The following is a 46,109-nucleotide window of genomic DNA, read 5'->3' as shown; positions in this document are numbered from 1 at the left end:
GCCCCCCCTCCCCACCCCCCCCCCCCCCACCGCCCTCCCCCCCCGCGCTTTCCGCCGCGCCCCCCCCACCCCCCCCCAGCACCCCCCGCGCGGCCCGCCCGGGCCCCCCCCCCCCCCCCCCCCCACAGCATATTCCTTGCGTCAGGGGCGCAAAATCAGGCGGAGACGGCGGCCGGAATGGCGCAGGAGACGCCGGTTCCGTGCAGGCCGCAATAGCCATAGGGGTTCTTCGCCAGATATTGCTGGTGGTCTTCCTCGGCGAAGTAGAATTCCGGCGCCGGCGCGATCTCGGTGGTGATCTTGCCGCGTCCGGCACCGCGCAGCGAAGCCTCGTAAGCATCGCGCGAAGCGAGCGCCGCCTGGTGTTGCGCGTCGTTGAACGTGTAGATCGCCGAACGGTAGGTGGTGCCGACATCATTGCCCTGGCGCATGCCTTGCGTCGGGTCGTGGCTTTCCCAGAACAGCTTCAAAAGCTCGGCATAGGACACGATCTTCGGATCGTAGACGACGAGCACGACTTCGGCATGGCCGGTGAGCCCGGTGCAGGTTTCCTGATAGGTCGGGTTGGGCGTGACGCCGCCAGCATAGCCGGCCGCCGTGACCCAGACGCCATCGACCTGCCAGAACAGGCGCTCGGCACCCCAGAAACAGCCCAGCCCGAACATCGCCGTCTCAAGCCCTTCGGGATAGGGACCCTTGAGCGGCCTGTTCGAGACGAAATGCTTCGATGCCGTCGGGATCGGCCGGTCGCGGCCGGGCAACGCCTCGGAGGGCTTCGGCAGGTTGAGCTTCTTGTTCAGCATATCGCTGAGAAACATGTGCGATTTCCTTTTCTTCTTGCTTGAGCCTTCCCCGATCCGGGGAACGCTGGATCCGGGAACGCAGGAATTTTAGGTCGCGGCGAACCGCCCGCTGGGGCGCTGCCGCCTGTAGCCGATGGCATAAAGAACGAAGGCCAGCACCGCGAACACGGCAAAGCCGGGCTGGCTGAGCACCCAGGCGATGGCGCCGTCCCACAGCAGCGGATTGAGCTTGTCGCGGACGAAGCTTTCAAAGGCGCTGCGCGTGTCCGGCGAGACGGCGAGCCAGCTGGTGTTGAGCGGGGTCATCACCAGCGCCGAAGCCGCCACCGACCGGGTCGCGTCGAGCACGGCCATGATGACCGAAACCGAAAGCGCGACCATTGCAGCGAGACGAAAGACGAAGCGGAACATCCAGACCCTTCCTCCCCAGGAGTTTATCGGAATGTCGTGTCGGACTGTTAAATAGGATTTACCTGCTTCGTCTGCAATCGCGACACGCGAAGTTGAACTTACGCCGGCGGCTTGCACCTGGGCCGGCTGACGAGCCAGACGGCGAAGACGCCGCGGCCGACTGGTTTGTAGGCGCCCAACGAGCACACTGATGCCATGGGCTGAGCATCCCTATCCGGCAAAGCGAATAGAGTGTCTTGGCATTCGGCACCGGATCGACTAGATGAGCCCCGCGCCTGTTGCTTTGACGGCTCGGGTGCGGGGAAAGGGTATCCGCTGGTTGACGGCGCCCACGGCCGGAATTCCGGGCCGGAATCCCAAAGGAGATGCATCTCCCCAACCCGCACGGCGAAACCGGCCGCGTCGAAGATGCTAAAAGGACGGAGAGGTGGCCGAGTGGTTGAAGGCGCACGCCTGGAAAGTGTGTTTACGGGAGACCGTAACGCGGGTTCGAATCCCGCTCTCTCCGCCAGCTAATCCCGAGAAACCCTTTATTTTCCGGGCGTTTGGTAAGGTTCGGTTAGTAGCCTACTAACCAGCCTACTAATCACTAGGGTCAAAACTCCGCCAATGGCCGAGATGGGTGGAAGACCGACGTTCGCTGACAGAAAGACATCACCGTCGCAGCGTCGTCTACAAACGGGGAGGTGTCTCAATGTCAGTGGAAATCCGGGCTGCCTCGGAGGCAGACTTTGACGCGCTCGTTCGGCTCAATCAGGTGGTTCAGAGTCTCCATGCTGAATTGCATCCAGACGTTTTCAAACAGGCAGCCGATCCGTCTGCGGTGAGGACATTCTTCGCAGCGAGGCTGGCTGATCCGAAGAGCTCGATCGCGATTGCTGAGATTGATCGCGCTCCAGTCGGCTACGTCTGGTTTGAAATTCAGTCGCTGCCAGAAACGCCGTTCACTTTCCCTCGGCCCCTGATCTATGTGCACCACATCTCGGTTATGCCGGAAGCTCGTCGTCGTGGAGTTGCCGCAGCTTTGATGTGCCATGTTGAACAGCGAGCTGCTTGCGAAGGTATCGACGAAATTGCTATGGGCATCTGGGCAGCCAATCTCGACGCGCGGCATTTCTTTGGGTCGCAAGGATGCGTTCCGTACAACATTGCACTTTGCAAGAAGCTTGTGAGAGTCAGCTAAGGGTCAGCAAGCGGACGTTTGAATTACGGTGACAGTGCACTTTGAATTACGGCGACAGAATTACGGTGACAGTGCACTATTTGTCATGTTTGCTCGGCTGTCGCTGTGCGTAAATTGAACGCATGGCTCGACTTGCATTACCGCGCCGCCGATGTCGCGCAACCGATGGGCAGCGAAGCACTTCTCGACCGTGATTGCCGAGCAAACCGGAAAGAGCAGTGAAATTGGGAAACGCGACAGGCGGGAAAAAGAAGATGGTGCACTGTCACCGTAATTCGTAATTTGCAGAGGGCGCGAAGGATCGCTACTGAGCGGCTCCATCTGCGCCGCACCCCTTACCCCAGATCAGCCCACAAGCCGAACGACCCGCGCTCCACCAGAGCGCGGGCTTCGACAGGTTCGTTAGTGTCGCTACGCGTCTAGCGCGGAACCGCTTGTATTCCCGAGACCGAGCGCTCTGTTTCGCCGGAGAAAACCACGAAGGCAAAGATCAGCACGGCGACAGCGACAATCATTGAGCCGGTGGCGACGATCGGCTCGAGCGCCGGATTTCCCTGCAGCATCAGGTAAAGCGCCGGCAACATCACGACCAGGCCGAGATTGTAGACGCCATAGTGGATCATCGCCGTCCTGCGGGCAGCCTTCGCCGGGTTCAGCGCATAATAGCCGCCGAATATTGCACTGGTGACCCATCCCAGCAGGTTGATGTGCGCGTGAGCCGGAAACGCGCCGTGATCGCCTGAAATTGCCATCTGCAGGCCAGCTGCAATTCCCAGAATAAGAAAGACGATGGCTGTCTTGAAAAAGAGCTCCGAAACCTTAGGCATGTCATTCTCCCAAACCCGTTTTGCCGCCGCATCATGCTTTGTTTCCGGCGACCTTGCCAAGGGGGACCGTCGGGCCTGCCGAACCATTTGTTGGCGGCCTGACGGCCCGTTGGCGGCCGGCCACCGAGACTGGCCGGTTGCGAGTCCAGCCGGTAAAAAATATGCGCTCACGCTAATTTGATTGCAATATCACCCGCCAGGCTTCCACGTCGTTCTCACAAGGGAAGTGTCCTGCACGATGGTGGTGCCATACGCGCCAAAGGTCAGCCTGTCAGTGTTGCAGCAAGGCCTCGCCAAACTTCTCCCACAGCTGTGTGCAATCTGTTGCTCTGAGGCTGGGGGTTCCGAGTGGGCCATATCGGATGACGGCGGCGTGAACATCATAGCCAACGATAGGTGCATTGGCGACAAAGTGGATAGCCTCGCCCAATCGGCGAGAGCCAATTGGCGCATCGGTTTTGTTGGTGATGTCGAAGACACCACAAATATCCACTTCCTGATTTCTGGCTGCCAACGCAGCTTCCATTACCTGTTCGTGCATCATCGAAATCTCTCCTAACGGTCTAAGTCTAAGAACCGCGGCTTTTGCCGGTCCGGCAGCTGACAACCGCCAAGTCGAAGTGCCTTTTGCAGCATCTCGATTGGCTCTTGCTGCGAGCCACTCCGCCCGCTCCCGCGGCAAGCCGATAAGGCAACTGCCCGCGAAATCCGCAGGCACGTCCACGGTCGCATCAAACACGGCCCACGTGCCAGTCGGCTCCTGAACGGGCAAAAACCTCATAACAGCGTCTGCTAATATACCATACCGACTGTGAGGACGGAGCTTTGTTCCTGCATCGATCAAACGAATGAGAGATGTTGTCGAAATGTCAGGCGACGCTCGCCGAAAACAATCGTCGGCGACATCGCCAGGATCGAAGGCTGAGCAGCGATCCGGCCGCATTCGGGACAAGCACAAGATGCCGGAGACAAGCGCGGTCAGAATGTTCAGCCAGAATCGCGTTTTCGTTGCGGATGGATGGTCTCGCCGCGCTTCAGCATCTCCACGAACGCCGCGATCTTCTTCTTGCGTCCGGCTTCGGTCTTCATGTTGTGGGTGCGGAAGGCGAGCGCGAAGCGGTTTTGCTCGCTGAGCTTCGCCAGCATCTCTTTCGCCTTGGGCTCGGCGTCTATTGCCGCCTGGAGGTCGTCGGGGATCTTCATCTCCTTGCCGCTCCTATAGGCGCGCGCCCAGCGGCCGTCGGCCTTGGCTGCCTCGGCCTGCCTCAGCCCATGCTCGGTCATCCGGCCCTCCTCGATCAGCCGGGCGACATTGTCGACGTTGATCTGGCTCCAGGTGCTCTTCTTGCCGCGCGGGGTATAACGCTGCAAATAGCTTTTGCCGTCCAGGGCCTTGCGCACCGCATCGATCCAGCCCCAGCATAACGCCACGTCGATGGCTTGCTTCGGCGTGATCGACGGCAGCCCCGAATCGCGCTTATGGATCTTGATCCAGACTTCGTCCTCGCTGTCGTGATGCTCGCCAAGCCAGGCATGGAAGCTTTCGGCATCCCTGAACTCGCGCACCTTGGCCGGGTCGACCTTGACGGGCGCCATCAGCCGGTCCGCCCGTGACACAGGCGCGTAACGACGCCGAACCGCTTGCCGGCCGCGCGCGCGCTCATCTCAGCTCCAAGTCCGCAATCCGCAGGCCGGATGATTCCCGCTGGCACGCGTTCAGCCTGCGCGATTGGGCGTGCCGAGGACATGGGATTTCGGCGGCAGCATGACGTCGTCGAATGTCTGCGTGAACATCGCCGCCGCAAAGAAAGCGACGGCGCGCAGGGTTTCGGTGCCGGTGTTGACGAGGTCGTGCCGGACCGGCGTCGGAAGTACCAGGACGCTGCCGGGCCTGACCGGGTGGATGCTGCCGCCCTCGATGTGCAGCTCGCCGGTGCCGGCGATGATGTATTGCGTCTCCTCGGTGGCGTCGGTGTGCCAGCCGAGCCGCTTGCCGGGCTCGATCTCGTAGACAATGACTGAGGACTGGGTGGTGCCGTGCCCGCCGTAAACCGCGAAAGCGCCGGCCCATTTGACCGACGGATCGTCCTCTGCCCAAACCAGCGAACGTTCGAGCCTGTCGGATGCGACGACTGCTGTCATGGCTTCGTTCCTCTCAGCGAATGGCGAACACGAATCTAGATGATTTTTCTGGTCTGCGTCAGCAAAACTGGCTGCCAACCGTTTCCTCGCCCATTGCGCGTAACTATTTGTCGTGCCGCGATCTGACCATTCTACTCTGGGATCGTATCACTGAGCCGATTTCACCATGCAACCAAGCCTTTACCTTTCAGCCAGTTTGGAGTTGCCCCTGCGTTGCGTTCGTGGTCCGGTACAACCAGGGCGCTCAATGCGAATTCGGCAACGGTCGCCTCACCGACCGTCAAGGCAACACACCGTGAAGGCAACCCAGGAGATAGCAATGGGCATTTTCGACAGTATCAAAGGTGCGATTTTCGGAAACGCGGTTGCGGCCGAAGCGCCGCCGGCGCAACCGTCTCCCGCGCCTGCTTCGAGCACGGCCACCCAGCCGACGGCGCCTACCCGACCCGACCCGGCTGCAACCCCGGCTCCGGCAACGCCATCCGCGCCGTCCTCTGCTCCTGACATCGCTGCCATTCTCGACAAGGCGGTGGCCGCGAAAGGGCAAAAGCTCAACTGGAAGAATTCGATCGTCGACCTGATGAAGGCTCTGAATATCGATAGCAGCCTCGGCGCCCGCAAGGAGCTTGCTCACGAGCTGAACTACACCGGCGACATGAACGACACCGTAACGATGAATCTGTGGCTGCATGATGCACTGATGAAAAAGCTGGTCGAGAATGGCGGCAAGCTTCCGAGCGATCTGGCCGCCTAGAGTCATAAGACAAGCAATTCCAGGAAAACGTGTGAACGGTTTTCCATCCGGAATTGCGTCAAACAAAAAAGACAGACCGGTTCGGCGTTCCGTGAAACGAAGAACCGTCCTGGTCCTGCCCGCACCGTGGTTCTTGCTGCGCTGACTTCGACCGCAACCGAGCAGACCCGACTGCCAAGCAATCAAACTGCCAAGTAAATAAATTGAGACCCATCCCGGCCGCCGGGATGGGTCTGTGGCGAAGTCGCATGGCACAAAAGTGCTGCCGCCTCGCGCCCGGATTGCCTCACGCAAAACCGACGATTTCGGTCGCTGCCCCGCGCGCTGGTAGGACCACCATTTCGCTGGCGAAACCCGACGTTCGGCGTATCATTCTCGCGGGAGAGGGTTCATGGTGGGAGGAAGCCAATGAACGTGGTGCAGAGGGTGACTGTCGCCGACTTGACGGCCCAAGAGCTTGTTTCATCTGCGCTTTCAAGATTCGGCGCCGGCGACACCATATCGACGAGGGCGATGCTGGACATCGTTCGCCGGACGGCCCCGGCCTGCGGTGACAGTGACGACGATCTGGTCGAGATTATCGTCATGACGGCCGTTGGTAGGACCATGGGGGTCGTGTTCGACCATCGCTACCCTTAGCAATCCGCAACGAATACCAGGCTGCGCCCAGGAGCAGTGGCGGGCGGTTGGCAGCGCGCGGCGGAAATTTACTGGTGCGGCCAAGGAAGCGAGCCTTTTTGTGCGCGAAGGCCAGCCTGGCGCCGTGCCCTTGCTTTGAGCAAAAACCGCCGCTCATGTCGGGTCATGCCCGAGGGTAGGCAACTGGGCGACACGCTCGAAGGAACTCGCTGAAATCTTGCCCGTTATGCTCTCGTTGAGATGAGGAGAGCTGCCATGGCCGACGACAAAACCAGGACCGACAGTCGCGACCGCTCACGAGTGGCGGGCGGCGAAGACTATGAGGTACGTCATTTCGCCGAGGAAGCGGGCATTACCCCTGATCAGGCACGCACGCTGATCAAGCGCCACGGCACCGACCGCAAGGTGCTGAACGAAATCGCCGAGAGCATAAGAGCGTCGTAATGGCTAACAAGAAAACCGCAATGGCCGACCGCAAGACGCGCGATCCGGACGAAAAGAAGGCTCTGCACCTGGCCGAAACCACCGACGTTTCGCCGAAGCAGGCGAAGGATCTGATGCGCAAGCACGGCAAGGACAGCCCGAAAGTCGAGAAGGAAGCCAAGAACTTCAAGGCCGAGGGCTGAACGGCCGGAGGTCTGCCCCTCACCCGCAACTTAGTAGTCGCTGCTCAACGTGCCCAGCCGGTTAGACGCGCGGCACAGGGTTGTGGCCGCAATCCTGCAGCTTATCGGTTTTCTAACAAATTCGGGCTATCCCTTCCGCTATCGCGGCTCAGGGATGCCATATGCGCGGGATGTCTGGTGAGGCGAGGCCGTCGATAGACGACATACGGCATGTGAGGCTGGTGTTTTGCCTGCTGGCGGCCGTCGTGATGGCGACGGCGCTCCTCGCCTTTGCCACCTCCCTCCTGCAGGATCCCGATAGCTGGTGGCACATCAAGGTCGGCATGGATATGCTGGCAAGCCGCACATTCCCCTCCGTCGACATTTACTCCTACACTTTTGCCGGCCAGCCATGGATCGCCAAGGAATGGCTTAGCCAGGTTCTCCTTGCCCTTGCCTTCGAAGCCGGCGGCTGGAACGGCGTGGTACTGCTGGCGACTGCGGTAATCGCGCTGACGGCCTTCTTGACGTCGTGGTATCTCAGCGCGTCGTTGAAGCCGACGCTGGCGATAGCACTGACACTGGTGCTCGCGCTCTTGATCGGGCCAATCTATGTCGCCCGACCCCACATCTTTACCTTGCCCATTATCGTCGTCTGGACCGCCGGTCTTTTCCAAGCCGCACGCAACGAGAAAGCGCCGCCTCTATGGCTGCTGGCGCTGCTTTGCCTGTGGGCCAATCTCCATGCCACCTTCACCTTCGGTTTCATTATCGCCGCCTTCGCCGGCCTCGATCTCGTCATGCGCACGCGCTTGTCGAACCCCCGGCTGCTGGCCAAGTGGATCGCTTTCGGGCTGCTTTGCCCGCTGGTCAGCCTGCTCAATCCCTATGGCGTCAAGGCCATACTCGCCACATTCACCGTGGCCTATGGCAATGAGGCGGTGCCTTACATTGCGGAGTGGCAACCCTTCGACGCCTCGCGGCATACCCTCCAGGAGGTGGCCCTGCTGGTGGCGTTTTTCGGGCTGCTCGCGTCGAGATTGCGTATTGGCTGGGCCAAGGCGCTGTTCCTTGTCTTCACCTTGCACGTCTATCTCACCCACATACGGTTCATGTACCTGTTCTTTCTTCTTGTCCCGGTCGTCCTTGCCGTCGAGGTTGCGCAACAATATCCAGCGCTTTCAGCCCCTACATGGGCCGCGGAAAAGCGCGACGGACTTGAACAATTTTTCGCGCGGCAATTTTCCAGAATTTGCGCTGGACTTGCCGTTTTGCTGGTTTTGGCGGCCGCGGTCTTCCTGGCCTATCCGGTCGTGCCGAGCCAGAAGACTTCGGCGAGGGATGCGCTGGCCTTCGCCCAAGCCCATAATCTGTCAGGCAATCTGCTGAATTCCTACAATTTCGGCGGCACGCTGATTTTCCATGGCATCAAGACGTTTATCGACGGCCGGGCGGATCAGCTCTTCCTGAACGGCTTTACGGAAACGGATGAGCAGACTGGGCACAGCCGGGGCAAGCCGATCCTGAAAGCCCAGCTCGAGAAATATGCGATAGGCTGGGCATTGTTGACCGCCGACGACAGCCGCATTCCGTTCTTCGACGAACTGGGCTGGAAGCGGGCCTATGCGGACGATTACGCTCTGATCTATACCCGCGCAGACTGATCCCCGGCAGCTTCGCGCGCCGGTGCGCACCTCCCCCTGAAGCTGTGGCCAGCGCCGAGGCGGCGAAATCCTTATGGGATTTTGATTTCTTTGCTCCGCGTCCCGTCTCGAACCTTTATGGCACTTTGATCCATATTCGGCAGAGCGATGTATCCGGCCGCCGATGTGAAGCGGTGAGCGGGCTTGGACAGTTTTGTCCAAGTTGAAAAGAACAAACTCAATATAGGAAATTGCACGATGGACATCATTGTTGTCGGGATAGGAATCTCGTTCTTTGCTCTATGCTTCGGTTACATCAAAGCCTGCGACGGGCTGTAAGTTTAGGGGATCGAAACATGCTCTTCGACTATATCCTCGGCGGCGCCGTGACCCTGTTCCTTCTCGCTTACCTGACATACGCCCTCGTTCGCCCGGAACGCTTCTGATCTCCGCTGGCAAGGAGCCAACCCCATGACAATCAACGGATGGCTGCAGATCCTCGTCTATTGCGGGATCGTCGTTTTGCTGGCCAAGCCGCTCGGCGGCTACATGCATCGCGTTTTCAGCGGCGAGCGCACATTCCTGTCGCCAATTCTGGCCCCGCTCGAGCGCGGGCTCTACCGTATGTCCGGGACCAGCGAGCGCGAGGAGCAGCACTGGACCTCCTATGCGGCGGCCCTGCTGTTCTTTAACCTGGCCGGCTTCCTGGTGCTCTATTTCCTGCAGCGGCTGCAAGGCGGCCTGCCCTACAATCCGGGCGGCATGACCGCCGTCGAACCTGGGCTTGCCTTCAACACCGCCGCCAGCTTCATGACCAACACCAACTGGCAGAACTACGGCGGCGAAAGCACGATGTCCTATCTCGTGCAGATGGCCGGCTTGACCGTGCAGAACTTTCTGTCGGCCGCGACCGGCATCGCCATCGCGGTCGCACTGATCCGCGGCTTTGCTAGAGCCTCAGGCAAATCGATCGGCAATTTCTGGGTCGATATGACCCGCTGCACGCTCTATCTGCTTGTGCCGTTCTGCATCGTGTTGACGCTTGTCTATGTCTATCTCGGTATGCCGCAGACGGTTGGTGCTTACGTCAACGCGACGACGCTGGAAGGCGCGCAACAGACGATCGCGGTCGGGCCGGTCGCTTCGCAGGTTGCCATCAAGATGCTCGGCACCAATGGCGGCGGCTTCTTCAACGCCAATGCAGCGCATCCCTTCGAAAATCCCGACGCGATCTCGAACCTGATCCAGATGGTGACGATCTTCGCCTTCGGCGCGGCGCTAACCAATGTCTTCGGTCGCATGGTCGGCAACCAGCGCCAGGGCTGGGCAATTCTGTCGGCGATGGGCGTGCTGTTCATCGCCGGCGTTGCCGTCTGCTACTGGGCCGAGGCCGCCGGCAATCCGCTCGTCCATGCGCTGGGCATCGACGGCGGCAACATGGAGGGCAAGGAAAGCCGCTTCGGCATCGCTCTGTCGGCACTGTTTGCCGTCATCACCACCGCCGCGTCCTGCGGCGCGGTCAACGCCATGCATGACAGCTTCACCGCACTCGGCGGCATGATCCCCATCATCAACATGCAGCTCGGCGAGGTCATTGTCGGCGGCGTCGGGGCCGGCTTCTACGGTATCCTGATGTTCATCGTGATCGCCGTCTTCGTTGCCGGGCTGATGGTCGGACGCACGCCCGAATATCTCGGCAAGAAGATCGAGGCCAAGGAGGTCAAGATGGCAATGCTGGCCGTCCTCTGCCTGCCGCTGGCGATGCTGGTCTTCACCGCCATCGCGGTGGTGCTGCCGACCGGCGTTGCTTCCATCGCCAACGCCGGCCCGCACGGCTTCTCCGAGGTCCTCTATGCCTACACCTCGGCCGCGGCGAACAATGGCTCCGCCTTTGGCGGTCTCAGCGGCAACACGCCCTGGTACAACATAACGCTCGGCATCGGCATGCTGATGGGCCGCTTCCTGGTCATCATTCCGGCGCTGGCGATTGCTGGATCGCTGGTGGCGAAGAAGACCGTCCCTGCCTCCGCCGGCACCTTCCCGACCGACGGTCCGCTGTTCGTCGGGCTGTTGGTCGGTGTCATCCTGATCGTTGGTGGCCTGACCTTCTTCCCGGCCCTGGCGGTCGGACCGATCGTCGAGCACCTGGCGATGATTCACCGTCAGACATTCTGAAACGGCCATGCCCTGGTTCAAGATCATATCTCGGAAGGCCCGGCATCGTCCCGAGCCGGAGGGGGAGAAAACGCCTCCTCCTTTCCCGACCCTGTCCACATTCCTCGCTATTGCGGCAGCCTTGATCATTATCTGGCTGCTGGCTTACGGGCCGCCGCACCTTCGTTCGGCACACGATCGACCGGTCACCAACATCGACACTGGAGCCACCAAATGAGCCAGTCGAAATCCGTGAGCATCATGGATCCCCGCATTCTGTTGCCCGCCATCGGCGGATCCTTCAGAAAACTGAACCCGCGCACCTTGATGCGAAACCCGGTGATGTTCGTCGTCGCCGTCGTCTCGGCGCTCACCACCGTGCTGTTCGTCAAAGATCTCGTTACCAGCGGCGGCGATCTTGGCTTCACGCTGCAGATCATCATCTGGCTGTGGTTCACAGTGCTTTTCGCCAACTTCGCCGAAGCGGTGGCCGAAGGCCGCGGCAAGGCGCAAGCAGACTCGCTGCGTCGGGCGCGAACCGAGACGCAAGCCAAGCTGTTGAACGGCGGCGACCGCCGCAAGTTCAAGCTGGTGCCCGGCACCAGCCTGAAGGTCGGCGATATCGTGCTTGTCGAAGCCGGCGACATCATCCCCTCGGATGGCGAGGTGGTCGAAGGCGTGGCTTCGGTCAACGAGGCGGCCATCACTGGCGAATCCGCACCTGTCATCCGCGAATCCGGAGGCGATCGTTCGGCGGTGACCGGCGGCACGCAAGTCTTGTCCGACTGGATCCGGGTGCGCATCACCGCGGCTTCCGGCCATACGTTCCTCGACCGCATGATCTCGCTGGTCGAAGGCGCCGAGCGCCAGAAGACACCCAACGAGATCGCGCTCAACATCCTGCTCGTCGGCATGACGCTGATCTTCGTGCTGGCGACAGCGACGATCCCGAGTTTTGCCTCCTATTCGGGCGGCTATATCTCGGTGACGGTGCTGGTCGCCCTGTTCGTCACGCTGATCCCGACCACGATCGGCGCCCTGCTGTCGGCCATCGGCATCGCCGGCATGGACCGCCTGGTGCGTTTCAACGTGCTCGCCATGTCGGGCCGCGCCGTCGAGGCGGCCGGCGATGTCGACACGCTGCTGCTCGACAAGACCGGCACGATCACGCTGGGCAACCGCCAGGCAACGGCATTCCGTCCGGTCAGCGGCGTCACCGAACAGGAACTGGCCGACGCCGCCCAACTTGCCTCGCTTGCCGACGAAACGCCGGAAGGCCGCTCGATCGTCGTGCTGGCGAAGGAGAAATACGCCATCCGCGCCCGCGACATGGCAAGCCTGCACGCGAGTTTCGTGCCCTTCACCGCGCAAACCCGCATGAGCGGCGTCGACCTGGAAGGCTCCTCGGTCCGCAAGGGCGCAGTCGATGCGGTGGTTGCCCACGTCAACCTCTCGACCATTGCCACAGGCAGTACGCGCCCCGGCAGCGACACCGTCCGCGACCTTCAAACCATCGCCGACGAGATCGCCAAATCCGGCGGCACCCCACTGGCGGTCGAGCGCGATGGGCGCCTGCTCGGCGTCGTCCACCTGAAGGACATCGTCAAGGGCGGCATCGCAGAACGCTTTGCCGAATTGCGCCGCATGGGCATCCGCACGGTGATGATCACCGGCGACAATCCGATGACCGCGGCGGCGATCGCGGCGGAAGCCGGCGTCGACGACTTCCTTGCCCAGGCGACGCCCGAGGACAAGCTGAAGCTGATCCGCGACGAACAGGCCAAGGGCAAGCTGGTCGCGATGTGCGGTGATGGCACCAACGACGCGCCGGCGCTTGCGCAGGCCGATGTCGGCGTCGCCATGAACACCGGCACGGTCGCGGCACGCGAGGCCGGCAACATGGTCGATCTCGACAGCGATCCGACCAAGCTGATCGAGATCGTCGAAATCGGCAAGGCGCTGCTGATGACGCGTGGTTCGCTGACGACCTTCTCCATCGCCAACGACGTCGCAAAGTATTTTGCCATCATCCCGGCAATATTCGCCGTCTTCTACATCGCCCCGGGCCAAACCGCCGGGCCGCTGCAAGCGCTCAACGTCATGCATCTGGCAACGCCGCAGAGCGCTATCCTCTCGGCCATCATCTTCAACGCGCTGATCATCATCGCGCTGATCCCGCTGTCGCTGAGGGGCGTCAAATACCGCGCTGTCGGCGCCGGTGCGCTGCTCAGCCGCAATCTCATAGTCTACGGCCTTGGCGGCGTCGTCGTGCCCTTCGTCGGCATCAAGGTGATCGACATGGCCATCACTGCTCTCGGTCTCGCATAAGGAACCACGTCGATGCTCAATCAAATCAGGCCTGCGATCGTCATGATCGTCTTCTTCACCGTTCTGACGGGGTTGGTCTATCCGATCGGCATGACCGGCATTGCCCAGGCGCTGTTTCCGCGCCAGGCCAATGGCAGCCTGATCGAGAAGGACGGCAAACTCGTCGGTTCCGAGCTGATCGGCCAGGCCTTCACCAGCGACCGCTACTTCCATGGCCGTCCGTCGGCTGCCGGCGACGGCTACAATGCCGCCGCCTCGGGAGGTTCGAATCTCGGCCCGACCAACCCGAAGCTGATCGACCGTATCAAGAGCGACGCCGAGAAGTTGAGAGCCGAAAACCCGAACCAGCCGGTACCGATGGATCTGGTCACCACGTCCGGCAGCGGCCTCGATCCGCATATCAGCCCCGATGCGGCCTATTTTCAGGTCGCCAGGGTGGCTAAGGCCAGGGGCGTCGATGAATCCAGGATCAAATCGCTCGTCGACAGCCATATCGAGGATCGCGAATTGGGATTCATGGGCGAGGCGGTGGTCAATGTGCTGGCCCTCAACCTTGCGCTGGACGATGCGATGAAACAATGAAGGGCGGCGCCGGGATCGACACCGAAGCCGGCGCCGTTCATGATTGACCCTTATGCCAGACGACAGCCGCACCGCCGAAACCAGGCCTTCTCCCGACGCGCTGCTCGCGCACGCCGAGCGGGAGGAGCGCGGTCGGCTGAGGATATTTCTCGGCGCCGCCCCCGGTGTCGGCAAGACCTACGAGATGCTGATGTCAGGCCGCGCCAGGCTGGCCGACGGAGTCGACGTGGTGATCGGCATCGTCGAGACGCACGGCCGCAAGGAAACCCAGACGCTGGTCGAAGGCTACGAGGTCATTCCTCGCCTTGAGATCGATTACAAGGGGCGGATCCTCGAGGAGATGGATCTCGACGCCATCCTCGCCCGGCGCCCGGCGCTGGTTCTGGTCGACGAACTCGCCCACACCAACGTCGCCGGCAGCCGCCACCCCAAGCGCTACCTCGACGTCCAGGAAATCCTGACGCACGGGATCGATGTCTACACGACACTGAACATCCAGCACGTCGAAAGCCTGAACGACGTCGTGGCCCAGATCACACGCGTCAGGGTGCGTGAAACCGTCCCCGACTCCATCATCGATCAAGCCGACGATGTCGAGATCATCGACCTCACCCCCGACGACCTGATCAAGCGGCTGGAGGAAGGCAAGGTCTACTTCCCCAACACCGCCCAGCGCGCCATCGAGAACTATTTCTCGCCGGGCAATCTGACGGCGCTCAGGGAGTTGGCGCTTCGCCGCACCGCCCAGCGGGTCGATGAGCAGTTGCTCAACCATATGCAGGCACACGCGATCCCGGGACCGTGGGCGGCCGGAGAAAGGGTTCTCGTCTGCGTCGACGCGCGTCCTGGCGGAGCGGCTCGCATACGCTATGCGCGCAGGCTGGCCGACCGCCTCCGTGCCCCCTGGACGGCGCTTCATGTGGACACCCCTCGCTCAGCCGCCATGCCCGAGGAGGACAAGGATCGGCTGGCGACGCAGTTGCGCCTTGCCGAGCAGCTCGGTGCCGAGGTGACGACCATTCCGGGTCAGAATGTCGCGCAAGACATCGTTCGCCATGCGACGGCGAACAACTTCACCCATATCGTGATCGGCAGGCCGACCCGATCACGCTGGCGCGAATTGATCGAAGGCTCGCTCACCTATGATCTCATCCGCGACGCCGGCAACATCAGCGTCCATGTAATTTCGGGAACCGACCAGGGCACCGACGCACCCTCGAAAAATGTCAGCGCGGCAACCGAGCAGAAGCAGTTTCAGGTTAGGCCCTACCTGCTAGCTACAGCCTATGTCATGGGCTCGCTGGCCTTCAGCACTGTTCTCGACCAGTTTCTCGACGTTCGCAATCTGGCCATTGTCTTTCTGCTGGCGGTGCTCACATCGGCTGTAATGGGCGGGCTCTGGCCAGCGTTGTACGCCTGTGTCGTCAGCGCCCTTGCATTCAACTACTTTTTCCTAGAGCCGCGCTACACACTGACGATCAGGGATCCGGAGAGCATCGTTGCGCTTGCCGTCTTCCTTGTTGTCGCCGTTATCGCCAGCAATCTGACGGCGCGGGTGCAGCGTCAAGCGATCGCTGCCAGCTCACGGGCGCGCGCCACGGAAGACATCTATCAGTTTTCAAAGAAGCTCGCCGGCGCCGGTACCCTGGACGACGTGCTATGGGCCACTGCCTTCCAGATCGCCTTGATGCTGAAGCTGCGCGTAGTGCTGCTTTTGCCCGAGGACGGCACAATCGCGGTCAAAGCCGGCTACCCACCCGACGACACGCTGGCCGAGGCCGACATCGCAGCAGCCCGCTGGGCGTGGGAGCATAACCGCGCCGCCGGGCGCGGCGCCGACACGCTGCCCGGAGCAAAACGCCTCTATCTGCCCTTGCGGACCGGACGCACGGCGGTGGGCGTCGTCGGCCTCGACAACGACAAGCAAGGTCCGCTGCTGACACCCGAGCAGCAACGTCTGCTCGATGCGCTCGCCGACCAGGCGGCGGTCGCCATCGAGCGCATCCAGCTCGTCGCCGATGTTGACCGGGCCAAGCTTGCGGCCGAGGCAGACCGTCTGCGCTCGGCCTTGCTCACCTCCATTTCCCACGATTTGAAAACGCCGCTTGCCGCCATCATGGGCGCGGCCGGAACACTCAGGGACTTCGAGGCCGCACTGCCCGAGCAGGACCGGGCGGAACTGCTGTCGACCGTGCTTGATGAATCGGAAAGGCTGAACCGCTTCATCGCCAATCTGCTCGACATGACCAAGATAGAATCCGGCACGATGGAGCCGAATTATGCATTCCACTATGTCGGCGACATTGTCGGCTCAGCCCTGCATCGGGCCCGCAAAATCGTCGGCGAGCATAAGACCGAGACCGATATTCCATCGGATCTGCCGATGTTGCGGCTCGACCCCGTTCTGTTCGAGCAGGTGCTGTTCAATCTCCTCGACAATGCTGCAAAATACGCGCCGCCAGGTTCGACGATCCGCCTGCAGGCCTGGGCCGACAATGGCAGCGTCATCCTGCAGATCATGGATGAGGGACCAGGCATTCCGCCAGCGGACCTGGAGCGCGTTTTCGACACTTTCTACCGTGTGCGCAAGGGTGACCAGGTGCGTGCCGGCACCGGGCTCGGATTGTCGATTTGCCGCGGCTTCATCGAAGCGATGGGCGGGACGCTCTCGGCGGCGAACAGGACCGACCGCTCGGGCGCGGTTTTCACCATAAGAATGCCGGTGCCGGCAGAACTCCCCGATGTCGGTGAACCCGATGCTGACGATCGAAACATGGACCACCTGTCATGACGAATTTGGACGTCAGGATATTGGTGGTCGACGACGAGCCGCCGATCCGGAAACTGCTTCGCGTCGGGCTCGGCAGCCAAGGCTATGCGATCAGCGAGGCGCCGAACGCCAGCGCGGCGATTGAACTCATGGAGACGGAAAAGCCGGACCTGGTCCTCCTCGATCTCGGCCTGCCCGGCATGAGCGGGCATGAGCTGCTGCGCAAATGGCGGGATGATGGCCTGGACATTCCCGTGGTTATTCTTTCGAGCCGCACTGATGAGGCCGGCATCGTCTCGGCCCTCGAACTCGGCGCCGACGATTATGTCACCAAGCCGTTCGGTATGAACGAGCTTGTGGCACGCATCCGCGTGGCGCTGCGCCACAAGTTCCAGCAGCAGGGTGAGAAACCGGTGTTCCACACCGGCGACCTCTCCGTCGATCTGGTGAAGCGCATCGTCAAGGTCGAGGACAAGGAGATAAAGCTCTCGCCGAAGGAATACGACATCCTCCGCATCCTCGTACAGCACGCCGGCAAGGTTCTCACCCACCAATTCCTGCTGAAGCAGGTCTGGGGCGATTCCACCGACGTTCAATATCTCAGGGTCTATGTCCGGCAACTCAGGCAAAAGATCGAAAAGATGCCCGACCAGCCCCGTTATATCACCACCGAGACCGGCGTCGGATATCGGCTGCGCGAAGTCGAGTGAAATGGGAGAGCCAGCCTCGCGTACCGCAATGCCTCCTCAAAGCCGGCAGGACGACGTAGCAATTCGCCGCGAATCAGCGGCGGCCATGGCATCGCCGGGCAAAACCCCTATATTAATCTGAGGTCGGTTTTGTGCGGGAATTAATGAATGTCACAGCTTCGTCTATTGACGTTTTTAGGGTCGGCAATGCTGGCAACGGTGATGCTGTCGGGCGTAAATTCTGCCGCATCGGCACAGATCGTCAGCCCCGCCGACCGCAACGCATTGATCCAGCAAAACCAGTTGCAGATGCTGGAGAACAGGCTGCAGCGGCAGCAATATCAGCAGCAGCAACAGCAATACCGTGCGCAGGACCGCCAAATCCCGGCGCCCCAACCGCAGGTGGTGCCGCAGATGAAGCCGACTTGTCAGTTGCTGCCGTCAGGGAGCGGCTTTGTCAGCACTTGCCGCTAACGTTTTCATTTATTTAGCCGACTTATTATGCTTGGATGCCGCCGCACCTGAGATAACATCGAAGGCGGTTTGGATTTAGCAATGCTGCCCTTCGTGCTTTGGGCACCGCTTCGACTGGATTTTTGAATGGCAGCCAGCAGAAAGAAGGTCGTCCGTAAGGCAAGGAAGGGCGCCCGGATTCGCCAGGTCGCGGCGATCCCCTTTCGGCTGAGCGAGCATGGCGATGTCGAGGTTATGCTCGTCACATCGCGAACGACGAGGCGCTTCATCGTGCCGAAAGGCTGGCCGATGAAGGGCAAGGGCGGTCGCAAGGCGGCCACCATCGAAGCACAGGAAGAAGCCGGCGTCCTCGGCAGGATATTGAAACAGCCGGCCGGCACCTATTGCTACTGGAAGCGGCTGGCGAACCGCTTCGTCCGCGTCGACGTCGTCGTCTATTTGCTGGAGGTAACCGAGGAACTTGCCGACTGGCAAGAAGCCAACAGGCGGCAGCGGGCATGGCTGGCACCGGCCGACGCGGCGCTGCTCATCGACGAGCCGGATCTTTCGACGTTGGTGAGGAACATCAGGAGTCCCGAGCTGGAGCATACCCCCAAAAAGCAGAATCCGGCTTTCGGAAAAGATCACGCTCAATAAACCATGGGGGTCTATCCCGACTCTATCGGGAATTGGCTCCAGCGCCCTCCGCTGTCGCTTGAACCGACATCTCACTGACTGCCTTCGTCTTCCTCGGGCAAAGGCCGCGCCGGCGTGCCGGTATAGGCCCACAGCCATTCGCGCGGCAGCGGCCCTTTGTTGCGGTCGCTTTCCTGCGACTGTTCCCATGCATGGGCCAGGATGCCGACCGAGCGCGACAGTACGAAAAGGCCTCGCGTCAGCGGCGGCGGGAAGCCGAGCTCTCCGTAGATGACGGCCGTGGCGCCGTCGATATTGAGCGGGATTTTTTTGCCCTTGCCCCGCGCAACTTCCGCCTCGACCATCTCGGCGATGTCGGCGAAGCGCCCGCTGACGACGCCGCGCGCGGCAAAGTCGCGGGTCAGTTCGATGAGGCGCGGCGCCCGCGGGTCGACCGGGTGGAAGCGGTGGCCCAGCCCCGGCACATAGCCGTCTTCCCCAGCAAGGACACGATCAACCCGCGCCGACACCGCGTCCGCGAGCGGCACGCCGGCGTCCAGTTCGGCGGCGATGTCTCCGTAGAAGGAGAGCGCCTGTTCGCCGGCGCCTCCATGCACGTCGCCAAGCACGTTGACGGCCGACGCCATGGCGCTGTTGATGCCGACACCGCACGTGATCGCCATGCGGGCGATGGCGATGGACGGCGCCTGCGGCCCATGGTCGACGGCGGCACCCAGCGCGATGCCAAGCAGCGCCGCCTGCTCCTCGCTCGGCAGTTCGCCGCGCAGCATCAGCCAGATCATTGCCGGAAAGCTGACGCGGCCGATCAGATCCTGGATCTCATAGCCGCGCAGCCGGATGACGCCGGGCCGCATCTCGATGATGCCGGTCTGCCACCATTCCTCGCCGCGCGCGCGGCCAGTCTTGTTTTCCGTGTCGCTCATGCCTTCTTTTCCGTGCCGCTCATACCTTCGCTCTTTTCTTGGCGCGTGGCGGCAAACCGGCAAAAACCTCGTCCATATGCTCGCCGAGCCCCGGCGGCGGCCTGCTCGGCAAAGGTGCCTCGCCATCGACCATGAAGCCGCCGCGCACCACGGTCAGCGGCCGGTCCATCCCGGACACAGCCTGGAAGCGCGCCGTCATGCCGCGCTGGATCACCTGTTGCTCTTGCAGTACCTGCGGGATTGTCAGCACCCGGCCTGCCGGCACGCCGGCGCGATTGAACGTCTCCTCCCAGGCGGCGGCAGAGCCGCTCGCCAAGGCATCCTCGATCAGCGCTTTCAATGCAATGCGGTTCTGCTTGCGCGTTTCGCGCTCGGCAAAGCGGACATCCGACGCCAGCTCCGGCCGATCGATCAACCGGCACAGTGTGACGAACTGCTCCTGCTTGTTGGCTGCGATGTTGAGCAAGCCGTCGCCGGTGCGAAACGCGCCAGACGGTGCGGCCGTCATATTTTCATTGCCCATCGGCTGCGGCTCGACGTCCGCCGTCAGATAGTTCGACACCGGCCAGCCGAGCGCAGAAAGCGTGCATTCGAGCATAGAGACGTCGAGGAACGCACCCTCGCCTGTCGTCTTCTGCTTGACCAGCGCGGCGGTAATGGCGAACGCCCCGACCAGCCCGCCAAGCGTATCGGCGACGGGATAGCCGACACGCAGCGGCGCCGTTTCCGGTGTACCGGTGATGCTCATGATGCCGGAAAGACCCTGGATGATCTGGTCATAGGCTGGATTGTCGCGCATCGGCCCGGTCTGGCCGAAGCCCGATATCGCACAATAGACAAGGCTTGGCCGGACCTCCTTCAGCCTGGCATGGCCAAGCCCCAGCCGGTCCATGACGCCGGGGCGGAAATTCTCGACCAGCGCGTCGGCCGAAGCGACCAGATCGAGGAAGCGTTCGCGGTCGGCCTCCTGCTTGAGATCGAGCGCCACCGAGCGTTTGCCGGCATTCTGCGCCAGGAACGAAGCGCCCATGCCCACCCGGTTGAGCTCCGGCGAGGCGCCAAGCTGGCGCGCCAGATCACCGCCTTGCGGCGTCTCGACCTTGATGACGTCGGCCCCGAGCAATGCCAGCTGGTAGGCGCAATAGGGGCCGGCCAGCACATTGGTCAGGTCAAGGATGCGGATGCCGGAAAGCAGGTCTGTCATGACGTCACGAACAGCTCAGGCATCGCCCGGCACGTGCTCCGGTCCGCGCATGCGCCTGTGCTCGATGTAAGCCCAGATATGCGGTCCAACCAACCCGATGAAGGCCAGCGTCAGCAGCGTCAGCGACAGCGGATGCTTGTAGAACACCGTCCAATCGCCGTTCGAGATGGTCATCGCGCGGCGGAACTGCGTTTCGGCAAGCGGCCCGAGAATCATGCCGATGATGACTGGCGCGGTCGGGAAATCGAAACGCCGCATCAGGAAGCCGGCGGCACCGAGCAGATAGAGGATGATGAGGTCGATCGGCGATTGCGAAATGCCGTAGGTGCCGACCGTGGCGAACACCAGAATGCCGGCATAGAGCTGCGGCGCCGGAATCTTCAGTAATCGCACCCAGAGCCCGATCAGCGGCAGGTTGAGGACGACGAGGATGACATTGGCGATGAACAGGCTGGCGATCAGCCCCCACACCAGGTCGGCCTGCGTCGTCAGCAGCAGCGGCCCCGGATTGATGCCGTAGCTCTGAAATGCCGACAGCATGATCGCGGCCGTCGCCGAGGTCGGCAGGCCGAGCGTCAGCATCGGCACCAGCACGCCGGCGGCGGATGCATTATTGGCCGCTTCCGGCCCGGCAACGCCCTCGATGGCACCGACCGTGCCGAACTCCTCCTTGTGTCTGGAGAGTTTCTTCTCGATGGCATAGGAGAGGAAGGTCGGGATTTCGGCGCCGCCGGCCGGCATGGCGCCGATCGGGAAGCCGATCAGGGAGCCGCGCAGCCATGGCCTCCACGAGCGCGACCATTCAGCCGCGGTCATGTAGAGCGACCCTTTCAACGGCACGATGTCGTCCTTGCCGGCATAGCGGCGCGAGGCCATGTAAAGCGTCTCGCCAACGGCGAACAGGCCAACGGCGACGACGATGACGTCGACGCCGTCCAACAATTCGCTCATGCCGAAGGTGAAGCGCGGCTGCCCCGTCTGCAGATCGACGCCTATCATGCCGACGACGAAGCCGACGAACAGGCTGGTCAGGCCGCGCACCGACGACGAGCCGAGCACCGCCGAAACCGTGATGAAGGCCAGCACCATCAGCGAGAAATATTCGGCCGGACCGAAAGCCAGCGCGAATTTGACGACGATCGGCGCCAGGAAGGCAACGCCGATCGTGCCCAGCGTGCCGGCGACGAAGGAGCCGATCGCCGAGGTTGCCAAGGCCGCACCGCCACGGCCGGAGCGGGCCATCCGGTTGCCTTCCAGCGCGGTGACGATAGTGGCGCTTTCGCCAGGCGTGTTGAGCAGGATCGATGTCGTCGAGCCGCCATACATGGCGCCGTAATAGATGCCGGCAAACAGGATGAACGACGCCTCCGGCGCCACCTGGTAGGTGATCGGCAACAGCAACGCGATGGTCAATGCCGGCCCGAGGCCGGGCAGCACGCCGATCGCAGTCCCCAGCGTGGTGCCGACCAGGCACCATATGAGATTGATCGGCGAGAAGGCGACCGAAAATCCGTGCGCGAGATGGCCGAGCGTTTCCATGGCGTCAGCCCCTCAGCACGGCAACGACCGAATCGACGATCGCGTTCAGCTGGTTTTCGATGAAGCCGGCGCCGATATTGACGCCGAGTGCCCTGGCAAAGCCGAAATAGGCGGCCAGCGCCAGGATCAGACCGAGCAGCACGTCACGCAGCGGACGCCGGCTGCCGAAACCGTGGCAGATGAGAACGAACATGATGACAGATGCGGCGGTAAAGCCGAGCGGCTGGATCAGCACGAGGTTGGCGATCAGTCCGAGGACGACGATGCCCATCGCCTTCCAGTCGGTCGGCGTCTCCTTTTCGTCCTCCGGCTGCCATCCGCCCCGCAAGGCGGCAATGATGAGCAGCAGCGACAGGATCACCATCCCCGTCATGGTGATGTAGGGAAAGACGGTCGGACCGACCTTGGAATAGAGCGGCGACACCGGGATTGCCAGCGTCTGCCAGGCAACCGCACCCGCACAGGCGAGGAGCCCAACGCCGATCAGCAGTTCGGGCACTGCAAGGCGCGGCGGCGCCTGCTGGTCGCTGGTGCTCATCATCGTCCTCCCAATGTCGGTCCCTTGGGGCCGGTTCTCCTTGGACCGGTCTCACTCGGCCGATCTCGGCGTAGTTTCACCTCCGGCGCCGCGTATGTCCATGCGGCTGGCGAAAGTCGGCAAGGGTTGGCGCAGGCCGCCCCTTGCCGAGAGCATCACGCCAGGCCGAGGTCCTTGAGGATCGTCCCGATGCGGGCCGTGTCTTCGGCGACGAATTTCGCATAGTCGTCACCGGTGAGCAGGATCTGCGTCCAGTTGCGGTTCTTGCATTCGGTGGCCCAGGCGTCGCTCTTGGCCATCGTCTCGATCAGCTTGATCATTGCTGCCTTGTCGGCGTCCGAGACGCCGGGCGGCGCGAAGACGCCGCGCCAGTTGAACAGCTCGACGTCGATGCCGGCTTCCTTCATGGTCGGAGCATCGATGCCCTCCTGGCGTTTGTCGGCAGATATCGCCAGCAGCCGCAGCGCGCCCGCCTTGACCTGTTCGGCGAACTCGCCATAGCCCGAGATGCCGGCCGCGACCTGGTTGCCGAGCAGCGCCGACAGCGCCTCGCCGCCGCCGGCGAACGGCACATAGGACAGGTTGGTTGCAGGAACACCGACGGTCTTGGCGATGAGGCCGAACAAGATGTGGTCCGAGCCGCCGGCCGAACCGCCGGCGACTGGAACCTGCGTCGGGTCGGCCTTGAGGGCGGCAACGAAGTCGGCCGCAGTCTTGAACGGCGAGGCGGCCGGCACCACAAGCGCCTCGAACTCGCCGGTAAGGCGGGCGATCGGGGTGACCTCGGTAAGGTTGTTGGCCGCCTTGTTGGCGATGATGGCGCCGACCATGACCATGCCAGCCACCATCAGCGCATTGCCCTTGCCCTTCCACTGGTTGACGAACTGCGGCAGGCCGACGGTGCCACCGGCGCCGCCGACATTGGTGATCTGCGAGCCGGAGATCAGCTTTTCACTGCGCAGCACCTGGTCCATGGCGCGCGCCGTCTGGTCCCAGCCGCCGCCCGGCGCCGCCGGCACGAAAATCTGCAGCTGCGGTGCGTCCTGCGCGAAAGCGGGGATAAAATGCGATGCCGCGAGCCCGGCAGCACCTGCCGCCGCGGTGCTCATCAAGAATCTGCGTCTGTTCAGCATGGGATTCCTCCAAATCGCGACACCTCCTCCGGTGCCTGCCAGAAACGTAGCCTGAATTCAGACCCGCTCGATAAAATTCATGCAGAGTTTGCGTCATCCTGTCAAAGACAGAACACTCCCCATGCGCCACAATCGGCCCGTGCGATGTTCAGGCTGGCGAACTCGACGCCCGACTACGATGTGGCAGGCAGTGCCCAGACAGCATCGGTCAGGGCTGCCGCTGCAGCAGGATGGTCGGCTTGTCTTGATAGACGGTTCGCAGCACTTCGCCATAACCGCATTTTGCCGCGACGTTCAGCGAGCCGGTGTTTTCCGGATCGATGATGCAGACGGTCTTCGCGGCTGCAAATGCCTCATCGCCCCAGGCAAGCACCCGTGCGACGACTTCGCTGGCCAACCCCTGGCCATGCACGCCCGAAACCAGAGCCCATCCGGCCTCCGGAATGCCCTCGATCGACGGCGTCATGTCGCGTTTCAGATCGTGGAAGCCGGCCTCGCCGATGAAGCGGCTGGTCGCCTTTTCCTCGACCGCCCAGAAGCCGTAGCCCAGAAGCGACCACAGGCCGGCATGGCGCAGGAAACGCATCCAGCTTTCCTCCCGCGTGCGCGGCTTGCCGCCGATAAAACGGGTGACGACGGGATCGGCCCACATTGCGACATAGGCGTCGAAATCGTCCAGCCGGTGCGGTCGCAGGACCGTGCGAGAGGTCTCAATCACTGGGGCGACAATCGTCTGCGGACTGGTCATGGTCATGCCTCGGTTGTGTTGCCGGTGCCTAATGCCGGTCATCCAACGGTTAGGACAGCGACATGCATAAAATGGGGAATCAAAATCCGTTGCGTAAAACAAGAACCAAGGCTGTGTAGATCATCTTCCAGGCTGATGTGAATCCCGCCAAGCGGTGTTAGTTTTTCGCCAGTATTTGGTTCACTGCGTTCGGTTTCGGCGCTGCCGTCCGACAGAGGGGAAACAGCATGGACACCACCGACCTTGTGCTTACCATCTTCCATCATCTGCTGGTGTTTTCGCTGGCAGGCATCATCGGCGCCGAATTCGTCCTGATCCGCAGCGACCTGTCCGCCGCGACGCTGAAGCGGCTTGTCGGTATCGATCGCCATTACGGCATCATTGCCATGCTGATCATCGTCGTCGGCATCGGCCGCGTCATCTATGGTCTCAAGGGCTGGGAATTCTACGTCTACAACTGGATGTTCTGGGCAAAGATGGCCGCTTTCGCAATTGTCGGCCTGTTGTCGATTATCCCGACCGTCCGATTCCTGTCCTGGAGCAGGCAGGCGAGCGCCAGTCCCGGCTTCCAGGTGCCTGCGGCGGAGCTAGCGTCCGTTCGCACCTATGTCCGCACCGAGGCATTCATCTTCCTGTTGATCCCGGTGTTCGCGGCGGCGATGGCGCGCGGCTACGGCTATTAAGATAGGTCGGAGGAAGGGCATCGCGCGGCCCGACCTTTCCACTCATTTGCGCGGACAAACGTGCAGTTTGCCGTTTGAGGCGATTGTCATTTGTCGGGTTGCGCTAGTTATTGCTCCATCTACATTCGGTTTGAGAGGAACTCCGCGCAGCGGTTGGTAATTCGTATTCTGGGAGGAAATCACGATGAGAAAATTCGTCGCCGCGCTGGCTGCCGTTGCGGTCGCCATGCTTTACCCGTTGGCCGCGGGCGCGCAGACGTACCCCGAACGCACCATCACCGTTGTCGTGCCGTTTTCGGCCGGCGGCCCAACCGACACCGTCACGCGTCTTGTCGCGGAAGCCATGTCGAAGGACCTCGGCCAGCAGGTCATCGTCGAGAATGTCGGCGGCGCCGGCGGCACGCTAGGCGCCGGCCGCGTCGCGAATGCCGATCCTGACGGCTATACGCTGCTCCTGCATCACATCGGCATGGCGACCAGCGCGACGCTGTATAGGAACCTCGCCTACGACACGCTGAACGCGTTCGAATATATCGGTCTCGTCACAGAAGTGCCGATGACCATCGTCGGCCGCAAGGATCTCGAGCCGACCGATCTGAAGGGACTGGTCGACTATGCCAAGGCCAACAAGGACACCGTCACCGTCGCCAATGCCGGGATAGGCGCGGCCTCGCAACTGTGCGGCATGCTGTTCATGAGCGCCATCGGCACGCCGCTGGTCACCGTTCCCTACAAAGGCACTGGCCCGGCCATGACCGACCTTCTCGGCGGCCAGGTCGACATCATGTGCGACCAGACGACCAACACCACCAAGCAGATCCAGGGCGGCACGATCAAGGGCTATGCCGTAACCTCGGCGCAACGCCTCGACGTGCTTCCGGACGTGCCGACAACGACGGAAGCCGGCCTTCCGCAGGTGCAGGTCGGCATCTGGCACGGAATCTATGCACCCAAGGGCACGCCGGCCGAGATCACCGAGCGCCTGTCGAAATCGCTGCAGGTGGCGCTGAAGGATCAGAACGTCGTCGCCCGCTTTGCCGAACTCGGCACCAAGCCGTCGCCCGAGGCCGACGCCACGCCGGCCGCGCTCAAGGCCAAGCTGGAAAGTGAGATCGCGCGGTGGAAGCCTATCATCGAAGCGGCCGGCCAGTACGCCGACTAAAGCTTGAACGGGGCGCCACCAGCGCCCCGTTTTTACACGGCATGGGCAAGCCCGCGGCGCGGCCCGGGAGGACGTCATGAAACCGTTCGCAATCGACAGAACCAACGGCATTTGCGCAGCGCTGTTCATCTTCCTCGGCGCATTTTTCGCGCTGCAGTCGCTCGGCCTCGAAATCGGCACCGCCTTCCGTATGGGACCGGGCTATTTCCCGCTGGTGCTGGCGATCGTGCTGATCCTGCTTGGCGCCGTCATCCTCGTCCAAGCGGTGCGTTTCGAGAGCGACCCGATCGGCCACATCGCGTGGCGCGGCATGCTGTTCATTCTGCCCGCTCCGATCTTCTTCGGCCTGACGGTGCGCGGCCTCGGCTTTATCCCCTCGATCTTCCTGACGGCGCTAATCGCATCGTTCGGCAGCGGCCGTATGAAGCCGCTGACCGCGCTCGTGCTGTCGGCCGGCCTGACGCTGTTCGCATTCGTCGTCTTCAGCTACGCACTCGGCCTGCCGTTCCGGCGTTTCGGCCCGTGGCTGCCCCTATCATTGTGAGGAGATGAAATGGAACTCCTCAACAATCTCGCACTCGGCTTTTCGACGGCCACATCTTTGGCAAACCTCGGTTTCTGCCTGATCGGCGTCCTTCTCGGCACGCTGATTGGTGTCCTGCCCGGCATCGGCGCCACCGCAACCATTGCCATGCTGTTGCCGATCACCTTCCAGATCGGCGATCCGGTTTCCTCCCTCATCATGCTCGCCGGCATCTATTACGGCGCGCAGTATGGCGGTTCGACTACCGCCATCCTCATCAACATGCCCGGCGAATCTTCGTCGGCCGTCACCGCCATCGACGGCTACCAAATGGCCAGGAACGGTCGCGCCGGGGCGGCACTGGCGACCGCGGCGATAGGCTCGTTCTTTGCCGGCACGGTGTCGACGTTCCTCGTCGCCATCTTTGCCCCACCGCTGACGGCGATAGCGCTGAGATTCGGCGCAGCCGAGTATTTTTCGCTGATGATTGTCGGCCTGGTCTCGTCCGTCGCGCTCGCCCACGGCTCGATCGTCAAGGCACTGGCCATGGTCGTGCTCGGCCTGCTGCTCGGACTTGTCGGCACGGATATCTACACCGGCACGCCCCGCTTCACGCTCGGCATCCGCGAATATGCCGACGGGCTGAATTTCGTCGCAGTGGCGGTCGGTGTCTTCGGCGTCGCCGAGATACTGCGCAACCTCGAAAACGAGCATGAGCGTTCCGTGCTGATCCGAAAGATCTCCGGCCTTATGCCGACCCGCGAAGATTTTCGGCGCATGGCGGCCCCCATCGTGCGCGGAACAATCATCGGTTCGGCGCTCGGCATCCTGCCGGGAGGCGGCGCGATCCTTGCCGCCTTTGCCTCCTACACCGTCGAAAAACGTGTCTCGAAAAGTCCGGGGGAATTCGGCAAAGGCGCAATCGAAGGCGTCGCCGGACCGGAATCGGCCAACAATGCCGGCGCACAAACCTCCTTTATCCCGATGCTGACGCTCGGCATTCCGGCCAACCCGGTAATGGCGCTGATGATCGGCGCGATGATCATCCAGGGCATCGTACCCGGCCCCAATGTTGCGATCGAACAGCCTGCACTGTTTTGGGGTATCATCACCTCGATGTGGATCGGCAATCTGATGCTGATCGTCTTGAATCTGCCGCTAATCGGGCTTTGGGTGAAACTGCTTACGATCCCGTATTACGTGCTCTTCCCGATCATCATGGCGTTCTGCTCGATCGGCGTTTACAGCGTCAACACCAACGTCTACGACCTCTATGCAGTCGCACTCTTCGGCTTGCTTGGCTATCTCCTGACCAAGCTGCGCTGCGAACCCGCGCCGCTGCTGCTTGGCTTCGTGCTCGGCCCGCTGCTCGAGGAAAACCTGCGCCGCGCCATGATCCTCTCTCGCGGCGATCCGAGTACCTTCGTGACGAGACCGATCAGCGCCAGCCTGCTCCTCATCGCGCTCGCCGTGCTCGTCATCGTGTTTCTCCCCGCGGTCAGGAAGAAGCGCGAGGAGGTGTTTGTCGAAGAGAGCTCCTGAACGTGGATGGCGCCACATAGGAGGAACTTCAGAGTCACTTGGCTGGCACTGATTCAGTAGCCGCCTCTACTGGCCCGAGCGGCGCGATCTCGACCAGTGGTGCAGGCACGCTGGTCGTCTTTTCCTTGGCCTTGCAGATATCGGCGATGACGCAGGCAGGGCAATCCGGCTTACGCGCCTTGCAGACATAGCGGCCGTGCAGGATCAGCCAATGATGCGCATGTCGCATATATTCGTCCGGAATGATCTTCAGGAATCCTTGCTCGACCTGTTCCGGCGTCTTGCCCGGCGCCAGGCCGAGCCTGTTGCCGATGCGGAAGATGTGCGTGTCGACCGCCATCGTATGCTGGCCGAAGGCGACGTTGAGCACGACATTGGCGGTCTTGCGGCCGACACCCGGCAGCTCGACCAGTTGATCGCGATCATCGGGCACCTTGCCGCCGTGGTCGCGGATCAGGGCTTCCGACAACGCGATGACATTCTTGGCCTTGTTGCGCCACAGCCCGATAGTGCGGATATGGTCGCCGAGCCTGGTCTCGCCCAGCGCCAGCATTTTCTGCGGCGTGTCGGCGATCTTGAACAGCGCCCGCGTCGCCCTGTTGACGCCGGCGTCCGTCGCCTGCGCCGAAAGCACCACCGCCACCAGCAGCGTGAAGGCGTTGATATGTTCGAGTTCGCCTCTCGGTTCCGGCCGCTGAACGGAAAAGCGCCGGAAAATCTCATGCACCTCGGCCGGGCTGTAAAGCGCCCGCGACCTCGCCGGCCGCGGACGCGGCTTGGCGTTCGAGCCGTCGCGGCGGCCGGGCAACAGGTCTTTTTTTAGCGCCGAAGAGTTTTTGGACTTGGGGCTTGTCATTGCTTTCCTATAATATTCTGTAATGAGCGACACAAACGCCTCATTTCAGGCCGACGAGCCATTCTTCCAGGCGCTGCTGATACCGCACCGGTCGCTGGGCAAGACCGGCTTTGTCATCCTGATGGGCGCATTCCTGTTCGGGTGGCTGGTGACCGGAGCGTTTTTCCTGTCGCGCGGCGCCTGGCCGGTGTTCGGCTTCTTCGGCCTCGATGTTATTGCCATCTATATCGCCTTCCGCGCCAATTATCGTGCCGCTCGGGCTCGCGAGGAGGTGTCGGTGTCTCGCACCAGCCTCGATATCCGCAAGACTGCCCCGTCAGGCAAATCGGAAGCACATCGCTTCAATCCGTTCTGGGCACGCTTTTCGATCGCCCGCCACACCGAAATCGGCATCACCAGAATGGCGGTCGAGGCGCAAGGAAAAACAGTCTCGCTCGGTGGCTTCCTCAACCCCGACGACCGCGAAAGTTTTGCCACCGCATTTTCGCGCGCTCTGGCGACCGCCAAGGCGCGCTGACGATCAAAACCGAAATCTCAACAGCCTGCCGACCCTCCGAAGAGCCGGAACGTGGCTCCAGAGGCGAAAGACCAGTCCGGCGAACCAGCTCACACGGGCGGCATGTTCGGGTTTGTACGCCATCGTTTCCTCGACCAACCGCAGGCCGGGCACTGACCGTTCCAAGTCGCGCGGATCGTTGATCGCCCAGTGGAGTTCGGCTCCGGTGGCGCGGAACGACCGGTTGAGGCGCACGAGCTTTAGACCCAGGTCGCTGTAGGCATCGCAGATAAATTCGCCGCTGGCCAGATGCGACACAAGCCGCGAAACCAGTCTTGGGCCCTCGTCAGCGGCAAGGTAGGGGGTCAGGCCCTCCGCCACGACCATCGCCGGGCGATCGCCGGGCACTTCATCCAACCAGCCAGGCTCCGTGACGGATGATCCGATCAGGTGGTAATGCTCGCGCATCGGGTAGAGCTTGCGCCTGAGCTCGATGACTTCGGCGTAGTCGACGTCGAACCAGTCGACGCCGGCTGGCGGGTCGATACGGAATATTCGTGTGTCCAGCCCGCAGCCGAGATGCAGTACAATGGCGTTCGGGTTGTTCGCCAGAAAAGCCGAAACCCAGTCGTCCAGCGTCTTGGCCGGATCGCCAGACCGACGCCGAGATTGTTGTCGACCTTGAGCCGCGAGAAATCGTAGTCGATGCGGCGAACCGCCTCGTCCGCAAAGCGGTCTTTCAGCAGCGAGTTGGGAAGCCGGCTTTCCAGCGCCTTGCCGTAGACGGTGATCAGCAGCGTTTCTTTTTCCTTGGTCAGCTGCATCTTCTCGCCGGCCATGATTGTCCTCCCCATTCAAAGCCAACTCTATCTGGGTACATGCTGCGGGAAAGCAAGTTTCGGGTGGTGATCGGCGCCGCGAAGGACGATATTCGCACTCAAGGAGATACTACCATGAACGCCCAAATGCCTCTCAAAACGACAGCAATCCTTCAGAAAGACATCACGCCTGAAGGCGGCGACTACGAAATCGTCCGTCGTGCCATCGAAAAGATCAGCCTCGACTATCGCGACCAGCCTTCGTTGGAAGTGCTGGCCGAGGAGGTCGGCGAGACGCCGACCGGGCTGCAGAAGCTGTTCACCCGCTGGGCCGGCCTGTCGCCGAAGGCTTTTCTGCAGGCCGTCACCCTCGATCATGCGCGCAAACTGCTGGATTCCGGCATGCCGCTGCTGGAAACTTCGTTCGAACTCGGCATGTCCGGCCCAGGCCGGCTGCACGATCTGTTCGTCACCCATGAAGCGATGTCGCCGGGCGACTACAAGACCCGCGGCGCAGGGCTCACCATCCGCTACGGCTATCATATCTCGCCTTTCGGCATCGCTTTGATCATGGTGACGGACCGCGGCCTTGCCGGCCTCGCCTTCAACGACCCCGGCGGCGAGCGCGCGACCTTTGCCGACATGTCCAGCCGCTGGCCGAATGCGACCTATGTCGAGGACATGGCGGCGACGGCGCCCTATGCCGCGCGCATCTTCGATCCGACGCTGTGGCGCGCCGACCAGCCGCTGCGCGTCGTCATGATCGGCACCGACTTCCAGGTCCGCGTCTGGGAGGCCTTGCTGCGCATTCCGATGGGCAAGGCCTGCACCTATTCCTCGATCGCCGCGCGCATCGGCGCACCGAGCGCCAGCCGGGCTGTCGGTGCCGCGGTCGGTGCCAATCCGATGTCCTTCGTCGTGCCGTGCCACCGGGCTCTCGGCAAGTCCGGCGCGCTCACCGGCTACCATTGGGGCCTGACGCGCAAACGCGCCATCCTCGGCTGGGAGGCGGGACAAGTCTCTTCTTGAATAGCCAACGAATGGAACGATAGGAGCGAAGGGCCCCGAGGGTGACAAGCAGCGATCTTACGGAGTAGCTTCCCGCGCAATTAGAGTGACATGCGCTAGCGGGAGGCACTTCTTGATCGTCGTCATCGGTTCCATCAATCTCGACCTCATCGCCAGTGTCGACCGCTTGCCCGGTCCCGGCGAAACGGTGCGCGGCTCCGGTTTCGCCACCGCCCCCGGCGGCAAGGGAGCCAACCAGGCGCTGGCCGCCGCCCGCGCCGGCGCCAAGGTGCGCATGGTCGGCGCGGTCGGCAAGGACAGCTTCGCCGGCGAGGCTTTGGCGCTGCTGCGCGACGGCAAGATCGACCTGTCCGGCGTCGGCGAGACCTTTGCCTCGACGGGTACCGCGTTGATCATGGTCGGCGCCGACGGCGAGAACGTGATCGCCGTCGTGGCGGGCGCCAATGATTCGGTCGTGCCGGGTGACCTTTCCAAGGCTTTCCTGAAAAACGGCGATGTCGTGCTGCTGCAGTTGGAGGTCCCGTTGCAAACGGTCGAGACAGCGCTTGACGCGGCAAGGACGGCCAACGCGGTCACCGTGCTCAACACCGCACCTTTCCACGGCGACGCGGCCGGCTTCCTCGGCAAGGCCGACTATCTCGTCGCCAACGAGACCGAGTTCGACCTCTATGGTGAGGCGCTGTCGTTGAGTGGCCGCGACCGCCCGGCACGGATGCGCGACTATGCCTCGAGAACTGGCCGCACCATCGTCGTCACGCTTGGCCCAGACGGCGTTCTCGCCGCGACGCCGGACGATCTCCTGATGGTTCCGGCGCTGAAGATCACTCCGCTCGACACGGTCGGCGCCGGCGACACGTTCTGCGGCTATTTTGCTGCCGGACTGGCGGCAGGCCTGCCGCTCGACCAGGCGCTTGCCCGCGCTGCCGCAGCCGGTTCGCTGGCCTGCCTGAAAGCCGGCGCCCAGCCTGCCATCCCGCTGGCCAGGGATGTCGACGCCGCCATGCCGACATCTGCCGGCTGAAGCGCGATGACAGCCACGCGCCCGACCACCAGGCATGCCGTGCCGCCCGCCGGCGACATCTGCCGCCTGTCCGCCGTGGAACTGGCCGACAGGATCAGGCGCCGGCAGCTTTCGGTGCGCGAAGTGATCGCTGCATTCCTGGACCGGATCGAGGCGGTGAACCCACAGGTCAACGCCATCGTTTCATTGCGTGAGCGTGCCGACATCCTGCGCGAGGCCGACGAGGCAGACGCTCATTTGGCGCGAGGAGCAGATACCGGATCGCTGTTCGGTCTGCCGATCGCGATCAAGGATCTTGCGCTGACAAAAGGCCTGAGAACCACCTTCGGCTCGCCGATCTTCGCCGATTTCGTGCCTGAGGAAGACGACTTCTTCGTCGAGCGTGTTCGGCGGGCCGGCGCCATCATCATCGGCAAGACCAACGTTCCCGAATTCGGGCTCGGCTCCAACACCTACAATACCGTGTTTGGACAGACGCTCAACGCGTTCGACCCAGCGCTGACCGCCGGCGGCTCGAGCGGCGGCGCGGCGGTCGCGCTGGCGCTCGACATGATTCCCATTGCCGATGGCAGCGACTTCGGCGGTTCGCTGCGCAATCCCGCTGCCTACAACAATGTCTATGGCTTCCGCCCGTCGCAGGGATTGGTACCGGCCGGCCCTGATCTTGATGTGTTTCATGCGCAAATGGGCGTCGAAGGGCCGATGGGGCGTAACGTGCGCGACATCGCCCTGCTGCTCGACGTTCAGGCCGGCTATCATCCTCGCGCGCCGCTGTCGCATGATAAGCCAGGCTCGTTCCTCGAAGGGCTGGAATCGCGGGCGGCCGGCGGGCGCATCGCCTGGCTCGGCGATCTTGACGGTCATCTGCCGATTGAAGCAGGCATTCTACAGCTTTGCGAGGCAGCACTCGGCCGGTTAGCGGATCTATCCTTCGAGGCCGAGCCGCTGATGCCGGAATTCGAGTTCGAAGCGCTGTGGCAGGCCTTTGTAACGCTTCGCCAGGCGAGCAGCGGTTGTGCGCTCAAGGTGCATTACGACGATCCCTTGAAACGCCGCCTTCTCAAGCCGGAGGCCGTGTGGGAAGTGGAACATGCACTGGGCCTCACCGCACCGCAGATCCACGCCGCCACGGTGAGGCGCTCGTCATGGCACAAAACCCTGCTGTCGCTCTTCGATCGATTCGATCTCATCGCGCTGCCGACCGCGCAGGTCTTCCCTTTCGAGGTCTCCACCCACTGGCCAAGGGAAGTGGCCGGGCGTGCCATGGACAGCTATCATCGCTGGATGCAGGTTTCAGCGTTCGCCACGCTCGGCGGCTGCCCGGCGATCAATGTGCCGGTGGGCTTCGACCCCAAGGGCAGGCCGATGGGCATGCAATTGATCGGGCGGCCACGCGCTGACCTCTCGGTGCTGGGGGCGGCTGCCGCCTATGAGGCAACGCTACCATGGCAGGCCGGCGCCTGCTGAAATCAGCTCCGCATTGTCGGCGCCTCGCCGGCTTGCACGCAACTCATCGCCATGCATTGATCGCGACAGCGCGCCGCACGAGCGGCATTCTGCGGAGGGAAAAATGTCGCTGGAACTCTACGCCACCTACGTCGTCGCTTGCATCGTCATCATTCTTGTGCCGGGGCCGACGGTCACGCTGATCATCGCCAACAGCATCCGCCACGGCTCGCGCGCCGGCCTCGCCAATGTCGCCGGCACCCAGGCCGGGCTGGCCATCATGATCGCCATCGTCGGCATCGGGCTGACCTCGCTTATCGCCGGCATGGGCCACTGGTTCGAATGGGTCCGGCTGATCGGCGCCGCCTACCTGATCTGGATGGGCGTGCAGATGTTCCGCTCGAAAGGCAAGCTGAACGCCGACGGATCGGCTAAAAAGCCGCGCGGCGGCTTCTTCCTGCAGGGCCTGCTGGTGGCGATCAGCAATCCGAAGACGCTGGTGTTCTTCGGCGCCTTCTTTCCGCAGTTCATCGCCCCCGAAGGCAATTACGCGTTACAGATCGGCGTCATGGGTCTCACCGCCATGATCTTCGCCGCCGTCTCGGATTCGACCTACGCGTTGGCCGCCGGCCGCGCCGGACGCCTGCTCTCGGCCGGCCGCGTCAAGCTCTTGTCGCGAATCAGCGGCAGCTTCCTGGTGGGCGGCGGCCTGTGGCTGGCGTTTTCCAAGGCGAAGTAACAGCCGCGAGCCGGGACGCAAATAGCAATCTCCTGGAACAGGAAGCCCGATTGAAAGTCAGCCTTCTGTGCACCACATGAATCGACAGTTGGGGATTCATGCCGGTGCCATGGACTTTTGTGGATGTGAAAAGGCACGCGATCGGCGTGATCCTGATTGTTGCTTTGTTTGCGGCGGTGTTGGCCCTCGATCCGCTCAAGTGGACGAATAACGCCAGCCCGATCCGCTCGGTGGACCCAATCGATGCAGCCGTCAAAAGTACCCATTGGGGCAAAGGCCGAAGTGTCTACATGCTGGTCCTTGAAGACGGTTCATCTGTTTTCATCGACGACGATCGTCCGCGCCTGATCGGCTCGCACGTCGGCATCGAGCGCGTCACGCGCGACAATGGCTTTGTCTTCTACCGATTTCCAAATTGAACGGCGATCGATCAATGAAGCTGTTTTCGAAGGTAAACGAGTGACAGAGCTCTCTTCGAAGAAATCGCTCTTGAACAAAGCCCTTACGCTATTCAACTCTAAGTGATGGGGCCGACGAATCTTTCTCTTAGAAACCGCCTTCTTCTGCTTCGGGAAGAGTTTCGCGATACAGTCGTTGGCGTCGCTTTCTTTTGCTCATTCGCTCTTGTGGCCGCCGTGGCGATTGTAACAAGACAGAATAGCCCGATCATGGGCACGCAACGCATAGGAGGCATCGTCGAAGATGTTGCGACGATGCCTCTAAATCCGAAAGGTTCCGTCGGCCATGGACTTTATTATAGATATGAAGTCCGTCTCCATGACGGCAACGCACTGGTATTTATCGATGGTGAGGTGGAGACGCCCCACATGATCGGATCGGAAGTCTCGATCGAACAACAGCACCGCAATAACGGCACCAGCACCTACCGCCTGCTCAATGACTGAGCGGCACTAAAGCCGCCCCAGCCTTTCCAGCAACAGCGCGAAAAACGCATCATGATCGATGTCGCGCATCACCATGGCGTTCTTCGGCCGCTTGGTCACTCCCCACCAGTCGATCACCGTCATGCCCATGGTGAGCTCCGAGGCAGTTTCCACGCTGACATTGCAGTTGCGGCCCTTGAACAGCTTCGGCTTCAACAGATAGGCGATGACGCAAGGATCGTGCAGCGGGCCGCCATCGGTGCCGTATTTCTCTTCGTCGAAGCGTTCGAAGAATTCCAGCATGTCCGCCGTCGCCGTGCCGACCCTGGTGCCGAGCTTGCGGAAAGCCTTCGTGCGCTTGGCGGTGGTCAGCGCCTTGTGGGTGACGTCGAGCGGCATCATCACGATCGGAATGTCGGATTTGAACACGACATCGGCGGCATGCGGGTCGACATAGATGTTGAACTCGGCAGTCGGCGTGACGTTGCCGCCCTCGAAGAAGCCGCCGCCCATCAGCACGATCTCCTTGATGCGCGGCGCGATTTTCGGCTCGCGGATCAGCGCCAGCGCAACATTGGTGAGCGGCCCGAGCGCGCAAAGCGTGATCGTGCCGGTCTCCTCCTTCATCAGCGTCTCGACGATGAAATCGACCGCATACTGATCCTGCAGCTTCATCTTTGGCTCAGGCAGTTGCGGTCCGTTGAGGCCGGTCTTGCCATGCACTTCCTCGGCGGTGACGAGTTCACGCGCCAGCGGCCGGATGGCGCCTGCATAGACCTTGACATCCGGCCGGCCGGCCAACTCGCAGATCTTGCGTGCGTTTTTTTCGGTGAGTTTCAGCGGCACGTTGCCGGCCACCGCGGTGATGCCGACGATCTCCAGCTCGGCGCTGCCGAGCGCCAGCAATATGGCGACGGCATCGTCCTGGCCGGGGTCAGTGTCGATGATGATCCTGCGGGATTGGGGCATTTCAATTCCTTGTTTTGGCAAGTCTTTTTGGGCGGGACGTGTGACGGCTTGAAGTCTGCCGGGCGGCGGACCATATCAAGACCATCGGGAAAAATGCCATCCGGGTTTTTCCACTTTATGTCGCTCTTGAGAGGACACTGTAACATGAGCCGAATGACGCCTTTTTCCAGCCCGCTTCTCCTCGGTTTCGATTCCATGGAAAAGACACTGGAGCGCTTGGCGAAGTCGGGTGACAGCTATCCTCCGTACAACATCGAGCGCCTCAGCGGTGCCGACGGCAAAACCGAAAGGCTGCGCATCACGCTCGCCGTCGCCGGTTTCGCGGAAAGCGATCTCGATGTCTCCACGGAGGAGAACCAGTTGGTCGTGCGCGGCCGTCAGAACGACGACACCGAGCGCGAATTCCTCCACCGCGGCATCGCCGCGCGCCAGTTCCAGCGCTGTTTCGTGCTGGCCGACGGCATGCGGGTGATTGCGGCGGAATTGAAGAACGGCCTCTTGTCGATCGATCTCGATCGGCCGGAGTCCGAACGGCTGGTACGAAAAATAAACATATCGGTGAAAGACTGAGTTTTGCCGATAGCTCTCATGCGGGATGGCCTTGAGCGGCGTCTCGCGGCAAGGAGGCTTGAAATGACCAGAACTGACGAAAATATCATCATGACCAGCGGCGAATTCGCTCATCTCGGCGAAGGTTCGGTCGCCTATCTCAGGAAAGTGTCGAGCGACGATCTGCGCGGCCGTTTCCCGGGCCTCGGCGAAATCGCGCCCGGGCTGGAACTGTGGGCCCTGTTTGCCGCCAACGGCCAGCCGATCCTGCTTTCGGATGCTCGCGACCGGGCGCTGGCCGGCGCCTTGGAAAACGATCTGACCCCCGTCGCTATCCACTAACAACACGGCGCGCCGATCTGGCTGAAACGGACAGGGCCGCTCACGGCGGCCCTTCAACGGGTCCAATCAACTCAGGCGGCGTGCGAGGCCTGTGTATCCGACAGCAGCGCGTGGATAGCCACGGCATCGCGCGTGCCCCTGATCTTGGCAACCGTGTCGGCATCGCGCAGCACCCGCGCGATGCGCGACAGCGCCTTGAGGTGGTCGGCGCCGGCACCTTCGGGGGCCAAAAGCAGAAACACCAGGTCGACCGGCTGATCGTCGAGGGCCTCGAAATCGACCGGTGTCTCCAGCCGGGCAAAAACTCCAGCGATCCGCTTCACCCCGGCCAGCTTGCCATGCGGAATGGCGATGCCGTTGCCGACGCCGGTCGAACCCAGCCGCTCGCGTTGCAGGATGGTGTCGAACACCTCCCGCTCCGGAATGCCGGAAATTGCCGCCGCCCTTTCAGACAGCAATTGCAGCAGCTGCTTTTTGGAGTTCGCCTTCAACGCCGGCATGATTGCCGGAACGTTGACGAGATCGCTCAGATCCATGCTTGAAATCCCTTGTTCGCCTGCCGTCGCCAGTCCCCACGCTTGCGTGCGGCTGGTTTTTACCCCTGCGCGACCTTGGCCGTAGACGGGTCGATCCAGCCGATATTCCCGTCCGGCCGGCGATAGACGATGTTGAGATGGTCGTTTCCGGCATTGCGGAAGACCAGGACCGGGCTGTCCTTGGTGTCGAGCTCGATCACGGCTGACGCCACCGACATGGTCCGCAGCGTCATGGTCGATTCGGCGACGATGGCCGGCGCGAAATTCTCCGGTATCTCCTCGTCGTCATCGGCAAGCGGGGCCATCACCGTATAGGCGACGTCGGTGAGTTCGCCATTGCTATTGCCTGAATTGTGCGACTTCAGCCGGCGCTTGTAGCGCCTGAGGCGGGTTTCCAGACGGTCCGCCGCGGCATCGAAGGCAAGCGTCGGATCCTGGGCATCGCCGGTCGCCTGCAGCGAAGCACCGGAATCCAGCCGGATCATGCAATCGGCCGTGTAGCGCGACCCCGATTTGACGACTACGATTTGCCCTGAAAAGCCCCGATCGAAATATTTCCCGATCACTTCTCCGACACGGTCGTTGATGCGCGTACGGAACGCATCGCCGATATCCATGTGTTTTCCCGATATGCGCAATGTCATCTGAAAACTGACCTTCCTTGCTCAGGCTTCAAACTGTCCCGAGTTTATACTCGTGGTCCGTGCGCACAAGCTTTGCGGCGTCACTTGCGCCGATTTTAAATCCGAACTTTCCGGTTGATCACAAGCCGCCTTCTTGGCCGTCCGTGGCCTACGTCGTGACGGACCATCTCTCGTGCGGGCATCAGCGAACTCAAATCCACTCGCCAGCCCGTCTCATGCGGGCGGGCTTCTAGCCACTTCGTTGCCGCTTGTCAATGAACGCGAAAGCTGTGGAAATTCTGCCGGAGTTCAACGGCCGGCGCTGGCCAAAGCGCGTTTTTCGCGCCGCCGTTGCACCGAAGAGGGTATGTTCATGCCTTCCCGGTATTTGGCAACCGTGCGCCTGGCAATGTCGACGCCGCTTTCCCGCAGCATGTCCACGATGGCATCGTCGGAAAGCACATCGACGGCTTTCTCCTCGTCGATCAGCTGCTTTATGCGGTCGCGCACCGCTTCCGACGAATGCGCATCGCCGCCACCCGACGAAGCGATCGAGGCGGTAAAGAAATAGCGCAGCTCGAACACGCCGCGCGGCGTCAGCATGTATTTGTTTGCCGTGACCCGGCTGACCGTCGATTCGTGCATGCCGATAGCGTCCGCCACCGTGCGCAGGTTGAGCGGCTTCAGGTGCCGCACGCCGTGGACGAGAAAAGCGTCCTGCTGGCGCACGATCTCGGAGGCGACCTTCAGGATAGTCTTCGCCCGCTGGTCGAGGCTGCGCGTCAGCCAGTTGGCATTCTGCAGGCATTCGGCGAGGAAATCCTTTTCCGCTTGGTTTTTCGCATGCGGCGTGACCTGAGCGAAATAGATGTGATCGACCAGCACGCGCGGTAGCGTCTCGGCGTTGAGCTCGACCGTCCAGCTGCCGTCATTGGCTGCGCGCACCTCGACGTCGGCCACGATCGCATCGCTGGCACCGCGCGAAAACGCCATTCCCGGCCGCGGGTCGAGCGCCCGGATCTCGGCCAGCATGTCGAGCAGATCCTCCTCGTCGACACCGCAAATCCGCTTCAGCGTCTGGAAATCGCGCCGTGCCAGGAGTTCGAGATTGGCGATCAATGCCCTCATCGCCGGATCGAGCCGGTCGCGCACGGCAAGCTGCAGCGACAGGCATTCGGCGAGGTCGCGGGCGAAGATGCCGGCGGGCTCGAATGTCTGGCAAATCGCCAGCGCCATTGCCACCGCCGGGGGGTCCGTGCCGAGGCGGGCCGCGATCTCGGCCATGTCCGCACGCATGTAGCCGGCCTCATCGAGGCCGTCGGCAAGCTCGCTGGCGATCAGGCGCGCGGCCGGATCGGCGAAGGCGAGCGCCACCTGCTCGCCGACATGGTCGCGCAGCGTGATGGCAGCCGCCGCCATATCCGCGACATCGAAGCCGTCGGAGGAAGAGGCGGAACTATTGCCGGACGCCGATTTCCATTGCGCCGTCAGGTCGGGGCCGAGCCGCTCGCTCGTTCCTGGATCGTCGGGAAACAGGTTTTCCAGCGACGTATCGAGCTTTTCCGAGATCGCCTCGGCGCTCCACGCCGTCTCCGCTTCGAACCAGTCGCCGTCGGCGGCCGGTTCCGATGCGGCGTCGCTCTTCTGCGCCTGGTCGCTGGCGGCGTCGTCCTGCGGTTCGGCGCGTTCCAGCAGGGGATTGCGTTCGATCTCGTCGTCGATGAAGCGTTCCAGCTCGAGGTGGGTGAACTGCAGCAGGCGGATCGACTGCATCAGCTGCGGCGTCATCACCAGCGACTGCGACTGTCGTAGCTGTAGTTTTGCCGCCAACGCCATGGTTCGGTTTCAAACGCCCCGTCTACGCACCCGCACTGCCGGAAAGAATTTTCCAGGCCAGCATAGAAACTGGCCCGGCTTTTGCTTGTCAAGGCGAGGTGCGGAAAAACTCGCCTGCCAGCGCGTTTTTCAGGCAGAAAATCGAAGAAAAAGCTGCCGGACTACGCCGGAAATCCCGTTCGAAGCGGAATTTCGCATTTAGAGCGTAAATCCCTCGCCAAGATAAAGCCGCCGCACATCGGCATTTGCGACGATTTCGTCGGCTCGGCCATGGGTCAGCACCTGGCCGGCATGGATGATGTAGGCGCGGTCGATCAGGCCAAGGGTCTCACGCACATTGTGGTCGGTGATCAGCACGCCGATGCCACGTGCCGTCAGATGGCGAACGAGCTGCTGGATGTCGGCGACGGCGATCGGGTCGATGCCGGCGAACGGTTCGTCGAGCAGCATGTAGGCGGGGCGGGTTGCCAAGGCGCGGGCAATTTCCAGGCGCCGCCGCTCACCGCCGGAAAGCGACAGCGACGGAGCCTTGCGCAGATGGCTGATGTGGAATTCCTCGAGCAATTCGTCGAGCAGGCGCTCACGTTCCTTGCGGCTCTTTTCGACCACTTCGAGCACGGCCCGGATGTTTTGCTCGACGTTCAGGCCGCGAAAAATCGACGCTTCCTGCGGCAAATAGCCGATGCCGAGACGGGCGCGGCGATACATCGGCATCGACGTGACATCGAAACCGTCGATCTCGATGGTGCCTTCATCGACCGGCACCAGCCCGGTCACCATGTAGAAACAGGTCGTCTTGCCGGCGCCGTTGGGGCCGAGCAGCCCAACCGCCTCGCCGGCGCGCACGCCCAGCGTCACGCCGCTGACGACTTTGCGGCCCTTGTAGCTTTTGGTCAGCCCCTTGGCGATCAAGGTTCCCTTGAACTTTGCCGCTTCGACGGTGACCCTGGCCGGTGCCGCAAGTTTGCTGGCGGCGCGCCCTGGAAGACGCGCCAGCAGCGACGATATGCCGGTCATCAGGGTTTCGCTGCTCCAGACTTCGCCTGCGGCGTGATCGACATCATGACGCGGCCGCCGCAGGCGTCGACCTGGGCAAGGCCGCTCTTCATCTGCACGGTAAGCTTGCAGCCGACAAGCACGTTGTCGCCTTGCGAGAGCACGACCTTGCTGCCCGAAAGCACCAGCACCTCGGTCTTCATGTCGAAGGTGCCGCGGTCGCCGGTGGCAACCTGATTGTCCGATTTGATGTAGACCTTATCGTCGACCACGAGATGGTCGATGTTGGCGGATCCGGTCATCGCCGCGGCACCCGCCGGCTCGGCGCCTTTGGCGGCGGCTGCATCCCTGACGTAATAGACCGTCATTTTGCCGGCCTTGAGTACGGTTGGACCCTGGACGACGTTGACGTTGCCGGTGAAGACGGCGACGCTTTCCGCCTGGCGCACCTCGAGCTTGTCGCTTTCGATCTGGATCGGCTTGTCGCCCGACAGCCTGAGGCCGGACATTTGGCTGGTGGCGCTGGACTGCGCCAGCGACGAAGCCGTCCCCAGGGTGAGCCCCAATGGCAGCCCGAGGGTCAGCAACGCCGAAACCGCGGCGAGGCGCCGTGCCGAACTACTGAACCGCATTGGTCTCTCCGCTCTTTGCCTCTGCCGCCTTCAAACTGGCGGGATCGATGTCGACGCGCACCTTGTTCTCGAAAACCAGGACCTTGCCATTGTCCTGGACCGACATCGAATCCGCCCTGATCCGCGACCCGCCGCGGCTGACATCGACGGGTTCGCTTGTCTTCATAGTGCCTTCGCCCATGTCGAGATAGACTGATTTGAATTTTGCCACCACGCCATCCGTGGTCGATACCGTCACGTCGCTGGTCAGGCTGAACGTGTTGCCGTCGCGATCATAGGTGCCGCGCGCGGCATCGATGGCGGCCGTGTTGTCGGCCGCAATCGGCAGCCTGGCCTTGATGCCTTCCAGATCGATGATGCCTTGTTTGCTGACGTCCTGTATGGCGCGCAGGGCCGTCATCGAATAGGGCAAGTTCTGCTTGGTGAAGCCGTTGAGCTTGGGATTGGCCATCACCAGCTTGCCATTGGCAAAGGAGCCGCCGTCGGCCTGCACCTCGATTGCAGCGGGAGCCATGAGATAGGAATAGACCGGAAACGCGACCGCGATCAGGGCGGCGACCAGCGGCACGGCCAGCTTGAGGATCCGCACCCGGCGCGAATGACGCTGCGCGATGTCAAAGGCGTCGACCCGCGCCCGGCCTGCGGCCTTGGGAGCCAACTCCGTCTCGGTGTTGGTCGGTTCGATTGGTCCCGCTAACATGACTGCTTCTTCTAAACCCCTGCCCGCCAGGCCGCCCTATAGGTGGGGTGCCGGCGCCCTCAAGCAAGCACAAGCCGAGGAAAACCGCAAAAATATGACAGCCGCCCCTATACAACGAAAATGGCCCCAGCGCAGCCTGAACCTCATACCAGATATGGGCGCACAGTGTTAGAGCCTGTGGAACGCGACAGGTTGAAGCTTGCCCGAACGCCGAAGACGGCTTTGGCGAAGGCCGTCAGGAAACGGTAGCCGGGCGCGAATGGTTGCTTTAAAAGCATCTGCTCCCACCGACTACGAGGCTGACCATGGCATTGAGAGCCGACGACCTGATCGACCGCCGCCGCTTGCGCCGCAAGCTGACATTCTGGCGTGTTGCGGCGATTCTTGTCGCCGCAGCCGGGCTGATCGCCTTTTCCGCGTGGATTTATGGTGACGAATTCACCGGCGCGGCTGTCGACCACATCGCTAAGGTCAAGATCGAAGGTACCATCACCGAAGACGAAGAACTGATCAAGCGGCTGGAAGCCATCCGTCAGTCGCCGCGCGTCAAGGCTGTGATCCTGTCGATCGATTCACCCGGCGGCACCACCGTCGGTGGCGAGTCGATCTACGAGGCAGTGCGCAAGCTCGCCGCCGACAAGCCGGTGGTGGCCGAGGTCGGCACGCTCGCGGCGTCGGCGGGTTACATGATAGCCACCGCGGCCGACCATATTGTCGCACGCAAATCCTCGATCGTCGGCTCGATCGGCGTTCTGATCCAGTACCCGGACGTCAGCGGCCTCATGGACAAGCTCGGCGTCAAGCTGGAGGAGGTGAAATCCTCGCCCTTGAAGGCCTCGCCTTCCCCCTTCAAGCCGACCAATGACGATGAACGCGCCATGGTCCGCAAACTCATTCTCGACAGCTACGACTGGTTCGTCGGCATCGTCGCCGAGCGCCGCAACATGACCAAGCCGGAGGCGCTGGCGCTCGCGGACGGGTCGATCTTCACCGGCCGGCAGGCGGTCACCAACAGATTGATCGACGCGGTCGGCGGCGAGGCCGAAGCGATCGACTGGCTTGCAGGCAAGGGTGTCGATGCCAAGCTCAAGGTGGTGGAATGGAAGGACACGGAAAAACGCGGTGGTTTCCTGTTCTCCAAGGCGATGGCGCAGACCGTCGGCGCTGCGCTTGGCCTGCCTGGCCATGGCGGCGACGTCCTTCACGAAATTGGAGCGGACCGCTTGTTTCTTGACGGTCTCGTTTCCGTCTGGCACCCTTGAGGAGCCGCTTGGGAGTGAAAAAGCAAATAAAATCATTCTGATAATTTCGGCGGCACTGCTTTCACGGGGAGCCTTTTCATGATCAAATCCGAACTTGTGCAGATCATCGCCACGCGCAATCCGCATCTTTTCCTGCGCGATGTCGAAAACATTGTCGGCGCCATCTTCGATGAAATCACCGACGCGCTTGCCGAGGGCAACCGGGTCGAGTTGCGCGGCTTCGGCGCGTTTTCGGTGAAAAACCGCCCTGCCCGCACCGGCCGCAATCCGCGCACCGGCGAATCCGTAGAGGTCGAGGAGAAATGGGTGCCGTTCTTCAAGACCGGCAAGGAATTGCGTGAAAGGCTGAACGGAGGCAAATAGGCGCGGCGCCCGCCGACCCGTTGCTGCCTTTTCTTCCGAACGGAAAAACATGTTCAATCGCTTCATCCTCATCGTGGTTTTCGTGCCGCTGGCCGTCATCCTGATTGCGCTGGCCGTCGCCAACCGCGAACCGGTGGCCTTCACGCTCGATCCGTTCAATCCCGGCAATCCGGCGCTGACGCTGACCGTGCCGCTGTTCATTTTCCTGTTCCTGGCGCTGGCCATCGGCATGATCGTCGGCAGCCTGGCGACCTGGATCAAGCAGGGCCGCTACCGCAAGCTGGCGCGCCAGCGCGCCGCCGAGGCCGAGAACCTGCGTCTGGCAGTCAGCCGCGCGCCCACAGCGGCGCAGGGCCCGGCCTTGCCGAAGCCGATGAACTGAGCCGCGGCTCGGGCAGGAAGCGCAACCGGCCTATTTCTCCACGGAGCCATCATGCTGACCATTTCCGCCGCCGAGGTCGACCGCGCGCTGACCTTTCCCGGGCTGGTCGAGACATTGCGCGCCGCTTTTCGCGACGGCGCCGTGCAGCCGGTCAGGCATCATCACACGGTCGAGCGGCCCGACGGTGCCGCCTCGACGCTGCTTCTGATGCCGGCCTGGACCGACTTCAACGCCGGCACCTCGGCCGATGGCCATATCGGCGTCAAGATCGTCACAGTGTCGCCCGACAACAACGCCGTCGGCAAGCCTGCGGTGATGGGCCTCTACCTGTTGCTGGACGGCGCCACCGGCGAGCCTCAGGCCTTGATCGATGGCCAGCGGCTGACGCAGTGGCGCACCGCCTGCGCCTCGGCACTGGCCGCGTCCTATCTGGCCCGCGAAGACGCATCACGGCTGCTGGTGGTCGGCGCCGGCGCGCTGTCGCCATTCCTTGCAAAGGCGCATTCGGCGGTGCGGCCGATCAAGAACATCCGCATCTGGAACCGCACGCCGGCCAATGCCGAAAAGGTCGCGGCAAAATTGCGTGCCGAGGGTTTTGCGGCCGACGCCGCAGGCGATCTCGACGTCGAACTCGGCCAGGCCGATATCGTGTCATCGGCGACCATCACCACCGCGCCACTGATCAAAGGGGTACTCTTGAAACCGGGAACCCATGTCGATCTGGTTGGCGGCTTCACGCCGGCGATGCGCGAAAGCGACGACGACGCGATTGCACGCGCCCGCGTCTATGTCGACACCCGCGCCGGCGCCACCAAGGAAGCCGGCGACATCGTCCAGCCGCTGGCCTCCGGCGTGCTGAAGCCGCAAGCCATCGTCGCCGACCTCTATGAACTGGCACGCGGCCAGAAAAAAGGCCGGCAGGGCAATGACGAGATCACGCTGTTCAAGTCGGTCGGCGCGGCCCTCGAGGACCTGGCCGCCGGCATTGCCGTGTA

Annotated in this window: 52 protein-coding genes, 1 tRNA gene and 1 pseudogene (1 of these 54 only partly in view); 32 read left to right on the top strand and 22 right to left on the bottom strand. The window is 62.3% G+C overall.

The genetic code is table 11. From position 1 onward, the window contains the following. Positions 1–155: 155 nt before the first annotated feature. Both msrA and NKH29_RS21185 read right to left on the bottom strand, forming a co-directional pair. On the bottom strand, positions 156–818 hold the full coding sequence (gene msrA, locus NKH29_RS21190) for a peptide-methionine (S)-S-oxide reductase MsrA (protein ID WP_023719003.1): 663 nt from the start codon (positions 816–818) through the stop codon (positions 156–158). 72 nt (positions 819–890) lie between these two features. Next, positions 891–1,214, bottom strand: coding sequence for a hypothetical protein (locus NKH29_RS21185; protein WP_023719002.1), 324 nt, complete (start codon positions 1,212–1,214; stop codon positions 891–893). A 421-nt stretch (positions 1,215–1,635) separates the two neighbouring features. On the opposite strand from NKH29_RS21185, the gene NKH29_RS21180 reads away from it, so the two are divergent. Both NKH29_RS21180 and NKH29_RS21175 read left to right on the top strand, forming a co-directional pair. Further along, a tRNA-Ser gene (locus NKH29_RS21180) sits at positions 1,636–1,725 on the top strand. Between the two features lie 183 nt (positions 1,726–1,908). After that, complete coding sequence (locus NKH29_RS21175) at positions 1,909–2,397, top strand: GNAT family N-acetyltransferase (RefSeq protein WP_352548339.1); 489 nt, start codon at positions 1,909–1,911, stop codon at positions 2,395–2,397. Between the two features lie 419 nt (positions 2,398–2,816). Here NKH29_RS21175 and NKH29_RS21170 read toward each other — a convergent pair whose 3' ends face one another. From NKH29_RS21170 to NKH29_RS21155, 4 genes are all read right to left on the bottom strand, one after another. After that, on the bottom strand, positions 2,817–3,224 hold the full coding sequence (locus tag NKH29_RS21170) for a heme-copper oxidase family protein (protein ID WP_023719001.1): 408 nt from the start codon (positions 3,222–3,224) through the stop codon (positions 2,817–2,819). Between the two features lie 271 nt (positions 3,225–3,495). After that, positions 3,496–3,768 carry a hypothetical protein gene (locus NKH29_RS21165; protein WP_031194005.1) on the bottom strand — a complete coding sequence of 91 codons (273 nt, stop codon included), beginning with the start codon at positions 3,766–3,768 and terminating at the stop codon, positions 3,496–3,498. 443 nt (positions 3,769–4,211) lie between these two features. Then, positions 4,212–4,820 (bottom strand): YdeI/OmpD-associated family protein, encoded by a 609-nt coding sequence (locus tag NKH29_RS21160; protein ID WP_023718999.1) that lies wholly within the window; start codon positions 4,818–4,820, stop codon positions 4,212–4,214. A gap of 120 nt (positions 4,821–4,940) precedes the next feature. Further along, positions 4,941–5,366: a cupin domain-containing protein gene (locus tag NKH29_RS21155; RefSeq protein WP_031194003.1), complete on the bottom strand. Its 426-nt coding sequence runs from the start codon at positions 5,364–5,366 to the stop codon at positions 4,941–4,943. Positions 5,367–5,685: 319 nt separating this feature from the next. On the opposite strand from NKH29_RS21155, the gene NKH29_RS21150 reads away from it, so the two are divergent. From NKH29_RS21150 to NKH29_RS21090, 13 genes are all read left to right on the top strand, one after another. After that, positions 5,686–6,120 (top strand): DUF3597 domain-containing protein, encoded by a 435-nt coding sequence (locus tag NKH29_RS21150; RefSeq protein ID WP_352483570.1) that lies wholly within the window; start codon positions 5,686–5,688, stop codon positions 6,118–6,120. A 408-nt stretch (positions 6,121–6,528) separates the two neighbouring features. Then, complete coding sequence (locus tag NKH29_RS21145; RefSeq protein ID WP_023718996.1) at positions 6,529–6,759, top strand: hypothetical protein; 231 nt, start codon at positions 6,529–6,531, stop codon at positions 6,757–6,759. 255 nt (positions 6,760–7,014) lie between these two features. Then, positions 7,015–7,203, top strand: a complete 189-nt coding sequence (locus NKH29_RS21140; RefSeq protein ID WP_023718995.1) for a DUF3606 domain-containing protein — start codon at positions 7,015–7,017, stop codon at positions 7,201–7,203. Continuing rightward, complete coding sequence (locus tag NKH29_RS21135) at positions 7,203–7,385, top strand: hypothetical protein (RefSeq protein ID WP_036244723.1); 183 nt, start codon at positions 7,203–7,205, stop codon at positions 7,383–7,385. The genes NKH29_RS21140 and NKH29_RS21135 overlap by 1 nt, the downstream gene beginning before the upstream one ends. 161 nt (positions 7,386–7,546) lie before the next feature. Next, a complete protein-coding gene (locus NKH29_RS21130; RefSeq protein WP_352483571.1) occupies positions 7,547–9,028 on the top strand; it encodes a hypothetical protein in 1,482 nt (493 codons plus the stop codon). 335 nt (positions 9,029–9,363) lie between these two features. After that, positions 9,364–9,453: a K(+)-transporting ATPase subunit F gene (locus NKH29_RS21125; RefSeq protein ID WP_023675300.1), complete on the top strand. Its 90-nt coding sequence runs from the start codon at positions 9,364–9,366 to the stop codon at positions 9,451–9,453. Positions 9,454–9,478: 25 nt separating this feature from the next. After that, positions 9,479–11,182, top strand: a complete 1,704-nt coding sequence (kdpA, locus tag NKH29_RS21120; RefSeq protein WP_352495475.1) for a potassium-transporting ATPase subunit KdpA — start codon at positions 9,479–9,481, stop codon at positions 11,180–11,182. Between the two features lie 213 nt (positions 11,183–11,395). After that, positions 11,396–13,489: a potassium-transporting ATPase subunit KdpB gene (gene kdpB / locus NKH29_RS21115; RefSeq protein ID WP_353000518.1), complete on the top strand. Its 2,094-nt coding sequence runs from the start codon at positions 11,396–11,398 to the stop codon at positions 13,487–13,489. Positions 13,490–13,501: 12 nt separating this feature from the next. Then, positions 13,502–14,071, top strand: coding sequence for a potassium-transporting ATPase subunit KdpC (gene kdpC / locus NKH29_RS21110; RefSeq protein WP_353000516.1), 570 nt, complete (start codon positions 13,502–13,504; stop codon positions 14,069–14,071). Positions 14,072–14,123: 52 nt separating this feature from the next. Continuing rightward, positions 14,124–16,862: a DUF4118 domain-containing protein gene (locus NKH29_RS21105; RefSeq protein ID WP_352856904.1), complete on the top strand. Its 2,739-nt coding sequence runs from the start codon at positions 14,124–14,126 to the stop codon at positions 16,860–16,862. Continuing rightward, positions 16,859–17,551, top strand: a complete 693-nt coding sequence (locus NKH29_RS21100; RefSeq protein ID WP_023718987.1) for a response regulator transcription factor — start codon at positions 16,859–16,861, stop codon at positions 17,549–17,551. Before NKH29_RS21105 ends, NKH29_RS21100 begins: the two co-directional genes overlap by 4 nt. 147 nt (positions 17,552–17,698) lie before the next feature. Continuing rightward, on the top strand, positions 17,699–18,004 hold the full coding sequence (locus NKH29_RS21095) for a hypothetical protein (protein ID WP_353000514.1): 306 nt from the start codon (positions 17,699–17,701) through the stop codon (positions 18,002–18,004). 126 nt (positions 18,005–18,130) lie between these two features. Next, on the top strand, positions 18,131–18,640 hold the full coding sequence (locus NKH29_RS21090) for an NUDIX hydrolase (RefSeq protein WP_352483576.1): 510 nt from the start codon (positions 18,131–18,133) through the stop codon (positions 18,638–18,640). A gap of 71 nt (positions 18,641–18,711) precedes the next feature. On the opposite strand, the gene NKH29_RS21085 is transcribed toward NKH29_RS21090, so the two are convergent. The 6 genes from NKH29_RS21085 to NKH29_RS21060 form a co-directional block, all read right to left on the bottom strand. Further along, a complete protein-coding gene (locus NKH29_RS21085) occupies positions 18,712–19,563 on the bottom strand; it encodes a citryl-CoA lyase (protein WP_352483577.1) in 852 nt (283 codons plus the stop codon). A 19-nt stretch (positions 19,564–19,582) separates the two neighbouring features. Continuing rightward, a complete protein-coding gene (locus NKH29_RS21080) occupies positions 19,583–20,767 on the bottom strand; it encodes a CaiB/BaiF CoA transferase family protein (protein WP_352483578.1) in 1,185 nt (394 codons plus the stop codon). A gap of 15 nt (positions 20,768–20,782) precedes the next feature. Next, complete coding sequence (locus NKH29_RS21075; protein WP_352483579.1) at positions 20,783–22,306, bottom strand: tripartite tricarboxylate transporter permease; 1,524 nt, start codon at positions 22,304–22,306, stop codon at positions 20,783–20,785. Positions 22,307–22,310: 4 nt separating this feature from the next. Beyond that, positions 22,311–22,844, bottom strand: coding sequence for a tripartite tricarboxylate transporter TctB family protein (locus NKH29_RS21070; RefSeq protein ID WP_023718981.1), 534 nt, complete (start codon positions 22,842–22,844; stop codon positions 22,311–22,313). A 155-nt stretch (positions 22,845–22,999) separates the two neighbouring features. Then, the gene (locus tag NKH29_RS21065) at positions 23,000–23,977 is read right to left on the bottom strand and encodes a Bug family tripartite tricarboxylate transporter substrate binding protein (protein ID WP_352453995.1); all 978 of its coding nucleotides are present in this window, start codon (positions 23,975–23,977) and stop codon (positions 23,000–23,002) included. Positions 23,978–24,185: 208 nt separating this feature from the next. After that, complete coding sequence (locus NKH29_RS21060; protein ID WP_352483639.1) at positions 24,186–24,725, bottom strand: GNAT family N-acetyltransferase; 540 nt, start codon at positions 24,723–24,725, stop codon at positions 24,186–24,188. A gap of 227 nt (positions 24,726–24,952) precedes the next feature. Between NKH29_RS21060 and NKH29_RS21055 the strand changes: the two genes are divergently transcribed. The 4 genes from NKH29_RS21055 (at position 24,953) to NKH29_RS21040 (ending at position 28,635) form a co-directional block, all read left to right on the top strand. Continuing rightward, positions 24,953–25,408 (top strand): DUF2214 family protein, encoded by a 456-nt coding sequence (locus tag NKH29_RS21055; protein WP_352483580.1) that lies wholly within the window; start codon positions 24,953–24,955, stop codon positions 25,406–25,408. A gap of 184 nt (positions 25,409–25,592) precedes the next feature. Next, on the top strand, positions 25,593–26,570 hold the full coding sequence (locus tag NKH29_RS21050) for a tripartite tricarboxylate transporter substrate-binding protein (RefSeq protein ID WP_353000512.1): 978 nt from the start codon (positions 25,593–25,595) through the stop codon (positions 26,568–26,570). Positions 26,571–26,646: 76 nt separating this feature from the next. Beyond that, on the top strand, positions 26,647–27,114 hold the full coding sequence (locus NKH29_RS21045; protein WP_023718976.1) for a tripartite tricarboxylate transporter TctB family protein: 468 nt from the start codon (positions 26,647–26,649) through the stop codon (positions 27,112–27,114). A gap of 9 nt (positions 27,115–27,123) precedes the next feature. Further along, complete coding sequence (locus tag NKH29_RS21040; RefSeq protein ID WP_023718975.1) at positions 27,124–28,635, top strand: tripartite tricarboxylate transporter permease; 1,512 nt, start codon at positions 27,124–27,126, stop codon at positions 28,633–28,635. Positions 28,636–28,669: 34 nt separating this feature from the next. On the opposite strand, the gene nth is transcribed toward NKH29_RS21040, so the two are convergent. After that, entirely contained in the window at positions 28,670–29,491 is an 822-nt protein-coding gene (gene nth, locus NKH29_RS21035) for an endonuclease III (RefSeq protein WP_353000511.1), read from the bottom strand. 22 nt (positions 29,492–29,513) lie between these two features. On the opposite strand from nth, the gene NKH29_RS21030 reads away from it, so the two are divergent. Further along, the gene (locus NKH29_RS21030; protein WP_353000509.1) at positions 29,514–30,008 is read left to right on the top strand and encodes a DUF2244 domain-containing protein; all 495 of its coding nucleotides are present in this window, start codon (positions 29,514–29,516) and stop codon (positions 30,006–30,008) included. A 3-nt stretch (positions 30,009–30,011) separates the two neighbouring features. On the opposite strand, the gene NKH29_RS21025 is transcribed toward NKH29_RS21030, so the two are convergent. Both NKH29_RS21025 and NKH29_RS21020 read right to left on the bottom strand, forming a co-directional pair. Beyond that, positions 30,012–30,455 (bottom strand): hypothetical protein, encoded by a 444-nt coding sequence (locus tag NKH29_RS21025; RefSeq protein ID WP_352856895.1) that lies wholly within the window; start codon positions 30,453–30,455, stop codon positions 30,012–30,014. Between the two features lie 69 nt (positions 30,456–30,524). Then, a pseudogene (locus NKH29_RS21020) lies at positions 30,525–30,845 on the bottom strand (hypothetical protein); the annotation flags it as partial. A 95-nt stretch (positions 30,846–30,940) separates the two neighbouring features. On the opposite strand from NKH29_RS21020, the gene NKH29_RS21015 reads away from it, so the two are divergent. From NKH29_RS21015 to NKH29_RS20990, 6 genes are all read left to right on the top strand, one after another. Then, positions 30,941–31,834 carry a methylated-DNA--[protein]-cysteine S-methyltransferase gene (locus tag NKH29_RS21015; protein WP_352717399.1) on the top strand — a complete coding sequence of 298 codons (894 nt, stop codon included), beginning with the start codon at positions 30,941–30,943 and terminating at the stop codon, positions 31,832–31,834. Positions 31,835–31,946: 112 nt separating this feature from the next. Beyond that, positions 31,947–32,855: a ribokinase gene (locus NKH29_RS21010; protein WP_023718970.1), complete on the top strand. Its 909-nt coding sequence runs from the start codon at positions 31,947–31,949 to the stop codon at positions 32,853–32,855. A 6-nt stretch (positions 32,856–32,861) separates the two neighbouring features. Continuing rightward, positions 32,862–34,322: an amidase gene (locus NKH29_RS21005; protein ID WP_353000507.1), complete on the top strand. Its 1,461-nt coding sequence runs from the start codon at positions 32,862–32,864 to the stop codon at positions 34,320–34,322. A 103-nt stretch (positions 34,323–34,425) separates the two neighbouring features. Continuing rightward, positions 34,426–35,040 (top strand): LysE family translocator, encoded by a 615-nt coding sequence (locus NKH29_RS21000; protein ID WP_023675274.1) that lies wholly within the window; start codon positions 34,426–34,428, stop codon positions 35,038–35,040. Positions 35,041–35,138: 98 nt separating this feature from the next. Next, positions 35,139–35,459 (top strand): hypothetical protein, encoded by a 321-nt coding sequence (locus tag NKH29_RS20995; protein WP_353000505.1) that lies wholly within the window; start codon positions 35,139–35,141, stop codon positions 35,457–35,459. A 249-nt stretch (positions 35,460–35,708) separates the two neighbouring features. Beyond that, the gene (locus NKH29_RS20990; protein ID WP_023718966.1) at positions 35,709–35,945 is read left to right on the top strand and encodes a hypothetical protein; all 237 of its coding nucleotides are present in this window, start codon (positions 35,709–35,711) and stop codon (positions 35,943–35,945) included. Positions 35,946–35,951: 6 nt separating this feature from the next. Here NKH29_RS20990 and NKH29_RS20985 read toward each other — a convergent pair whose 3' ends face one another. Continuing rightward, positions 35,952–36,893: a nucleoside hydrolase gene (locus NKH29_RS20985; protein WP_352483583.1), complete on the bottom strand. Its 942-nt coding sequence runs from the start codon at positions 36,891–36,893 to the stop codon at positions 35,952–35,954. Positions 36,894–37,037: 144 nt separating this feature from the next. Between NKH29_RS20985 and NKH29_RS20980 the strand changes: the two genes are divergently transcribed. Together NKH29_RS20980 and NKH29_RS20975 are read left to right on the top strand one after the other, a co-directional pair. Further along, positions 37,038–37,463 (top strand): Hsp20 family protein, encoded by a 426-nt coding sequence (locus NKH29_RS20980; protein WP_023718964.1) that lies wholly within the window; start codon positions 37,038–37,040, stop codon positions 37,461–37,463. A gap of 63 nt (positions 37,464–37,526) precedes the next feature. Beyond that, the gene (locus NKH29_RS20975; RefSeq protein WP_352483584.1) at positions 37,527–37,784 is read left to right on the top strand and encodes a BQ00720 family protein; all 258 of its coding nucleotides are present in this window, start codon (positions 37,527–37,529) and stop codon (positions 37,782–37,784) included. A 71-nt stretch (positions 37,785–37,855) separates the two neighbouring features. On the opposite strand, the gene ptsN is transcribed toward NKH29_RS20975, so the two are convergent. The 6 genes from ptsN to lptC all read right to left on the bottom strand — a co-directional run bounded on the left by ptsN (position 37,856) and on the right by lptC (position 43,107). After that, positions 37,856–38,320, bottom strand: coding sequence for a PTS IIA-like nitrogen regulatory protein PtsN (gene ptsN / locus NKH29_RS20970; RefSeq protein WP_023718962.1), 465 nt, complete (start codon positions 38,318–38,320; stop codon positions 37,856–37,858). Positions 38,321–38,379: 59 nt separating this feature from the next. After that, positions 38,380–38,964 (bottom strand): ribosome hibernation-promoting factor, HPF/YfiA family, encoded by a 585-nt coding sequence (gene hpf / locus NKH29_RS20965; RefSeq protein WP_352483585.1) that lies wholly within the window; start codon positions 38,962–38,964, stop codon positions 38,380–38,382. 288 nt (positions 38,965–39,252) lie between these two features. Beyond that, positions 39,253–40,779, bottom strand: a complete 1,527-nt coding sequence (gene rpoN / locus NKH29_RS20960) for an RNA polymerase factor sigma-54 (protein WP_352483586.1) — start codon at positions 40,777–40,779, stop codon at positions 39,253–39,255. 198 nt (positions 40,780–40,977) lie between these two features. Continuing rightward, the gene (gene lptB, locus NKH29_RS20955; protein ID WP_023718959.1) at positions 40,978–41,796 is read right to left on the bottom strand and encodes an LPS export ABC transporter ATP-binding protein; all 819 of its coding nucleotides are present in this window, start codon (positions 41,794–41,796) and stop codon (positions 40,978–40,980) included. Continuing rightward, entirely contained in the window at positions 41,796–42,407 is a 612-nt protein-coding gene (locus NKH29_RS20950; RefSeq protein ID WP_023718958.1) for an LptA/OstA family protein, read from the bottom strand. The genes lptB and NKH29_RS20950 overlap by 1 nt, the downstream gene beginning before the upstream one ends. After that, on the bottom strand, positions 42,394–43,107 hold the full coding sequence (gene lptC, locus NKH29_RS20945) for an LPS export ABC transporter periplasmic protein LptC (RefSeq protein ID WP_023718957.1): 714 nt from the start codon (positions 43,105–43,107) through the stop codon (positions 42,394–42,396). The genes NKH29_RS20950 and lptC overlap by 14 nt, the downstream gene beginning before the upstream one ends. Positions 43,108–43,412: 305 nt before the next feature. Between lptC and sppA the strand changes: the two genes are divergently transcribed. The 4 genes from sppA to lhpI all read left to right on the top strand — a co-directional run. Next, entirely contained in the window at positions 43,413–44,369 is a 957-nt protein-coding gene (gene sppA, locus NKH29_RS20940) for a signal peptide peptidase SppA (protein WP_023718956.1), read from the top strand. 78 nt (positions 44,370–44,447) lie between these two features. Continuing rightward, positions 44,448–44,732, top strand: coding sequence for an integration host factor subunit beta (locus NKH29_RS20935; RefSeq protein WP_006200394.1), 285 nt, complete (start codon positions 44,448–44,450; stop codon positions 44,730–44,732). Between the two features lie 49 nt (positions 44,733–44,781). Further along, positions 44,782–45,114, top strand: a complete 333-nt coding sequence (locus tag NKH29_RS20930; protein WP_023718955.1) for a lipopolysaccharide assembly protein LapA domain-containing protein — start codon at positions 44,782–44,784, stop codon at positions 45,112–45,114. 51 nt (positions 45,115–45,165) lie between these two features. Further along, on the top strand, positions 45,166–46,109 hold the 5' portion of the coding sequence (gene lhpI / locus NKH29_RS20925; RefSeq protein ID WP_023718954.1) for a bifunctional Delta(1)-pyrroline-2-carboxylate/Delta(1)-piperideine-2-carboxylate reductase. It continues 22 nt past the right edge of the window; only the first 944 of its 966 coding nucleotides appear in the window; it begins with the start codon at positions 45,166–45,168; its stop codon lies off the right edge, out of view.

Origin of the sequence: Mesorhizobium sp. M1295 (genome assembly GCF_040318135.1) — a bacterium.
Classification (GTDB): Bacteria; Pseudomonadota; Alphaproteobacteria; order Rhizobiales; family Rhizobiaceae; genus Mesorhizobium.
This window is presented reverse-complemented; position numbering and strand designations above follow the sequence as displayed.

Coding starts and splice junctions, on each gene's coding strand:
- msrA (WP_023719003.1), bottom strand. CDS start 818: ATGTTTCTCAGCGATATGCTGAACAAGAAGCTCAACCTGCCGAAGCCC.
- NKH29_RS21185 (WP_023719002.1), bottom strand. CDS start 1,214: ATGTTCCGCTTCGTCTTTCGTCTCGCTGCAATGGTCGCGCTTTCGGTT.
- NKH29_RS21175 (WP_352548339.1), top strand. CDS start 1,909: ATGTCAGTGGAAATCCGGGCTGCCTCGGAGGCAGACTTTGACGCGCTC.
- NKH29_RS21170 (WP_023719001.1), bottom strand. CDS start 3,224: ATGCCTAAGGTTTCGGAGCTCTTTTTCAAGACAGCCATCGTCTTTCTT.
- NKH29_RS21165 (WP_031194005.1), bottom strand. CDS start 3,768: ATGATGCACGAACAGGTAATGGAAGCTGCGTTGGCAGCCAGAAATCAG.
- NKH29_RS21160 (WP_023718999.1), bottom strand. CDS start 4,820: ATGGCGCCCGTCAAGGTCGACCCGGCCAAGGTGCGCGAGTTCAGGGAT.
- NKH29_RS21155 (WP_031194003.1), bottom strand. CDS start 5,366: ATGACAGCAGTCGTCGCATCCGACAGGCTCGAACGTTCGCTGGTTTGG.
- NKH29_RS21150 (WP_352483570.1), top strand. CDS start 5,686: ATGGGCATTTTCGACAGTATCAAAGGTGCGATTTTCGGAAACGCGGTT.
- NKH29_RS21145 (WP_023718996.1), top strand. CDS start 6,529: ATGAACGTGGTGCAGAGGGTGACTGTCGCCGACTTGACGGCCCAAGAG.
- NKH29_RS21140 (WP_023718995.1), top strand. CDS start 7,015: ATGGCCGACGACAAAACCAGGACCGACAGTCGCGACCGCTCACGAGTG.
- NKH29_RS21135 (WP_036244723.1), top strand. CDS start 7,203: ATGGCTAACAAGAAAACCGCAATGGCCGACCGCAAGACGCGCGATCCG.
- NKH29_RS21130 (WP_352483571.1), top strand. CDS start 7,547: ATGCGCGGGATGTCTGGTGAGGCGAGGCCGTCGATAGACGACATACGG.
- NKH29_RS21125 (WP_023675300.1), top strand. CDS start 9,364: ATGCTCTTCGACTATATCCTCGGCGGCGCCGTGACCCTGTTCCTTCTC.
- kdpA (WP_352495475.1), top strand. CDS start 9,479: ATGACAATCAACGGATGGCTGCAGATCCTCGTCTATTGCGGGATCGTC.
- kdpB (WP_353000518.1), top strand. CDS start 11,396: ATGAGCCAGTCGAAATCCGTGAGCATCATGGATCCCCGCATTCTGTTG.
- kdpC (WP_353000516.1), top strand. CDS start 13,502: ATGCTCAATCAAATCAGGCCTGCGATCGTCATGATCGTCTTCTTCACC.
- NKH29_RS21105 (WP_352856904.1), top strand. CDS start 14,124: ATGCCAGACGACAGCCGCACCGCCGAAACCAGGCCTTCTCCCGACGCG.
- NKH29_RS21100 (WP_023718987.1), top strand. CDS start 16,859: ATGACGAATTTGGACGTCAGGATATTGGTGGTCGACGACGAGCCGCCG.
- NKH29_RS21095 (WP_353000514.1), top strand. CDS start 17,699: ATGTCACAGCTTCGTCTATTGACGTTTTTAGGGTCGGCAATGCTGGCA.
- NKH29_RS21090 (WP_352483576.1), top strand. CDS start 18,131: ATGGCAGCCAGCAGAAAGAAGGTCGTCCGTAAGGCAAGGAAGGGCGCC.
- NKH29_RS21085 (WP_352483577.1), bottom strand. CDS start 19,563: ATGAGCGACACGGAAAACAAGACTGGCCGCGCGCGCGGCGAGGAATGG.
- NKH29_RS21080 (WP_352483578.1), bottom strand. CDS start 20,767: ATGACAGACCTGCTTTCCGGCATCCGCATCCTTGACCTGACCAATGTG.
- NKH29_RS21075 (WP_352483579.1), bottom strand. CDS start 22,306: ATGGAAACGCTCGGCCATCTCGCGCACGGATTTTCGGTCGCCTTCTCG.
- NKH29_RS21070 (WP_023718981.1), bottom strand. CDS start 22,844: ATGAGCACCAGCGACCAGCAGGCGCCGCCGCGCCTTGCAGTGCCCGAA.
- NKH29_RS21065 (WP_352453995.1), bottom strand. CDS start 23,977: ATGCTGAACAGACGCAGATTCTTGATGAGCACCGCGGCGGCAGGTGCT.
- NKH29_RS21060 (WP_352483639.1), bottom strand. CDS start 24,725: ATGACCAGTCCGCAGACGATTGTCGCCCCAGTGATTGAGACCTCTCGC.
- NKH29_RS21055 (WP_352483580.1), top strand. CDS start 24,953: ATGGACACCACCGACCTTGTGCTTACCATCTTCCATCATCTGCTGGTG.
- NKH29_RS21050 (WP_353000512.1), top strand. CDS start 25,593: ATGAGAAAATTCGTCGCCGCGCTGGCTGCCGTTGCGGTCGCCATGCTT.
- NKH29_RS21045 (WP_023718976.1), top strand. CDS start 26,647: ATGAAACCGTTCGCAATCGACAGAACCAACGGCATTTGCGCAGCGCTG.
- NKH29_RS21040 (WP_023718975.1), top strand. CDS start 27,124: ATGGAACTCCTCAACAATCTCGCACTCGGCTTTTCGACGGCCACATCT.
- nth (WP_353000511.1), bottom strand. CDS start 29,491: ATGACAAGCCCCAAGTCCAAAAACTCTTCGGCGCTAAAAAAAGACCTG.
- NKH29_RS21030 (WP_353000509.1), top strand. CDS start 29,514: ATGAGCGACACAAACGCCTCATTTCAGGCCGACGAGCCATTCTTCCAG.
- NKH29_RS21025 (WP_352856895.1), bottom strand. CDS start 30,455: ATGCGCGAGCATTACCACCTGATCGGATCATCCGTCACGGAGCCTGGC.
- NKH29_RS21015 (WP_352717399.1), top strand. CDS start 30,941: ATGAACGCCCAAATGCCTCTCAAAACGACAGCAATCCTTCAGAAAGAC.
- NKH29_RS21005 (WP_353000507.1), top strand. CDS start 32,862: ATGACAGCCACGCGCCCGACCACCAGGCATGCCGTGCCGCCCGCCGGC.
- NKH29_RS21000 (WP_023675274.1), top strand. CDS start 34,426: ATGTCGCTGGAACTCTACGCCACCTACGTCGTCGCTTGCATCGTCATC.
- NKH29_RS20995 (WP_353000505.1), top strand. CDS start 35,139: ATGCCGGTGCCATGGACTTTTGTGGATGTGAAAAGGCACGCGATCGGC.
- NKH29_RS20990 (WP_023718966.1), top strand. CDS start 35,709: ATGGGCACGCAACGCATAGGAGGCATCGTCGAAGATGTTGCGACGATG.
- NKH29_RS20985 (WP_352483583.1), bottom strand. CDS start 36,893: ATGCCCCAATCCCGCAGGATCATCATCGACACTGACCCCGGCCAGGAC.
- NKH29_RS20980 (WP_023718964.1), top strand. CDS start 37,038: ATGAGCCGAATGACGCCTTTTTCCAGCCCGCTTCTCCTCGGTTTCGAT.
- NKH29_RS20975 (WP_352483584.1), top strand. CDS start 37,527: ATGACCAGAACTGACGAAAATATCATCATGACCAGCGGCGAATTCGCT.
- ptsN (WP_023718962.1), bottom strand. CDS start 38,320: ATGGATCTGAGCGATCTCGTCAACGTTCCGGCAATCATGCCGGCGTTG.
- hpf (WP_352483585.1), bottom strand. CDS start 38,964: ATGACATTGCGCATATCGGGAAAACACATGGATATCGGCGATGCGTTC.
- rpoN (WP_352483586.1), bottom strand. CDS start 40,779: ATGGCGTTGGCGGCAAAACTACAGCTACGACAGTCGCAGTCGCTGGTG.
- lptB (WP_023718959.1), bottom strand. CDS start 41,796: ATGACCGGCATATCGTCGCTGCTGGCGCGTCTTCCAGGGCGCGCCGCC.
- NKH29_RS20950 (WP_023718958.1), bottom strand. CDS start 42,407: ATGCGGTTCAGTAGTTCGGCACGGCGCCTCGCCGCGGTTTCGGCGTTG.
- lptC (WP_023718957.1), bottom strand. CDS start 43,107: ATGTTAGCGGGACCAATCGAACCGACCAACACCGAGACGGAGTTGGCT.
- sppA (WP_023718956.1), top strand. CDS start 43,413: ATGGCATTGAGAGCCGACGACCTGATCGACCGCCGCCGCTTGCGCCGC.
- NKH29_RS20935 (WP_006200394.1), top strand. CDS start 44,448: ATGATCAAATCCGAACTTGTGCAGATCATCGCCACGCGCAATCCGCAT.
- NKH29_RS20930 (WP_023718955.1), top strand. CDS start 44,782: ATGTTCAATCGCTTCATCCTCATCGTGGTTTTCGTGCCGCTGGCCGTC.